The sequence below is a fragment of the Roseofilum reptotaenium CS-1145 genome (assembly GCF_028330985.1).
Lineage (GTDB): Bacteria > Cyanobacteriota > Cyanobacteriia > Cyanobacteriales > Desertifilaceae > Roseofilum > Roseofilum reptotaenium.
The window spans coordinates 57672-115342 of the sequence record NZ_JAQMUE010000080.1 but is presented as its reverse complement, the minus strand read 5'-3'; the positions used below and the strand labels follow the sequence as shown (position 1 = coordinate 115342).

General features: G+C 45.5%; 42 protein-coding genes (2 of these 42 cut by a window edge). 19 read left to right on the top strand and 23 right to left on the bottom strand.

Annotation, left to right across the window (positions count from 1 at the left end):
- The 4 genes in view from PN466_RS16475 to PN466_RS16460 are tightly spaced (at most 24 nt apart) and all read right to left on the bottom strand, a layout consistent with a single transcriptional unit that may run on beyond the window.
- On the bottom strand, nucleotides 1–796 hold the beginning of the coding sequence (locus tag PN466_RS16475; RefSeq protein ID WP_271941112.1) for a SpoIIE family protein phosphatase. Its footprint begins 2633 nt before the window's first position; the window shows 796 of its 3429 coding nt (coding positions 1–796); its start codon is at nucleotides 794–796; its stop codon lies beyond the left edge, outside the window.
- Between the two features lie 23 nt (nucleotides 797–819).
- Complete coding sequence (locus PN466_RS16470; RefSeq protein ID WP_271941109.1) at nucleotides 820–1389, bottom strand: TerD family protein; 570 nt, start codon at nucleotides 1387–1389, stop codon at nucleotides 820–822.
- A 24-nt stretch (nucleotides 1390–1413) separates the two neighbouring features.
- Nucleotides 1414–2118, bottom strand: coding sequence for an N-acetylmannosamine-6-phosphate 2-epimerase (locus tag PN466_RS16465; protein ID WP_271941107.1), 705 nt, complete (start codon nucleotides 2116–2118; stop codon nucleotides 1414–1416).
- Nucleotides 2118–4382: a hybrid sensor histidine kinase/response regulator gene (locus PN466_RS16460; RefSeq protein WP_271941104.1), complete on the bottom strand. Its 2265-nt coding sequence runs from the start codon at nucleotides 4380–4382 to the stop codon at nucleotides 2118–2120. Before PN466_RS16460 ends, PN466_RS16465 begins: the two co-directional genes overlap by 1 nt.
- 223 nt (nucleotides 4383–4605) lie before the next feature.
- On the opposite strand from PN466_RS16460, the gene cobN reads away from it, so the two are divergent.
- Complete coding sequence (cobN, locus tag PN466_RS16455; protein ID WP_271941101.1) at nucleotides 4606–8562, top strand: cobaltochelatase subunit CobN; 3957 nt, start codon at nucleotides 4606–4608, stop codon at nucleotides 8560–8562.
- Between the two features lie 25 nt (nucleotides 8563–8587).
- Here the strand turns inward: cobN and PN466_RS16450 are convergent, their stop codons facing one another.
- The 3 genes from PN466_RS16450 to PN466_RS16440 form a co-directional block, all read right to left on the bottom strand.
- Nucleotides 8588–9463: a glycosyltransferase gene (locus tag PN466_RS16450; protein ID WP_271941098.1), complete on the bottom strand. Its 876-nt coding sequence runs from the start codon at nucleotides 9461–9463 to the stop codon at nucleotides 8588–8590.
- A 372-nt stretch (nucleotides 9464–9835) separates the two neighbouring features.
- Nucleotides 9836–11356, bottom strand: a complete 1521-nt coding sequence (locus PN466_RS16445) for a cyclic nucleotide-binding domain-containing protein (RefSeq protein ID WP_271941095.1) — start codon at nucleotides 11354–11356, stop codon at nucleotides 9836–9838.
- Between the two features lie 411 nt (nucleotides 11357–11767).
- Nucleotides 11768–14404: a CHAT domain-containing tetratricopeptide repeat protein gene (locus PN466_RS16440; RefSeq protein WP_271941092.1), complete on the bottom strand. Its 2637-nt coding sequence runs from the start codon at nucleotides 14402–14404 to the stop codon at nucleotides 11768–11770.
- A 96-nt stretch (nucleotides 14405–14500) separates the two neighbouring features.
- Between PN466_RS16440 and PN466_RS16435 the strand changes: the two genes are divergently transcribed.
- Nucleotides 14501–15232, top strand: coding sequence for a hypothetical protein (locus PN466_RS16435; protein WP_271941090.1), 732 nt, complete (start codon nucleotides 14501–14503; stop codon nucleotides 15230–15232).
- 74 nt (nucleotides 15233–15306) lie between these two features.
- Here the strand turns inward: PN466_RS16435 and PN466_RS16430 are convergent, their stop codons facing one another.
- Both PN466_RS16430 and arsS read right to left on the bottom strand, forming a co-directional pair.
- Nucleotides 15307–16506 carry a Coenzyme F420 hydrogenase/dehydrogenase, beta subunit C-terminal domain gene (locus PN466_RS16430; RefSeq protein WP_271941087.1) on the bottom strand — a complete coding sequence of 400 codons (1200 nt, stop codon included), beginning with the start codon at nucleotides 16504–16506 and terminating at the stop codon, nucleotides 15307–15309.
- A 219-nt stretch (nucleotides 16507–16725) separates the two neighbouring features.
- Nucleotides 16726–17712 (bottom strand): arsenosugar biosynthesis radical SAM (seleno)protein ArsS, encoded by a 987-nt coding sequence (arsS, locus tag PN466_RS16425; RefSeq protein WP_271941082.1) that lies wholly within the window; start codon nucleotides 17710–17712, stop codon nucleotides 16726–16728.
- Nucleotides 17713–17940: 228 nt separating this feature from the next.
- On the opposite strand from arsS, the gene PN466_RS16420 reads away from it, so the two are divergent.
- The 7 genes from PN466_RS16420 to PN466_RS16390 all read left to right on the top strand — a co-directional run bounded on the left by PN466_RS16420 (nucleotide 17941) and on the right by PN466_RS16390 (nucleotide 22468).
- Nucleotides 17941–18444, top strand: a complete 504-nt coding sequence (locus tag PN466_RS16420) for an NfeD family protein (protein WP_271941079.1) — start codon at nucleotides 17941–17943, stop codon at nucleotides 18442–18444.
- A 41-nt stretch (nucleotides 18445–18485) separates the two neighbouring features.
- Nucleotides 18486–19091 carry an SPFH domain-containing protein gene (locus tag PN466_RS16415; protein ID WP_271941077.1) on the top strand — a complete coding sequence of 202 codons (606 nt, stop codon included), beginning with the start codon at nucleotides 18486–18488 and terminating at the stop codon, nucleotides 19089–19091.
- A gap of 68 nt (nucleotides 19092–19159) precedes the next feature.
- A complete protein-coding gene (locus PN466_RS16410) occupies nucleotides 19160–19684 on the top strand; it encodes a hypothetical protein (RefSeq protein WP_271941074.1) in 525 nt (174 codons plus the stop codon).
- A gap of 14 nt (nucleotides 19685–19698) precedes the next feature.
- Nucleotides 19699–20478 (top strand): photosystem II S4 domain protein, encoded by a 780-nt coding sequence (locus PN466_RS16405; RefSeq protein WP_271941071.1) that lies wholly within the window; start codon nucleotides 19699–19701, stop codon nucleotides 20476–20478.
- Between the two features lie 23 nt (nucleotides 20479–20501).
- Entirely contained in the window at nucleotides 20502–21068 is a 567-nt protein-coding gene (locus PN466_RS16400) for a Uma2 family endonuclease (RefSeq protein ID WP_271941068.1), read from the top strand.
- 31 nt (nucleotides 21069–21099) lie between these two features.
- Nucleotides 21100–21654 (top strand): Uma2 family endonuclease, encoded by a 555-nt coding sequence (locus PN466_RS16395; protein ID WP_271941065.1) that lies wholly within the window; start codon nucleotides 21100–21102, stop codon nucleotides 21652–21654.
- Between the two features lie 208 nt (nucleotides 21655–21862).
- Nucleotides 21863–22468, top strand: coding sequence for a hypothetical protein (locus PN466_RS16390; RefSeq protein WP_271941063.1), 606 nt, complete (start codon nucleotides 21863–21865; stop codon nucleotides 22466–22468).
- Between the two features lie 84 nt (nucleotides 22469–22552).
- Here the strand turns inward: PN466_RS16390 and PN466_RS16385 are convergent, their stop codons facing one another.
- Nucleotides 22553–24070: an MBOAT family O-acyltransferase gene (locus PN466_RS16385; protein ID WP_271941061.1), complete on the bottom strand. Its 1518-nt coding sequence runs from the start codon at nucleotides 24068–24070 to the stop codon at nucleotides 22553–22555.
- A 60-nt stretch (nucleotides 24071–24130) separates the two neighbouring features.
- Entirely contained in the window at nucleotides 24131–27280 is a 3150-nt protein-coding gene (locus PN466_RS16380) for a hypothetical protein (protein WP_271941059.1), read from the bottom strand.
- Nucleotides 27281–27631: 351 nt separating this feature from the next.
- Here PN466_RS16380 and PN466_RS16375 point away from each other — a divergent pair, with 351 nt between their 5' ends.
- Nucleotides 27632–27874 (top strand): hypothetical protein, encoded by a 243-nt coding sequence (locus PN466_RS16375; protein WP_271941056.1) that lies wholly within the window; start codon nucleotides 27632–27634, stop codon nucleotides 27872–27874.
- A 290-nt stretch (nucleotides 27875–28164) separates the two neighbouring features.
- Nucleotides 28165–31263, top strand: a complete 3099-nt coding sequence (gene ppc, locus PN466_RS16370) for a phosphoenolpyruvate carboxylase (protein ID WP_271941054.1) — start codon at nucleotides 28165–28167, stop codon at nucleotides 31261–31263.
- Between the two features lie 311 nt (nucleotides 31264–31574).
- On the opposite strand, the gene PN466_RS16365 is transcribed toward ppc, so the two are convergent.
- The 4 genes from PN466_RS16365 to PN466_RS16350 form a co-directional block, all read right to left on the bottom strand.
- Nucleotides 31575–33455, bottom strand: coding sequence for an ABC transporter ATP-binding protein (locus tag PN466_RS16365; protein ID WP_271941051.1), 1881 nt, complete (start codon nucleotides 33453–33455; stop codon nucleotides 31575–31577).
- Nucleotides 33456–33546: 91 nt separating this feature from the next.
- Nucleotides 33547–34095, bottom strand: coding sequence for an NUDIX hydrolase (locus PN466_RS16360; RefSeq protein ID WP_271941049.1), 549 nt, complete (start codon nucleotides 34093–34095; stop codon nucleotides 33547–33549).
- Between the two features lie 48 nt (nucleotides 34096–34143).
- Nucleotides 34144–35385, bottom strand: coding sequence for a hypothetical protein (locus PN466_RS16355; protein ID WP_271941047.1), 1242 nt, complete (start codon nucleotides 35383–35385; stop codon nucleotides 34144–34146).
- A 352-nt stretch (nucleotides 35386–35737) separates the two neighbouring features.
- The gene (locus tag PN466_RS16350) at nucleotides 35738–36283 is read right to left on the bottom strand and encodes a peroxiredoxin (protein ID WP_390890024.1); all 546 of its coding nucleotides are present in this window, start codon (nucleotides 36281–36283) and stop codon (nucleotides 35738–35740) included.
- A 114-nt stretch (nucleotides 36284–36397) separates the two neighbouring features.
- On the opposite strand from PN466_RS16350, the gene purS reads away from it, so the two are divergent.
- Both purS and purQ read left to right on the top strand, forming a co-directional pair.
- A complete protein-coding gene (gene purS, locus PN466_RS16345) occupies nucleotides 36398–36655 on the top strand; it encodes a phosphoribosylformylglycinamidine synthase subunit PurS (RefSeq protein WP_271941042.1) in 258 nt (85 codons plus the stop codon).
- Between the two features lie 12 nt (nucleotides 36656–36667).
- The gene (gene purQ / locus PN466_RS16340) at nucleotides 36668–37336 is read left to right on the top strand and encodes a phosphoribosylformylglycinamidine synthase subunit PurQ (protein ID WP_271941040.1); all 669 of its coding nucleotides are present in this window, start codon (nucleotides 36668–36670) and stop codon (nucleotides 37334–37336) included.
- A 58-nt stretch (nucleotides 37337–37394) separates the two neighbouring features.
- Here the strand turns inward: purQ and PN466_RS16335 are convergent, their stop codons facing one another.
- Nucleotides 37395–40121, bottom strand: a complete 2727-nt coding sequence (locus PN466_RS16335) for a CHASE2 domain-containing protein (protein WP_271941038.1) — start codon at nucleotides 40119–40121, stop codon at nucleotides 37395–37397.
- Nucleotides 40122–40851: 730 nt separating this feature from the next.
- Between PN466_RS16335 and PN466_RS16330 the strand changes: the two genes are divergently transcribed.
- On the top strand, nucleotides 40852–41796 hold the full coding sequence (locus tag PN466_RS16330) for an RluA family pseudouridine synthase (protein ID WP_313898623.1): 945 nt from the start codon (nucleotides 40852–40854) through the stop codon (nucleotides 41794–41796).
- Here PN466_RS16330 and PN466_RS16325 read toward each other — a convergent pair.
- Nucleotides 41785–42549 (bottom strand): phycobilisome rod-core linker polypeptide, encoded by a 765-nt coding sequence (locus tag PN466_RS16325; RefSeq protein ID WP_271941037.1) that lies wholly within the window; start codon nucleotides 42547–42549, stop codon nucleotides 41785–41787. The genes PN466_RS16330 and PN466_RS16325 overlap by 12 nt on opposite strands.
- A gap of 222 nt (nucleotides 42550–42771) precedes the next feature.
- On the bottom strand, nucleotides 42772–44064 hold the full coding sequence (eno, locus tag PN466_RS16320) for a phosphopyruvate hydratase (RefSeq protein ID WP_271941034.1): 1293 nt from the start codon (nucleotides 44062–44064) through the stop codon (nucleotides 42772–42774).
- 113 nt (nucleotides 44065–44177) lie between these two features.
- Between eno and gloA the strand changes: the two genes are divergently transcribed.
- Both gloA and PN466_RS16310 read left to right on the top strand, forming a co-directional pair.
- Nucleotides 44178–44564: a lactoylglutathione lyase gene (gloA, locus tag PN466_RS16315; protein ID WP_271941031.1), complete on the top strand. Its 387-nt coding sequence runs from the start codon at nucleotides 44178–44180 to the stop codon at nucleotides 44562–44564.
- Between the two features lie 40 nt (nucleotides 44565–44604).
- Nucleotides 44605–46293 carry a DUF2079 domain-containing protein gene (locus tag PN466_RS16310; protein WP_271941030.1) on the top strand — a complete coding sequence of 563 codons (1689 nt, stop codon included), beginning with the start codon at nucleotides 44605–44607 and terminating at the stop codon, nucleotides 46291–46293.
- A gap of 182 nt (nucleotides 46294–46475) precedes the next feature.
- On the opposite strand, the gene PN466_RS16305 is transcribed toward PN466_RS16310, so the two are convergent.
- Together PN466_RS16305 and PN466_RS16300 are read right to left on the bottom strand one after the other, a co-directional pair.
- Nucleotides 46476–49208, bottom strand: a complete 2733-nt coding sequence (locus tag PN466_RS16305) for an efflux RND transporter permease subunit (protein WP_271941028.1) — start codon at nucleotides 49206–49208, stop codon at nucleotides 46476–46478.
- 70 nt (nucleotides 49209–49278) lie between these two features.
- Nucleotides 49279–49614 carry a hypothetical protein gene (locus PN466_RS16300; protein ID WP_271941027.1) on the bottom strand — a complete coding sequence of 112 codons (336 nt, stop codon included), beginning with the start codon at nucleotides 49612–49614 and terminating at the stop codon, nucleotides 49279–49281.
- A 117-nt stretch (nucleotides 49615–49731) separates the two neighbouring features.
- On the opposite strand from PN466_RS16300, the gene PN466_RS16295 reads away from it, so the two are divergent.
- Nucleotides 49732–50454, top strand: a complete 723-nt coding sequence (locus tag PN466_RS16295) for a phosphorylase family protein (protein ID WP_271941026.1) — start codon at nucleotides 49732–49734, stop codon at nucleotides 50452–50454.
- Nucleotides 50455–50510: 56 nt separating this feature from the next.
- Here the strand turns inward: PN466_RS16295 and PN466_RS16290 are convergent, their stop codons facing one another.
- The gene (locus tag PN466_RS16290; RefSeq protein ID WP_271941025.1) at nucleotides 50511–51581 is read right to left on the bottom strand and encodes an ABC transporter permease; all 1071 of its coding nucleotides are present in this window, start codon (nucleotides 51579–51581) and stop codon (nucleotides 50511–50513) included.
- 204 nt (nucleotides 51582–51785) lie between these two features.
- Here PN466_RS16290 and PN466_RS16285 point away from each other — a divergent pair, with 204 nt between their 5' ends.
- Nucleotides 51786–53294, top strand: a complete 1509-nt coding sequence (locus tag PN466_RS16285) for an efflux RND transporter periplasmic adaptor subunit (RefSeq protein ID WP_271941023.1) — start codon at nucleotides 51786–51788, stop codon at nucleotides 53292–53294.
- A 127-nt stretch (nucleotides 53295–53421) separates the two neighbouring features.
- Nucleotides 53422–56619: an efflux RND transporter permease subunit gene (locus PN466_RS16280; protein ID WP_271941022.1), complete on the top strand. Its 3198-nt coding sequence runs from the start codon at nucleotides 53422–53424 to the stop codon at nucleotides 56617–56619.
- A gap of 53 nt (nucleotides 56620–56672) precedes the next feature.
- Here the strand turns inward: PN466_RS16280 and PN466_RS16275 are convergent, their stop codons facing one another.
- Nucleotides 56673–57329 (bottom strand): DUF3226 domain-containing protein, encoded by a 657-nt coding sequence (locus tag PN466_RS16275; RefSeq protein ID WP_271941020.1) that lies wholly within the window; start codon nucleotides 57327–57329, stop codon nucleotides 56673–56675.
- An 11-nt stretch (nucleotides 57330–57340) separates the two neighbouring features.
- Nucleotides 57341–57671, bottom strand: the 3' end of a protein-coding gene (locus tag PN466_RS16270; protein WP_271941018.1) for an AAA family ATPase. The gene runs 773 nt beyond the window's last position; the window shows 331 of its 1104 coding nt (coding positions 774–1104); the start codon falls outside the window, past its right edge; its stop codon occupies nucleotides 57341–57343.

The window sequence follows — 57671 nt, the reverse complement described above, 5'->3', positions numbered from 1 at the left end:
TGACGGGTTTAGCATAGAGAAAATATTCCCCTGTGTTGAGATAGGGATAGGAAGAAATAGAAATATCGCTCCAAGTGGGCTTTCGTTTTTCGACGGCCGTTTTATACCAATTTTTGAGCCGAGTATCATAGGGTTGGATGCTTAAAAGTTCTTGGCGATCGCACATCCGATCTAAGCGATAGGTTTTTCGCTCTGGAATACTCCCTTCCCGCACTTTAACCACGGTTTCCCCATTAGCTAGTTGCTGAACGGCTAAGACTTCACCAGTGGGACGACCAAAGAGTAAATAGTCTACCCCATTATCTTGTTTGACTAACCGTTGAAAATAGCATTGTAGTTGCTCAAAATCTTCAATATCAATTTGATCGGTGTCAATGGCTCCTTGAATCGTTTGATACACAGAATGGGGTTGGGCCAATTCCATTGCCAAAACTTGGGCAATGCGATCGCTCGTTTCTCGTCCCAATTGCTTGACCAAAACATCCACTGCTTCTTTTCCGCTGCGGAAAGATAATCCTGTAATCACGACTGTCACTACTCCCAATTGCAGAATGAAGGGAACCGTTAGTAGCGTCCGCAGGGAAAGATGATAAACCAGCGGCTTGATTAAACGACCACAGAATTTCCAGACCATAGGGGAAGGACAATAGAGATCCTTTACCCACCATATTACCCTGGTATGGGAAAATGGGGGATGGGAAGATGAGGGAACAGAGAGTGAGAAAGCCAGCCATTTTTGATTGTGGCGAAGGTCTTGATCAATCAGTAATAAGTAATAAATAAGGGCAGGTTTCAAACCTGCCCCTAGCCCTTTTCTAATTAACTATAGCGGTCTAAAAGAGCTTGTAATCCACCTCCATAGCCCGCACCTACGGCATTCATCCGCCACTCTCCATCTTTGCGATATAACTCGGTGATAATCATCGCCGTTTCAATGGAATAATCTTCATCTAAGTCATAGCGTATCGCCTCTTCCTTCGTCTTCACATTGACCAAGCGAACATAAGCATTACTCACCTGGCCAAAATTTTGTTTGCGTTGTTCTGCTTCATAAATGGTCACGGTAAAGACCAATTTCATGACCTCTGGGGCAATTTTTCGCAAGTCAATAATAATGACTTCATCATCTCCTTCACCCGCACCTGTGCGGTTATCCCCCATATATTCTACTGCCCCATCTAAACTTTTTTTGTTATTGTAAAAGATCAGATGTTTGTCGGAAACCAACTTTTCATTTTCCCCTAAGAGAAAAACTGAGGCATCAAGGTCAAAATCCACACCCGTATCGGTGGCTTTAATATCCCATCCTAAGCCAATAAAAGCCGCTTCAATCCCTGGGGATGCTTTTTCCAGAGAAACCTTTTGTCCTTTCGCTAGAGAAATGGCCATAATTCTTTAAGTCAATTGACGACTTTATTCAGCATATCTCACGGATTTAGCTGTAGACAAAATTTGTTGATAAGATTTAACCTTCTGGTCAATTCCTGTAATATCTGTCCCGACGACGACGGCGATCGCCCCTAAATCTAGCGCTTTCTGTGCCATTTCTGGGGAACTAATGCCCCCTTCACAAACCATGGGACAACTGAAGTTTTGCACCAGTTGCTCTAAGAGATCGTAACCTGGGGGGGTGAGGTGACGGGTTTCGGAGGTATATCCGTAGAGAGTCGTTGCCAGAAGATCGGCTCCGGCATCAAAAGCAACGTTTGCCGACTCGAGTGTATCGACATCTGCGAACACGGGTTTATTTAACTGCTGATGAATTTGAGCGATCAGGGTGTGTAGCGTTTCGTTTCCTGGGCGAGGTCGGTTGGTCGCATCTATCGCAATCCAATCTGCACCCGCTTGCGCCAGTTCTACGGCTTGGGAAAACTGGGGTGTAATATACACCTCAGAATCGGGGAATTGGCGCTTCCACAGCCCAATAATAGGCGCATCTGTCTGTTCTCGGACTGCTTGGATATGAGCAGGGGTATCAATACGAACTGCGGTGGCTCCTTGATTGAGAGCAGCTTTAGCCATAGCGGCGATCGCCGAAGGGTCATGGAGAGGTGAGGAGACTGGCGCTTGGCAAGAGACAATTAATCCGTGTAGGGGTAATCTATTGAGTGGCTGCATTACTTTGGCATGAGGATTCGGCTAAGGGTTTGCAGAAGTTCTTCAAGTTGTAAGGGTTTATTCAGATACACATCAGGTTCGGTAAGGGGATCTTGAGATAACTCTTGTTGTTCAGAGGAATCGGCGATCGCCATCACCTTAATTTTATAGGTCGTTGTCGAATTTCGCAAAATCGTAATTAATTCTTGAACACTCATATCGGGCAATTGAGTTTCTGTAATAATGGCCAAAGGACGCAACACTTCAATTTGTTGGGTGACCGTTGAGCCATCTAATAACCAAATTGCTTGATAGCCTGCTGCTGTGAGTAAATCACAAATTTCCCAAGCCATCTGTTCATTATCTTGAATTAAAACCAAGCGTCCTAGAGGGATAGTAGTTGCCCAGGGATTTAATGGCGTATATCCAGAAGACTTTAAGCTCACTGTACCTTGGGGTTGAGAGGGCAAACTCACCGTAAATATCGACCCAACACCCAAAGTTGAATCGACTTCAATCAGTCCTCCATGAAGTTCTACCAATTGGCGAGTGAGCGCTAATCCTAATCCCATACCCGGATATTGACGTTCATAGGCAGTTTCCAATTGCTGGAACTTTTCAAACAAGAAAGAAAAAGCATTTTTGTTAATCCCAATCCCCGTATCTTCGACTTGGAAAATAGCTCGATCTTCTTCCCGCCAAATCGTTAATATAACCTCTCCTCCTTCTGGCGTAAATTTAAGAGCATTGTTCATTAAATTGAGTAGAATTTGCTGAACTCTGTACTGATCGGCAAGAAACGTATCTTCACCCTCCAATCCATCGATGTTAACGACCAAGTTTATCTCCTTTTCTTCAGCCAAACTTTGGAGTGACTTCTTGCAGTTACGAGCTAAGTTTATCAATGAAAACTTGCGAATGTTGAGAACTGTTTTACCAGCTTCTAATTGAGATAAATCCAGTAAGTTATTAATGGATTCTAATAAATTTCTGCCACTATCCTGAATTTTTTGTAAATAGACCCTTTGTTTTCCTATGCTTAATTTGTGTCCATCATTATCCGGGGAAAACGCCAATCTCAACAACGTCGCAGACATCCCAATAATATAGGTTAAGGGGGTTCGCAGTTCATGACTAATAGCTGCCAAAAACTCACTTTTAATCCGATTTTGAATTTGACTTTTCAAGAGATCGGACTGTAGATCGGATAAAGATTTTTCAGGCTCTTCACTAACGGATTCAGAGTCTACACTAATTAGACTGATATCTTTTTGAGTTTGGGATTGATCGATCGCGATCGCCAAATAATCAGCCAAGCGTTTCAGAGTATGTTTTTCCCATTCCAACCAGCGTCGAGGATAGTGGCACTGATGGGCAATCATTAATCCCCAAATTTGTTTACGCACCAAAATAGGAATTACCAACTTAGCGCGGACATGATAATGGCGTAATAAATCTAATAAACAAGGCGAATCTCGATAACTAATCTCCACATCTGAAATTACCGCCATCCATCCTTGCTTATATTTTTCTCTTCCTTGACATCCATGGGCAAAACACGACTTTTCTTCCGTTAAATGAAGAACTGGAGTGATGGAGTTCCCCCCCTTGGCTTCATAGGTGATGTATCCCCAATTTTGGGGGAACGGAATAGAACTCTCCTCTGTGTTGGGAAAGACATCAAATTGATAAATTAAAAGTCGATCGACTTGTAATAAACTACGCCATTCCTCCATAGCCGTAGATAAAATCGTCGGTAACTCAACCCCCTGTTGCATTTGGGCAATAATTTGATAAAAAAGTCTCTCTTGCCTAGCCGGATGCATAAAAGTACCGGCAAAACCTTCTTGGAATCCGGATTCCGACTCTTCAATGCGGCTTAAAATTTGTAGCATCAACTCCCCTTGTAAATAAGCGGAATTAACTTGAGGCGTGCGAATCACTTTCTTTAAAGCTTGAGTGGCTAACGAAGGATTGGATAGTTCCCGCACCAATTGTTTAAGAAAGACAGCAATCGGTTGAGTATCAAAAGTCAACTCAACTTGAAGGTAAGGCAATTCATGCACGGAGGATTGACCTAGGGGCGTACCAATTAACAGCACCCTCAATGCTGGAGACACTAAAACTAAAAACTGCGATCGCCCATAATTCCAAGAAGACTCCGTTTGCTCTAAAATCTTCTCAGTGATACAGATCGCAGCCTCTCCCAAAGTATCGGCCTTACCCTGTAACAAGACATAAAGCTGCTTAAAGGTCTTGTAATCTAAAATTCGATGAGGTAGCATTACTATTGCTTGACAGGAGGGTTCTCAGGATACATGAAGATACGGCAGATAACAGAGGAATATGGGACTCCACAAGTAATGAATCCTACTCCTGTCTCTTGCTCAGAGGGCTTGCCATTCTCCGGTTTACTTATCGTATTCTGTTTTTGATCCCCACCCCCCTGAAACGTTGGGAAACTTTTAGGTTTTGACTCTTTAGCGTAATATTAGGTTTAGACTCACGATGCATCGAATCGCCGCAACTCCCGGAGGATGGAACCCCCAAGACGAAGGGGTTGTTATCCTCGAACAAACTTCAGCCCCTATCGTTATTCTCAGCGCAGCAGATACAGATATTCAAACCTTAGCCGCAACGGTTCCCCATCTTCCTGCCCAGTTTCCTCAGATTCGGGTCGCCAGTCTCTTACACTTGGTACAGCAACTGTCGATTGATGACTATGCCGAACGAGTATTGCAGCACGCCCAAGTGATTCTGGTTCGTCTGTTGGGCGGAAGGGCATATTGGTCTTATGGTTTGGAAGTAGTGAAAGAATTAGCCCAAAATCAGGGTATTGCTTTGGTGGTGATGCCTGGAGATGATTCCCCCGATGTGGAGCTAATGAGCCATTCCACAGTGTCTTTGGAACAGGTTAACCAATTATGGCGCTATTGGAATGAGGGGGGAGTTGAAAATATTCGCAATGGGTTGTTGTGTTTAGCGGGTTTTGTGGGAGAGGGTTCCGTAGGGGCGGGTTCACCAATATCTCGGTGGGAAAAGGAGAAGATGAGTGAACTCGCCCCTACAGCATTTCGGTGCGAAAATCAGACGATTGCTGAACCTAAGCCCATTCCTAAAGTGGGCGTATTGCCGCTAAACCAGGAGTTAGGGCAAAATTGGCCAAAAGTGGGGATTCTCTTCTATCGTGCCCATTATTGTGCCGGAAATGTGGCTCCAATAGAGGCGCTATGTCATGCTTTGAGAGATCGCCAGTTAATGCCAGTGCCGGTGTTTGTGTCTTCGTTGCGCGATCGCCAATGTCAAGAGGAAATTCTACAGCTTTTCCAACCCCCAGACAACCAACCCATCCAAGTTCTGCTCAATACTACCAGCTTCGCGATCCATTCCCTACAAAGCAAGGACTCAACTCCTGCATTTTTCTCCACCCTCAATGTACCCACCCTACAAGTTATCCTCAGTAGCTCCACCGTCGAGCAATGGCAAGACGGCAACCGAGGACTCCTACCCAGAGATGTGGCGATGAATATTGCCCTACCAGAAGTAGATGGGAGAATCATCACCCGCGCCATTTCCTTCAAAGCAGCACAAACCTATAATCAGCAACTGCAAACCGATGTCGTGCAATATGAACCCGTTGCCAACCGAATTAATTTTGTCGCTGACTTAGCTGCCAATTGGGTGAAACTGCGGCAAAAACCTGCCCAAGATCGCAAAATTGCTGTTATTCTCGCCAATTATCCCACCCGTGACGGACGACTCGCTAATGGTGTCGGCTTAGATACTCCTGTCAGTTGTGTAGAAATTCTGGCAGCTCTGAAAACGGCAGGATATGAGTTACACGATATTCCAGCAACGTCAGAGGATCTCATGAGTCGCTTAACCGCAGGGGTGACGAATGACTTAGAAGGGAATGAGATACGGATGGTAAATGGGATAGGGAGATGGGGGGATAGAGGGATGGGGGGAATATACCTGTCTCAAGATGATTATGAACGGGAGTTTGAGCAGTTACCGGTTGAGGTGCAACAAGGCATTAATAACCGATGGGGTTTTGCTGGTGTAGATACGAATATTGTAAGGGCGGGTTTACAAAAATCTGGGTTGGGAGAGCAAAATATTGGTAAACCCGCCCCTACAGAATCGGGGTGTACAGGGTTTACCATTGCCGGTTTAAATTTGGGGAATGTGTTTGTCGGTATCCAACCGTCGCGGGGATACGATCTAGACCCCAGCTTAAATTACCATGCACCTGATTTAGAACCCACTCCCCATTATCTAGCCTTTTATCAGTGGATTAAAGAGATCTTTGAAGCAGATGCAGTCATTCATGTGGGCAAACATGGGAACTTAGAATGGTTACCCGGTAAGAGTTTAGCCCTGTCTGAGTGCTGTTATCCGGAAGTGGCGTTCGGGGCAATGCCACACTTTTACCCGTTTATTGTCAACGATCCGGGGGAAGGATCGCAAGCCAAACGGCGATCGCAAGCTGTTATCCTAGACCATCTTACCCCACCCCTGACTCGCGCCGAACTCTATGGCTCCCTGCAACAACTAGAAACCCTAGTTGATGAATATTATGAAGCCGATAGTTTAGACCCTTCCAGGCTACCCGCTATCCAATCTCGAATCACAGAATTGATCCGTCAAGAACATCTCGACCAAGATTTAGGCTTAACTCCAGAGGACTTAACTGAAGTCACCTCCCAACTCTCCACCCGCATTGATGGCTATCTGTGCGAACTCAAAGAAGCCCAAATTCGCGATGGTCTGCATATTTTCGGCCAATGTCCCCAAGGACGACAACTGCGAGATTTGATCATTGCCATTTCCCGCTCCCGTCCCCAGGGAATTACTCGTGCTTTAGCGGAAGACTTAGGTGTAGAGTTTGACCCCCTCACCACAGATCCGACTACCCAGTTAGATCCTCCAGTAATCATTGAAGATCAGGTTTATCACCAAGTGGGCGATGTAGTGGAGCAATTGGAAACATTAGCGGCAAACTATGTAGACCAATTTTTATTAGAGGTAGGGATGGGGAGATGGGGGGATGGGGAGATGGGGGGATGGGGAGATGGGGGAATTGCCCATAACCCATTACCCATTACCCAAACAGAACTGACTTGGATTCAGCAAACCTTGTATCCTCAATTACAAGCAACCGCCCAAGAAATCACCAATTTGTTGCAGGGACTAGAAGGCAACTATGTTGCCAGCGGGCCGTCGGGTGCTCCTACGCGGGGACGGGCGGAAGTGCTGCCCACCGGTCGGAATTTTTACTCGGTTGATATTCGGGCGATTCCCACAGAAACGGCTTGGGGAATGGCCCGAAAAGCAGCAGAGGCTCTGATTGAACGCTATACCCAGGAAAATGGAGAGTATCCAAAAACCTTGGGATTGTCCATGTGGGGCACTTCAGCCATGCGGACGGGAGGCGAAGATTTGGCTGAGGCTTTATGGTTGTTAGGAGTACAACCGGTTTGGGATGGGCCGTCTCGTCGCGTGGTGGATTTTGAGGTGGTTCCGGTGTCTATTTTGGGACGGCCGAGGGTGGATGTAACCCTGAGAATTTCGGGGTTTTTCCGGGATGGTTTCCCGAATTTGATCGATCTGTTTAATCAGGTGGTGGAGAAGGTTGCAGCGTTGGATGAACCGGAAGAGGACAACCCTTTAGCGGCGACGGTAAGAGGGGAAACCCAGAAATGGCAAGAGTTAGGGTTAAGTGAAGAGCAGGCGTGGGGGCGATCGCATTATCGCATGTTTGGCTCGAAACCAGGAGCCTATGGCGCAGGCTTACAAGGCTTAATTGAATCCCAAAATTGGCGCACCGATGAAGATTTAGCCCGCGCCTATCTCAATTGGAGCAGTTATGCCTATACGGGGCAAGGAGAAGGTCAGTCTGCACCGGAAGTGTTTGCCCAACGCTTACAAGATTTACAGGTGGTTCTTCACAATCAAGATAACCGCGAACACGATCTATTAGATTCGGATGATTATTATCAGTTTCAAGGGGGATTAACGGCGGCAGTACGGTCATTAACTGGGAAAAATCCCACGGTTTATTTTGGCGATCATGCCATTATGAATCATCCGAAAATTCGCACGCTGCAAGAGGAAATTAACCGGGTTTATCGATCGCGAGTGGTCAATCCGAAGTGGATTGCCGGTGTCATGCGTCATGGGTATAAAGGAGCATTTGAAATGGCGGCAACGGTGGACTATTTGTTTGCCTATGATGCCACCACTCATTGCGTTGCCGATCACATTTATGAGGGCGTAAGCGAAGCCTATTTACTCGACCCAAAGGTACAGAAGTTTGTGGAAAAGCACAATCCTTGGGCGCTCCGAGATATGGCAGAACGGTTATTAGAGGCACATCAGCGCGGATTGTGGACAAGTGCAAGTGCAGAGAGAGTCGATGAGTTGAGGGCGATTGTCCATCAAGCGGAAGCGAGTATTGAGTAGAACAGGCGATCGCTTCGCTACTGGTTTAATCCCAATATCCCCACATTAAAGCCCCATATTGAAGAGTGGACAAGAACCAATTCAAACCATTTTTTTCTGCTGGTGTAAATGGTCGTGGTTTCAAGTCCACCTCATGCTTCAATCCCACCAACTGATTCCCTTTTCCATATCGCTTAAATCGGCGAATAAAAGAGAATAAACCTTGACCAAAATCATGATAAACTAAGGAAGACAAAGCATAGGAGAGTTGACCCACTTCCGAAAGACGAAACCCCAAATCAATATCCTCACCTGCTGCAATTTGAATTTGGTCATCAAATCCACCCACTGATTCTAAAGCAGGTTTCCAGATTAGAGTATTGGCAGTAATCACATAATGGGGACGCAGATCCCCAAATTGATCCTGGACTGAAGGGGGAATCAGAATTTTTTGAGAGCCATAATAAGCAGAGAGTTGATCTTGTTGCCAGGGTTGCACATTGCCTGCATAACCCACTGCACCATTGAGCATAGTTTGGTAACCTGTTAAAAAGCTGGCTGTAGGAATACAATCACTATCCGTGAATAAAATCCATTCTCCTTGAGCTTTTTGAATGCCTAAATTTCTCGCACTAGCTGGACCGAGCGCTTGACATTCAAAGCGTTTAATCGGTAGGTTGAAATGACCAAAATCTTCCCTAATGACAATGGGAATAGAAGAATTATTATCAACGATAAGTATCTCACGAGGATAGTTTTCTGGGAGATGGGAATCAAAAAAAGAGGTCAGAAATCGATCAATCCCTGGTTGATTATTTTTCACAGGGATAACCACAGAAACTCGATCGCAGGCTAAAGTTAAAGGAGCCTGAAGATTGAGTTTGCGCTCAGGAACAAAATGACTATAGATCAGTGAAGTCATGCTGGGTAATGGAAAATTAAATACCAATGATTTGCTGGTATTGCACCCCGTAAACTGCCACGCAGCAGAATTTAGGAATAGATCTTGATTAAAGAATATTCCTAGAGATGATCTCTAGATTAAGTTGAGTGAATGCTAGAGTAGTTTAGGTTAGCAGGAGATGAGACTATAAGAGTCGTCTAAAAGTTTCCTTATCCATGAACCTGGTTCAAAACTGCGGCTAATTCTCAACGATCATTACAGTAGTTGCCTCTGCTATGCCCTGGATCAATGGTGGTTTTTAAAAATAGCCAGAATAGCTCACTTGCTAGATTGAGTCTGTTGCCCACTCCCCCCACTCCTCTATTGCCCACCACAGCGCCAAGTACTGTATCAAACACCAAACAAATTCTTGAGTCGTTTTCTCACCCAAACCACCGGATTTTTATCATCTTCTGAAGCATCTACTAGCCCCAATTCACGCAACTGCTTTTGGCGTTCAGACAGTTCGTCTTGGTGTTTGGCAAATTCTTGGACAATGACTTCGGAAAGTTCTGGGTGTTCGCGCAACAAATTTTCAAAGCCCTTATGATTAATGGCAAATAAAATGGTCTCTTCAACGGCACGAACCGAAGCAGTACGAGGAATGCCTAACATTAAAGAGAGTTCACCAAAAAAACTGCCTGTCCTCAAATTAGTTAAATGCTTATTGATTTTTTCTACATAAACCTCAACTGTACCGGCTAAGACAATATAAAAACTATCACCGGCATCGCCCTCTCGAAAAAGCACTTCAGATTCCCTTAAACGCCTGCGACAGCCGACTTCAATGAGTTGCCTTAATTCCAGTTCGGTAAAATTCTTAAAGTAGGTAACTTGGGGAAGTAAATCCCGGAGTGCCAGCGGCTTAGAGTCTTGAATTTCTGGCTTTTGATTAGCTGCTAAAAATTCCTGAACTTCTGATTTTCTGCGTCCGACTGGATAGAGGACTTCTGGATTTCTCAGCCATAAATCTTGCTGAGGAAAGGGAATGGTAATATTGTATTGTCTTAAGTGATATTCGATTAAAAAATTCAGGGAACTGGTGATATGAGGTTCTAAATCAATACGGGAGACCCAAACCCAGAGTTCAAAATCTAAAGAACTGGCTCCAAAACCAATAAAAATGACCTTGGGTGGAGGTTCTGAGCTAACCGAAGGCTCCATATATGCAGCTTTGAGTAGGGCTTCAGTTACCAGAACTGGATCGCTGCCATATTCCACACCAACAGGAATGTGAATCCGGTTTGTGGGGGATTCATAATCCCAATTGAGAATCATATTTTCCACCAGATGGCTATTCGGAACAATCACCGAACCGCCACGCCGGGTGCGAATTAAAGTAGAGCGCAGGGAAATTTCTTTGACATAGCCATCCATGCCATCAAATTGGACAAAATCGCCGATGCGCAGTTTGCGTTCAACCAATAGGGTAAGTCCACTGGTAAAGTTTTTCGTAATACTTTGCAGACCTAAACCAATACCAACGCCTAAACCACCAGCGAGTACGGTTAAAGAAGCAATATCAAAGCCATTGGTTTGTAAAATAACTAGAAAACCAATGGTGGAAAAGCTGTAACCAACAATAGTGGCGATCGCCTGGCGGTTTCCTTCATCAATTTTGAGCTTTTGGAGCAGACGATATTTGAGGAAGTTTTTGAGTAGTCTGGCAAAGACGAGGACAATAACTAAGGAAAAGAGAATATTGATAATGGCAATAATGGTGATCTTTTCATTACCAATGGTGAGAATGGAGGTATTTGAAATATGATCGATCAGGTTAACTATCGTTTGCCAAAGTCTGGCGATCGTGCTACTCATGTCGGCCCAGTATGAGGTGTATATTACCGATACATCGGGCATCGCGCTGGTCATTGGTAATCAGAGGTGAAAAATCTCTGAGGAAAGAAGTTTCAGTGTTTGGCGATCGCCGAAATTGACTCCGATATCAGCGCGTATTGCTATGTATCGACATTCGTTATGTTCTATCATATTTCTGGGGTTACGGGGCTTATACAGCGCTTTGCGCTGGGGAATAGGGAATAGGGAAAAGGGAATAGGGTTGTGGTGCATGGAGAGAGAGGATTCAAGCTTGTGTTTTATAACGCAAGCACAGTGCTGTATTCCTCTTCTGTCACTCTGGGAAATTCTGACATTTTATGTCCGTGAAGCGAAAATTTCTGTCATTACAGCCCGAGATCGCGAAGCGATGCGGAGCATTATCACCAACGAAAGAATCAGGATTTCATTCCCCTTTTTTGAAAATTGACCGAAGAGGGTTGTAGATCAATTGGGAAGTAATACTGAAAGTTGCCATTCTCCCTGAAGTGTAAATGCTGCCCAGAAATAGGGAAGTTTGTATGGTTCACTATTCCAAAGTTCGAGTTGGGCAGCTCGGAGGGCAGCCGCTGGCGAATGTTTTTTTTGCAGCATATTTTGATACAAATTGATCATTAATTGGGCGGTAGCACGGTCATCAACTTGCCACAGACTAACAATTGTCCGGGCTGCACCAGCATAGAGAAAGCCTCTGGTGAGTCCAATTAATCCTTCACCGCGAATGGCTTTTCCAAGTCCAGTTTCGCAGGCACTGAGAACCACAAGTTCAGCACGAAGATTGAGGTTATAGATATCGTGGAGACGGAGAAAGCCGTTGATGGCTTCTCCTTGGGGGTTGAGCAGGGACAGAACTAAGCCAGAGAGTTCGGGCGTAATGCTGTTGAGCAGTCCGTGGGTAGCAAAGTGGAGGATACGATATTGGCTGATGTCGGGACTTGTCGCGATCGCCTTGGACGCTTGGAAGCCAAAACCTTGGATGGTTTGTCCTTTGGGCAATAGGGCGAGAATTTCTTCGGCTTCTTGTTGGGTAAAGGGGAGGCGATCGAAGATCAGTCCCGCTTCTCTAGCCGATCGCTCTAATTCCGGTGGTAAAAAATTTTCTGGTGGTTGAATGTCAGGATTAAGACGGTTGTCTTGGGGACTAAACACCGGATCGGCGAGGATTGCCAGAGTCTTGGGAGCGGCTTGGCGTTGGGCAATATCCTGCCTCAGTTGGCCGAGACTAGAAGCACTGGGGAGGGTGATCAGTTCATAATCAACAATCAGGGGGGTATAGGTATTCACGGAAGCAGGAGCGGCGATCGCTGCCCAGGGAATGTATTGTAAGCCCCCATCACTGATAATGGCTAACCGTTCCCCTTCCAGATGGTCAGCGATCGGGTCTAAAATCATCGTACTCAGGATATGAGCTGCCCCTTCTGCCCGTCTTCGGCGAATTCTCAGCCTGGGGGAAATCACGGCTTCTCGGAACGCTTGGGCGGCTTTTTCGATCGTATCTCTACTGGGCAGTTCGGCGCTATGCAAGCCATCAGAAGTCACTACCCACACATAACTGCGCTCTTTTCCCAGAGAATAGGTCACTAGAGTGGTGTCCCGATCCACAACTTGCTGTTGGATCTGAGTCACACTCAGGGGTTGGGGTTGGGTGAGGTTAGCATAGTTCGGACTGGTAGCGCGGATACGAGCCTGAACATCCCGGTAGGTCAGTAGCAAATCTTCAATTTCTCGATCGAGTTCGGCCGCTCGATCGGCTTGATAGTTATCTCGCAAAAGCCTAAGTTTGCGCTCTTCTAGGGCAGCTAGTTGCTGACTGAGGGTTTGTTCTTGTTGGACTAGATCCGGATTTACACCCGTGCGGATGTCAACTTTAGCTTCTGTGAGGAGGTCTAGGAGCGATCGCCCACTGGCTCGTTCTTTAGCTTCTAGGGCCTGAGTATCATAACCGCGATCGGGGGTATTACGGTGACGCTCCATGAGCAGATCGATATAAAACTCATAATAGTCCTGCTTACTGGCGAAAAACGTACTTCTGAGGTCTTGCACACTGACACGGGTTCTGAGATCCTCAATCAGAGTAAGAGCACTTTCTATAGTGGTTTGGGCGAGTTCAAGCTTCCCTTGTTGGCGCTGCGCTTGGGCGATGGAATAGAGGGTAAGCGCTTCTTTGGGGCGATCTCCCACCTGTCGCCGTAAGTCTAGAGCCTGATTATAGTAGGTTAGGGCTAACTCTAAATTTCCCTGTTGGGCATAAACATAGCCCAGATTATTCAGGGTACTCGCTTTTCCGGCGCGATCGCCCAATTTTTCCCATAACGGCAAAGCATTCACATAAGTCGCTAAAGCATTATCGGGTTTATCCAGCTTCCCATACACAAAGCCAATATTATTCAACGTACTCGCCTGTCCCTGGCGATCCTCCTCATCTTCCCACAGTTTCAGGGCATCTTGATAATGAACCAAGGCTTGGGAATACCGCTCCAAGTCACTATAGCTGCCACCTATATTATTTAACGTAGCGGCGATCGATTTTTGGTTACCCAGATCCTTCACTAACTCCAAAGCACGGTTATAGGTGGTAAGCGCCTGGTTATAGTCCCCCAACTCCGTATACACTACGCCCAAATTATTTAAAGTTGCCGCTTCTCCCGTTCTAAAATTGACACTGCGCCACACTCCCAACGCCTGATTATACAAATCCAACGCCTCTTGGTAGTTAGATAGCTTCGTATGCACCTGTGCCAAAGACAACAGGACGCTGGCTTCCGTTTGGGGATGACTAGCCGTTCTCGGTAAAAGCTGGTTATAAAGGGAAAATGCTTGGTCAAATTCCCCCAACTCGCGATAGGCTAACCCCATCCAATTGAGGATGATGATTTCCTGGGCCGTATTTTCAGTCTCTTGCGAAACCTTGAGTGCCACTTCCCAAGACTTTAGCGCCTCCCGCAGTCCTTTAGCTGTTCCTTGGCTATAGTGTTTCATTCCCTCTCGGAATATCTCCATTGCCTCTGGGGAACTTTCCACTCCCCAGGCTAGGGGTTCTGCATGAGGCACGTGAGAAGCAAACAGAGTAGGGACGAAAACCATTTCGCCCCCAACCCCCCAAACTATCCCGACGATGGCACTAACGATCCTCAGCCTAAAATGGGTTGGGGCTAAATGAAAAAAACTCATAATTTTACTATGAACTCTATCTCCAGAATTTCCCGTATTGTTCTCAGCAGTCTACTCGCGAGTGGAGCAATGCTCTATTCTCCCCTCTCGACTTTAGCCCAAATTAACCAAGCCGAAGTGAACGAAATTTTAGACAGCGAAGAAGTGTTCATCGAAGAAAACCCCGCTAAAGTCGAAGATCAAGCGGATTTTGGTCAAGCGGTGATCACCCAAGAAGCTAGAGCTGGTTTAGAGTTTAATAATGGAGCTGTTGGTCGTTTGGGCAGCAATTCTTCGGTTACCGTCGGTCAATGTGTGGAAGTTAAAAACGGTCAACTTCTGGTCAGCGGTCCTGTCGATGGCTGTATTGCCGGTTTTTTAGTCAATGTCCAAGGAACGCTCTACCTCCTAGAAGTTGATGCTGAAAATAATGGCAATATCAAGGTTTTAGAAGGAACAGTGTTGGTAACTCCCCAAGGTGCTTTGGAAGCCGCTGAACCTATAATTTTAAGCGCTGGTCAAAAGTTGCCCGTCGTAGGCAATGTTTTAGGCCAAATCCAAGACATTACCCCGGAGGAATTTGCCCAAATTGTTGCAGGGGAACTGTTTCAGGGCTTTACTGTGCCGGTGACGGTAGAAGGGGCTTTGCGATCGATTTGCCTACAATTATTTGGAGATTTAGGCTTTACCTGTACGGCTCAAGGTATTCCAGTTCCTGCACCTCCCGTTTCTGTTCCGAGTGTCCCAGGATTACCATTCTGATCATTAATTATTGAGTGAGAAACAAATCATTGGCCACTAACCCAATCCTCCCACCCTCAAAGAACGAGAACGTACTAATCTTCCGGCAACTGATACTGACCGACTATTTTCTTGGCAAACTCTGGCACGTGCTGCTCTAATTTTTCGGGATAGTTGCGTTTCATATACAGATAGTTGCGGGTAAAGTGGGAATCGATGGAAAAGCGGGCGTATTCTAACCCTTTGGGGCCGATTTTTTCGATGACTACGCCCATTAACTTGGCAGCCCACATGGGCAGGGTAACGCCTTGATCGTAGGCGGGAATGCTTTGTTGCACGGCTTGACGGCGATCGCCTTTTGACATCACTGGCTGCGTCTCGATTTGCTCCATGGCCAGATCCAGCATTTCCTGACCTGTATCATTGCGAACTACAATCCACTGCCAACCAAAGGGTGCGCCCATATAGCCCACAACCAAATCGGCAAGGGAGTTCACATAGTCAAAGCAGGTCATACAGGAGGGGGCGAACACATCCTTAAGTTGATTTGTCTTCAGTCCGAAAAAGGGTACGGTTTCCGTAGAGCCATCCTCGTGTTTGAAATGTACCCGAAAATCCTGCATAAACTCATAGTGAACGACGGTTTCTGGCGATCGGCTGGTGGTTTCCAAAAACTTTTGCAACCCAGCACGAGTCACATTATCCACACAAGGGGTTCCCAACACATAAAGTTTCTCTAGCCCTAATTCCTTCTCAACCGCTCGCAGGGCTTGAATTTGACAGCCCACGCCGATCGCCAACAAACGCTTCATCCTCGACTGTTCCACCTGCTCCAAAATCGACAAATTCGGTGAAAGCGTCGGCTTATTCACCCGTGCCGCGAGAATTTCCTCTGGAGTACGGGCAATCACGGGCATCGGTTGAAATCGATCCTCCGGGGTGTTTTGGACGCATACAACCCCTTCTACCTTGCCCTGAGTCAACATTTCAATGGCGATCGCACTCACAATTCCTGTCCATTGCGCCCCCTCAATGGGTTCTAGTTTCCGAGCTGCCATCATCTGCTGGTGAGTGCCAAAATAGAGTTCATTTTCATTCTCCAAATCACGCGCTCTACCATGACTTTCCGTTTCCAGTCCCGGAATTTGCTGATTAATAAAGGCGCAGGCTTCCTTAACGTAGTGAATATAGTAAGTATCGCACAGCCCACATTGACTACAGAGTTCTTTCGCCGGAGGCACGCTACCGGGTTTGAGGGCTTTAGCTTTATGGTGCTTGGGAGCAGTCGAAGTCATGAGGGCAACACGCGATCGCAAGAGGACAACTTCTTATTACCATACCGCTACGGAGAGCCTTTACGCTAGAGGATGGGGAGATGGAGAGATTGAGAGGTCCTGTTAAATGCTCTCTTAGAAACAGAGATCGCAGATATTTAAGCTACCCGTAAAGAGCAAAATCTGGTTTTTCCTATTCCCTATTCCCTATTCCCTAGCGCGAAGCGCCATACCACCTCGTTAAACCAAAGAACCCCCACAACTTGAACCCGCTCCTGCTGTACAACCGTAACAATAGGAAGCGGTTCTCACCTGTTGAATTACATCTAAAGTTCCCCAGTCTAACAGTTGGGCTACGGTTAAGGTTTCTCCGGTGGCAGTCCGTGCGGGAATACCTTCCATTTGATTAAAATCACAATCGTAAATTTGCCCTAAATAATCCACCGATAATTCTGGTTTGCACATCAGACTAGAGATAGTCTGAGGATTAAAATTATCTTCCAAGAAATTCAGATACGGTTCATAGATATTTCTCCTTTGAAGATGAACCTTGGTACGCCCAATGGGTAAGTTCGTAATCGTCAGTAAGGAATTAAACTCGATCCGAAAATGTTCCTGTAAATACTGTTTATAGGCACTCTCTAGGTTCTGTTGATCCGGCGTTAAAGAAAACTTCTCTGAATTCGGAATTGCCGGATTATAAACCAAATCTAGAATGAGATGTGGATCTCGACCATAACCGAGTTGATTTAACTGTTGTAGAGCGCGAATTGAATCTTGATAAACTCCATTTCCACGCATTTTATCCACATTATCTTCCAGATAACAGGGTAAAGAGGCAACTACACGCACCTGATGATCTACGAAGTATTGGGGTAAATCTTGATAACCTTCGACAAAAAAGATGGTTAAATTCGAGCGCACAATCACTTCTTTACCCGCTTTTCTCGCTGCTTCGACCAGGGAGCGAAAGCCATAATTCAGTTCTGGCGCTCCTCCCGTGAGATCGACCGTTTTAATCTGGGGAAATCTTTCAATCAGTTCAATCAGTTGATTGCAGATTTTTGGAGTGAGTTCTTCCGTGCGTTTAGGCCCTGCTTCGACGTGGCAATGGGTACAGGCAAGGTTGCAGCGTTTACCTAAATTAATTTGTAATACCGTAATTTTCTCTTTGGTGAGGGGAGCCTGAAGTTTACGCTCAAAGGGGGTAACGTTAGTCTGAAGCATGGGCAAAAGGGAATAGGGAATAGGGAATAGGGAATGGGAAATAGGCTATACCATTTGTGTCTTAACTGTTTTATCCCTTAGATACTCTATCCTATTTGAAGATATCGTGCCACGCACAGGTGAGGAGTCAATGGAGATAGGCGGGGCAGGAATCATGAAGTTTTGTAACGAATTGCCGTATCTTGGGGCGATCGCCTGATAACTCCCTAACCACAAGGGGAGGTCAACATGCTAACCATTCAAATTCTATTAGCGACTCAAACCGTTTCCCCACTCCATCCTGCCATCATTTGGGTCGTTGTTGGAGTGATTCTTGGATCGAGCGAACTGTTATTACCCAAAACAGTGCCTAAAGCCTTTAAATTTATGCCCTTAATTATGGGAATCTGCGCCTTGATTGTCGCCTTTCTTCTCTGGCGCAGCAATGTCTTTTACCGCATTCCCCATAGCTTACAAATTCTCTATTGGATGTCTCTATCTGGTGCTTGCACCTTATGGATCAGACCCCTATTTAGACAGAAAAAAACATCGAGTTTATTTGAAACGACTGAAGCGATTACCCTCACGGAAATTCCGGCTGGAGAAATGGGTCGAGTACGCTTTGAAGGCAATTCTTGGTCTGCCTCTTGTGAAAACCGTCGCCAAGCCATTCCTGTCCACACGAAAGTCTATGTTCTCCGTCGAGAAGGCAACACTTTAATTGTTGTCCCCAATCACCTTTTGGATGCTTAAGTCTATTGCTTGTCCCGTCAACTTTGTTTAGGAATTTAATCATGATTGAAGTTTTCTTATATCAATGGTTCTTGTTCTTGTTCTTTGCTTTAAGTGGAACCTCTATCGCCGCGAGTCTGAAAGTAGTCAAACAGGGCGATCAAGCCTTGGTTGAACACTTGGGTAAATATAATGGCAAAAAACTAGAACCTGGACTGACATTCTTGGTTCCTGTTTTTGAACAAGTTGCTTATAAAGAAACCCTGCGCGAACAACCTTTAGACACGAAGCCTTTGGTCTGCTTGACCAGCGATCGTATTAGCGTCACCCTCGATATGGTGGTCTATTGGCAAATTCTCGATCTGGAAAAATCCTGCTATAAAGTCCAGAATTTGCGTCAAGCGATAATCGATCTAATCGAGATCAACATTCGCACTGAACTGGCAACTATTGAATTGAACGATCTGTTTACAGTACGAAATGAACTCAATGAAACTCTGGTGCAAAAATTAGATGTGGCGACAGAACCTTGGGGAGTTAAAATCACCAGAGTACAACTGCGACAATTCCAAATTGGAGATCAGTTACGTCATCAAGCACTCAAACCGATACCGGTGAACAACGCATCAGTTAACCCTTCCCTTCAGTCCACATATAGCAATTCGTAATCCTCTTAGAAGCTGGGTTTGTTGAAGCAACCCGGCTTCTGAATCCCACATCAAATTTGGTGAACATCATGGTTATGTTAGAAAACACAGCAACTGAACTCAAATTTCGCTACCATCCATACAAACTTTGGATGATGATTCTGGGGCTAATCTTTGGATTTCCGGTTTTTATGGCACTTGCCAGTTTTATGGCTTCCTGGATACTCTATATTTGGGCACTTCCCCTCTTCTATTTGACGATGATGATTGCCGGAGTGAGTCTGTTATTAACCAACGGCAAAACACAAGTCTACGACTTTAGTAAAACCCGCGATCGCCTGACGATTGTTTCTAAAGGAATTTTGGGAACGGAGATCCAGGAATATTCCTTAGCTGAGATCTGGGATATTCAATTGGAACCCCTGGGTTGGTCCGCAAGATCTGCCCAAAGATACCAAATTATGTTAATCTTAAATAATGGGCAATCGTTTCCCTTAAATTTGGGAATTCAGCCCAATTCCCAGGAACAAATGCAAACAGTTAACCAAATTCACCAGTTTCTGGGTCTGAATCTGGGAACCTGGCGCAAACCGCTCCCGAACTTAAAATATTAAACTCAATTCCCGTTATGCTACCTAAAGCCGATTTGCTCAAAGGCGTTGAAAATCGAGAAGAAATGGCCCAAATTTTGGATCGGGCAGAACGAGCGATCAAAACTTGGGAAGTGATCACCACGGACTTTTTATCGCCTGCGATTTTAGCCGAATGCGAAACGGTGTTTAAGGGATTGACGGAAGTTCATTTAGTGGCTTGGGGAGGATATCCGCAAGCAGAACGCAAACGGTTAGGTATTGCACGGGAAGAAGTGCCCCTAGAGCCAGAAAATGTGGAGATTGCGGTATTGGAAATTGCGGGTAATTTTCTGTTTGACACGGCGACTCATCGGGACTTTTTAGGGTCGATGTTGGGTACGGGAATTGTGCGGGAAAAAACGGGTGATGCGATCGTTTTGGGAGAGCGGGGAGCGCAAGTTATTGTGGTTCCGGAATTGGTGGAATTTCTAGAGATGAATTTAACTCAGGTGCGCTCGGTTCCGGTGAAAACCCAAGCGATTGATATTGGGGAGTTAAAAGTGAGAGAACCGAAGCGCCAAGAGATGACGACGGTGGAAGCTTCGATGCGTTTGGATGCGATCGCCTCGGCTGGGTTTCGTGTCTCCCGTAGTAAAATGGTGCAGATGATTGAAACGAAGGATGTGCGGGTGAACTGGAAAGAGGTTACCCAAGCCAGTCATACGGTAAAACCGGGAGATTTAATCGCCATTCGCGGCAAAGGACGCTTGGAAGTCAAGGATGTAGCAATGACGAAAAAAGAGCGCTATCGGGTGCAGATGGTTCGATGGGTTTAGGGTTAGAAGCAGAGGAGGAAGCGATGTCACTGTTGCTGAAGCGGTTATTTACAGTCGAAGAGTACCATAAGATGGGTACGGCTGGGATTCTGTCTGCGGGCGATCGCACAGAACTAATTCGAGGAGAAATTGTTCAAATGTCACCAATGGGTCCAGTTCATGCAGCTTACGTGGATCGCCTCAATAGAATATTGAATAGACTATTGCTTTCCCAATTCGGTGAACAGGCATGGGTAAGAGTCCAAAGTCCGATACTGTTAGATAATACCTCTGAACCCGAACCGGATCTATGCCTGCTGCGTCCCCGTGATGATTTTTATGAGGAAGGACATCCGCAACCGGAGGATATATTTTTACTGGTAGAAGTGGCGGATTCAACGCTTCGAGGGGATAAACAAATCAAAATTCCCCTTTATGCACAAGCGCAAATACCGGAAGTTTGGCTCGTTAATATTCCCGAACGGTGTTTAGAAGTGTATCGACAACCCACCCCAGAAGGTTATCAGCAAGTGCAACGGTTGGAAGCAGGAGAAATTGCGGTTCAGTTGTTGCCAGATATCCGGTTTAGAATTGAGGAAATCTTTAGATAATCTACACCTCATATAGGTTTAGGAGGAAGCGATGTCACTGTTACTGAAGCGGTTATTTACAGTCGAAGAGTACCATATGATGGGTATGGCTGGGATTCTGTCTGCGGGCGATCGCACGGAATTAATTCGAGGAGAAATTATCAAAATGTCACCTATTGGCCCAATTCATTCCTTTTACGTGGATCGCCTAACTGAATTATTCCTATCGAAATTATGGGGAAGAGTCAGGTTGAGAGGACAAAATCCGGTACAGTTAGATGATACCTCTGAACCTCAACCCGATTTATGCCTGTTGCATCGCCGTCCTGGTTTGTATCGGGATGGACATCCGCAACCGGAGGATATATTTTTACTGGTAGAAGTGGCGGATTCAACGCTTCGAGGGGATAAACAAATCAAAATTCCCCTTTATGCACAAGCGCAAATACCGGAAGTTTGGCTCGTTAATATTCCCGAACAGTGTTTAGAAGTGTATCGACAACCCACCCCGGAAGGTTATCAGCAAGTGCAACGGTTAGAAGCAGGAGAAATTGCGCTTCAATCGTTTCCAGATACTTCGTTTACAGTGGAAGAAATACTCGGATAATCCACACCCGATAGAAGTTTATAGCGCTACGCGCTAGGGAATAGGGAATAGGGAATAGGTGATGGTAGCTAGGTTTCACTCTTGAACCATGTCCTCACGAACTCTTTCTCTGCTATAGAAGCAAATTATATCCGGCTATCATACAACCCGAGTACAATATTATATCAACACTTAATATATTTGGTGTGATTTTTCAGGATTTTGAGCGATGACAATAATCAAAAAGAAGTTACTTATCCAAGAGACTATTGCTGAAGAGGTTGAAGTAGAATGGTGGGTTGAACCTCATCTTTCATTACATATTATAGTTGGTTACCCTAATCTGAATGAATCTTTTGGGAAGTTATATTGGAGATTAGACGATCCAGCAGGTAAAAATATTATCAACTTTGATATAAACCGTTATAGCGGTCTAATTGAAATGATTGAACTTATCGTCTACAATGGAACTTTGGAAAGAAAAAATGAAAATCATAAAACTCACTCCATTTCCACGAGGATTGGGGCTGTCAAAATAGATACTAATATTTGGACAAAAGAATATAAAGATGTCCACCCAATGGCTGAACTGTTACCATTTCCCAGAGCTGAAAAGTTTGTTGACTTTCCAGGAAAACCCCAGATTCAAGTAGGATCAGAAGAGCTTCGTATTGAACTCTTTAATGAACCGATCTGTCATCAGATATTGATGTCAGAAGATCTGGCATTAGAACTGAACAGTTCTGATGAAGTTTGTGCTGTCAATTTAATGGGTTTCACTGGAAAGTATAGGAAATTATTTTTAGAAGGATATAAAAAGAGATTAGGTAAGTAGATCTAGAGCTTTTCAAAAAGATAAGCGATTGCACTGTCGTTTTAGAATAATGAATCCGATCGCTAAAATCAACTTAAACGCTGTTTAGAAATCAAAATAAATATAGGGTAGTGCCCCTTGGGGAGCGAGTAACCACACCAAATATAAACTGACAGGAATTAAGACTAACTTGATGGGCCAATTGAGCTGTAAATTCAAGCGTCGCTGCAATAAAAAGAGAAGCGTCATAAGGCTGACTAGAGCGCATAATATCCAGGTGAATTGTAGGCGATCGATACCCAGAGTATCGAGATAAATTTTCTGGGTAAATTGGGGGTCAGCCTGTTTGCCAAATAAATGAGAAATGGCAAACCAAGAGTCTTTTAAGTTGGGGAGACGGAAAAATATCCAGGCAGTAAATACCATGAATTGGGTTATTACCCAAGCCAATAGTGTGCCCAGTAAACTTTGCCAAAATGCTTTTAAGGCATGACTTTGCTTGGATAAACTATCCATTAAACGATGGATAACTAAGGCTAATCCATGATAAACACCCCAAACAATAAAGCCCCAAGCTGCACCATGCCAAATTCCAGCAATAAACATGACAATCAGCAGATTGAAACACGTTCTGAATAATCCTAAACGGGAGCCTCCCAAAGGAAAATAAAGATAGTTTCTCAGCCAATTTCCTAGGGTCATGTGCCAACGTCGCCAGAAGTCGGCAATGCTGGTCGTAAAATAGGGGTCTTCAAAGTTTTCTGGTAAAGTTAAGCCGAGTAGAATGGCACTGCCTCGCACAATATCGACATAGCCACTAAAATCTAAAAAGAGTTGGAGTCCATAGGCAAGGGTGGCTAACCATAAATCCCAACTTCCGGCGCGGACGAGGTGGGTAAAACTGAGGTCTACAATCATGCCCAAACGGTCAGCAACCAGGGCTTTTTTCGTGGCTCCTAATGCAATTAGCCATAACCCTTCTGTGAACATTTCGATAGATGGAAATTGAGGCGTTCTCAGTTGGGTGGTGAGTTGCTGATACAGGGTAATGGGGCCGGAAATTAGCTTGGGAAAAAAGAGTTTATACGCAGCAAATTTGGTAAAACTTTTAGCAGCAGGTGCCCCACGATAGACATCAACTAAATAGGCGATCGCCTCAAAACAGAAGAAACTCAGCCCCAGGGGTGCGATCACATTGTCGCTCACCCAGTCGGCAGAAGCCGTAGCAGTGGGGATTTGCCAGATCTGGCCGACGGAACCGAGGACAAAGGGAATGTACTTAAAGCCGAATAACAGAAAGACATTTAAGATGATTCCAACGACGAGAATAAAAAAGCGCCGCTGATTCCAACCCGCTTGGGCGAACTGCCATTCTTGGTTAGATAACTGCCAATCTTGACCGTGGGAACCTTGGACGGAATCGGGAACTAGGACTTTGGCTAAACTGTAATTAACCCAAGTCATGGCTAAAAGTAGGGGCAGATATTGGGGTTGCCAAGAGGCGTAAAAGATTAATGAGGCGATCGCCAGTAACAAAAACCGCGTTTTCCCGGATTGACTTGACCAATAGAGGATGCAGACGCTGAATAAAAATACACCATAGAGAAGGGACGTGAAGCTCATCGGTTATATAGCGCTTCGCGCTAGGCAATAGGGAAATGGGTGTAGAATCATTTTTAGTTATTAATTTTTAATTTTTAATTGTTTCGTCCAGTCAATATCAGGAGTTTGGGCGAGTTCCGTGGAGATCGCCTCAGCACCATAACGATTCAGATGACTGGGATCGGAAAAATAACCGTATTCTCCCCCCAACCAGAGCAAGATCCAATCCTGAACCTGTAAACCCAAGGCTTGTTGGGTGCGAAGATAGTCCTGAAACTGGGATTCAAAGGCTGTGCGGGCTGGATCTAAATACACATCTGTTAAGGGCATATTGACGAACATCAAACTCACGCCCATGTCTTGGGTATAAGCCATCGTATTTCTAAGAGCTTCATCCTGTTCGCCTTCTAAACTAAAGAACTCATAATCGCGATCGTAAGCCCCAGAGACTTGAGGATGATTCTCATAGTAGGTATTGGGATCGAACTCAATTTTGAAAGGCAGAAACCCATCCGGATTAAGAATTGCCGGTTGTAGCATTTCCGGGTCTTCTACCCGGGTCAGATGTGAGCTATCTTCCGGTAAAATCTGAGAAAGGGTTGTCTGAATTTGGTTATGGAGGCGATCGCGCTGGGCATACACCGCAGACAACGACCCCAAACCGGCTTCTAGCCAATCATTCGCTTGTTCGTAGCTCTGGGTAATAGAAAAGCGCTCTAACCCCGGCTCGTTATCCTCAGAGGTCTGAGGTGATGAATTTCCAGACCAAGGTGTACCATACTCCGGCCGGTTTAGGGTTTGCGCTTGCAACTGCTGATAGCCTTCAGAAGCAGCGATCGCCTCATAGGTTAGATCCTCCCGTCCGCTATTAAATGCCCTGGTACCATCGGCCCAAATAATCACTTTCGGCAACTGTTCGGGAGTCAACAATTCCCGAATCACCCAATCCACCACCTTAGCGGTTGCCCCATTGATACCAAAATTATAAATACTCACATCCGTATAGCCTCGATCGGCCAAATCCTCTCGCAGTTGCTGCGGATCGATCCCTCGTAGGGCACGGGATGAGCCAATAATCATCACATCGGGTGCACCGGATTCTAACATCAAGGCATGATATCGCCCCAAATGCTCATCAATCAGTTGATTATTAAACGTGGGATAGGGAGACGGGGGACTTAAACAGGAACTATCTGCACACTCCTCTGATGTCGCCTCCTGATTCCCCAACACACTCTCATCACTGGCATTGGCTGGATCTGTACCTAAATTCAAATAGCCTGGGGCGATCGCCGCACTGGAGAGATTTGGAGTCGCTAATTGGGTTAATTTATACCCCAATAACCAATCAATTTCCAACGTTAGCAATAGTCCCAGAGCTGACCAAACCAGGGCAATCATCAGTTGAGGAGTCAGGCGATCCCTCCAACTCGGATTCGCTTGGGGAGTTGGCAGTGGGGAATAGGGAGTGGGGGAATAGGGGGAAAGCGTACCTTCAATGGGGGCAGGTTGGGCATCAGGAGCCAAAAGTCCACTTCTGACTAACGCTTGTTGACAGCGTTGTACTAAGGAGATTTTCGGACGCTTCTTCGGGGCAATCGAAGGTTGAGGGGGAGAAGCTGGAGCTGTCTGCTGGGGTGAAGCGGATCGATCCTCCGTTTCCTGGGCAGCTACTGAAGAAGGGTGAGGATCTGAATTCACCGAGGAGGGAGAATCTTCCCAGCGATGGGGAGCGCGATCGAGGGCAATTAGATCGCCTACATAGGCACTACTGGCGGCGAATTCTGGGGGCGCTTCCGGAACCAAGCGTTTTCTGGACTTAAAGTCAACCCCATAGTTCCAACGGGGCAGTTTTTGACCCGCTCTACGTCCATAAACCCGCACGCCAGCAATCCCCGGAATTTTCAGTTGACGCAAGAATTTCGCCACTAGGGGAGCGACTTGCCGTTGATTGGGGCAAACCGGAGCATCACTCATCACATGCAAGAGGTCTTGCTTGAGCAGAATTTGAATCCGAATTCCTCCAGTGCTGAGTTGTTGCTCAATTTCCGGGTTGAGCAGTCGATTCAGCAGAAATTGTAGGGCGACTTGATAACCCTTTTGGGCTAATTCTAGGGTGGAGGGATGCAAATCCTGGTCACTTTTGGCGGGCAGATCCAGCCAATCTACCCAAGCCGGGGTCGATTTATTATTCAGGTGACCATAGATTGTGGCGGCATGAATACCTTGGGGAGCGATCGCCTTGAGTAAACTTTGAATCTTTTGGATGACCAGGTCTTGCTGGGGAATTATTGTCCCCCGACAAAATAGGTGTAGGGTCGATTCTTTGAGAATAGCGGAGATATGTAGTTGGGTTTCTGGGGCTAAAATTTGGTCAATCAGGCGATTAATTGCAGGGACATCTCCCCATCGTGCCCATTGACGGAGCATCACCGAGCGGGGAGTCAGATCGACCAGCAACACCCAATCTGGGGAAGGTTCGCCATGAACTTGACAGGCGATCGCCGCATCCCGAAATCCGGATAGCTCTAATTCCCGCAATTGCCCGGCAATTTTCGGCCCCAGTAAGCTGGAATCGGGACTATAGTTGCTATAGATACCCACATGGAGCCGTTTAAAGGGAGTATCCAGTTGATTGTAGCGCTTCAGGGTTTTCACCTTAACCTTGACTCCAATCCCCAGAGGACTGAGGCTTTCACTGAGGTAACGGGCGATCGCATGGGGATTACCCTCAGCCGCTAAATTACGATTCGAGACCACCATCCCCATTCCAGAGCTAGTCTCAATGGGGTCAGCAACCGCTGCCGCCGCTACTGAACGTCCGTTTTCTGGTGTTGGGGTAGGCCGTTCTCCTCGGGGGGGAGGGGCGTTTTCTGGCGGGCGATCGCCATAATCGCTCGGATTGGGAACAGAGGCGATCTCCAGCTTATTCAAATCAATTTGTTTCGTCCACTCTGGATAATTCGGCCCACTCACCCGACCATAAATCCAGATTTGGTAAATTGGCGGTTGATCCTCTGGCAGTAAACGATCTAGGGAAATCTCGGATAGTCCTTCAATTAAACTTGATTCCACCCAATCTTGCGAAGGAGAATGGGGAGCGCTTTCACAAAGAATATGGAGAATATTACCCCGTACTCGGACTTTCACTTTTCCCACCTCTGGCCCAATCCGATCTTGGGCCCATTGGGATAAACTTGTCCAAGTCCCGATTGTGTGAGTAGAATTCATGGGCGGCATAGGGAAGATGACATCAAGGGGGAGTGGGAAGCGTTATAGCGTTGAACGCTAGGGAGTAGGGAATAGGCACTCTAGCAATAGGCAACAGATTATGGGAGCTAGGTTTCAGGATTCAAACCTGTCCTAACGGCTTTAGCGGTTGCTATCAAACCAGTCTCCATGCATGGTATTACACAATGGGATGGAATAGGGGATTATGCTTTGATAAAGCCACTTTTTCAGGATAGACTGAGCGAATTGGATGCCATTGGAACGGCATGAGTTGGGCGATCAAACCCCATAATCCAATTCATGGGATTGGGCTTGCTCCCTAGACACTTTATATCGCTTTACAAAAAAAATATGCAACCTTCTAACTCCCTTGAATCTGATCGAGAGTCTTCCCCTACCGTTTCTAGTGGAGGGATCTCTATCCTCTTAAGTTTATCGACCCTACCTGTGGTCGTTGGCCTCTTAGCCTTAAAGAATGTGAGTCAATTCTGGCAGCAAGTTGGTCGAGACTCAGAAGAGATTTTTCGCGGCGATCGCCTACCCTTACTCACTGAGCCTCCGCATACCTCATCCGAATCGAATCGAGAAACCTAGAAATCTAAACCACTCTTGTCGGGAAAACTGTTCATTATGGACAGTTTGTTCTCCATCTCCCCTTGACAATCAAAAGCAGACCAACCGCCCGCGAAATATTGAGACCTCTTGCATCAGTGGGCAGAAAACGAAATAGTAATGCAGTAATCATAAGATTCTTCTATGACTATTGTCTCTTGCCTGACTTCTGCAAGAAGTCGATTGATCGATTCACCGATCAATCATCACTCCCGTCAAAGCAACCTTCACCCCCTAGAATGGTTGAGTATCACTAGCTGGATCAGAATTCGATGAGTTCAACACTTCACCCCTCAAACCCTAGCTTGAGTAACCTATCCGCTAATAGTTCGCCCTCCTCCTCCAATGAAGTCGTGGCGACTCTAACCTCTGAGTTGCTGTTGCGTCAGCGTCTGAAATTAGTCGAACAGTTGTGGGAGTCGGTACTCCAACAAGAATGTGGCAGTGAGCTAATCACCTTAATCAGGGAAATGCGTACCCTCTGCTCCCCAGAAGGTCAAGCCCCTAATGTGGTCAACACCCAAACCCAAGCCTTAATTGAAAACTTAGATTTGAACGCCTCCATCCGGGCAACTCGGGCGTTTGCCCTCTATTTCCAACTTATTAATATCGTTGAACAGCATTATGAGCAAAGGGGCCAACAACAGCAATATTGGGATTCCCCTACATCCGCTAACCCTTCTTTAGACTCAAGTGAACCAGAAGAACTTTCGCCTCCAGAACATTTTCAACCCAAACCTTGGAGTGGCAATCTCAGTAAAATCCGTCGTGACTTAGGTACATTTCATTCTCTATTTCCCAAACTAAAAGAACTGAATGTGCCCCCCGGACAGATTCAAACGTTGATTAATCAACTCGATGTGCGCTTAGTCTTTACCGCTCACCCAACGGAAATTGTTCGCCATACCATTCGGGATAAGCAACGGCGGATTGCGAAATTGCTGCAACAACTGGATCAATGGGAAGAAGGATTAGTGGCGACTAAGGGCAATTCTGCCTCTATTCCCTCGGCTGTAGCCAACAAAATTAATGAAAAAACGGAACAACTACGCCAAGAAATTCGCCTCTGGTGGCGTACCGATGAATTGCATCAATTTAAGCCTCGGGTCTTAGATGAAGTTGATTATACTCTCCACTACTTTGGGGAAGTTCTGTTTGATGCCATTCCCAAACTCTATCAGAGGTTTAAGCAGGCTCTCAAGGGCACATTCCCCAACTTAACTCCTCCTCAATATAAATTTTGTACCTTCGGGTCTTGGGTCGGATCGGATCGAGATGGCAACCCATCTGTCACCCCTTCAGTGACGTGGCAAACCGCTTGCTATCAACGAAACCTGGTGTTAGAAAAGTATATTACTTCGATTAAATACTTAACGGATATCCTGAGTCTATCCTTGCACTGGAGCGATGTGCTACCTGAGCTATTAGAATCGTTAGAGCAAGACCAGCAACAGCTTCCCGTAGTTTATGAGCAACTGTCAATTCGCTATCGTCAGGAACCCTATCGTCTAAAGTTGTCGTATATTCTAAAACGATTAGAAGAAACCCGCGATCGCAACTTGCAATCCGAAATTCAAGTCACCCATCGGCCCCTAATTGGCCAAGACGGTAGACCCAAGTTTCCCGAAAGTAACCTTACCACGCACAGTTATTCCTCGAGTGAAGACTTCCTGAAAGAACTGCAACTGATTCATCGCTCCCTAACCGAAACCGGTTTTTATTGTCGGGAACTTGAAGATCTCATTTGCCAAGTCGAAATTTACGGGTTTAAACTTGCCCATTTAGACATCCGTCAAGAAAGTTCTCGCCATAGCAGCGCCATTAACGAAATTATCCAATACTTGCGGATTCTACCCCAATCCTATGACGACCTGAGCGAAGAAGAACGGGTTGAATGGTTAGCGACAGAGCTGCAAACCTTGCGACCCTTGATTCCAGGAGAATTACCGTTTTCGGAAATAACCTGTGAAACCATCGAAACCCTACGCATGGTGCGTCAACTGCAACAGGAATTTGGCCGGGAAATCTGTCAAACTTACATCATCAGCATGAGCAATGATGTCAGCGATATTCTCGAAGTACTGCTGTTAGCCAAAGAAGCCGGACTTTATGATCCAGCCACTGGTGTGAGTACGATACAAGTAGTTCCCCTCTTTGAGACCGTCGAAGACCTCAAACGAGCGCCAATAGTGATGCAAGCACTGTTTGAATTACTCCCCTATCGAGCTTCCATTTCTGGTGGATATGAAGCCTTAAAAGAGCAAAAACCAGCATTACAAGAAATCATGCTTGGTTATTCCGATAGCAATAAAGATTCGGGTTTCTTAAGTAGTAACTGGGAAATTCATAAGGCCCAGAAAGCACTAGAGCAAGTCGGCACTCCATTTGGAGTAGAATTACGGATTTTCCATGGTCGCGGGGGTTCTGTCGGTCGAGGGGGCGGGCCAGCCTATGAAGCGATTTTAGCCCAACCGAGCCGTAGTATTAATGGACGGATTAAAATAACCGAACAGGGAGAGGTGTTAGCCTCTAAATATTCTTTACCGGAGTTGGCCCTGTATAACCTGGAAACGATTACCTCCGCAGTGGTGCAAGCGGGAGTCCTCGGCAGTGGGTTTGATGATATTGACCCCTGGAATGAGATTATGGAAGAATTGGCGATTAAGGCGCGATCGCACTATCGTTCTCTGATCTACGAACAACCCGATTTTCTCGACTTCTTCCACTACGCCACCCCCATCCAGGAAATTAGTCAACTGCAAATTAGCTCCCGTCCTGCTCGTCGTGGAGGTAAAAAGAAGGGTCTTTCGGGACTGCGAGCCATTCCTTGGGTGTTTAGCTGGACTCAGGCTCGGTATTTACTGCCGAGTTGGTATGGAGTAGGGACAGCTCTACAGGAATTTATCGATCAAGAACCCCAACAACATCTGAAACTGCTGCAATATTTCTATGCTAAGTGGCCGTTCTTCAAGATGGTGGTCTCGAAAGTAGAAATGACCCTTTCTAAGGTAGATTTGCATATTTCCAGGCACTACCTGGAAAAACTTTGTCCCCAGGAGGAGTTAGGGAGACTCGAACTGGTGTTTGACCAAATCAAAGAGGAGTTCTATCGCACTCGTGAAGTGATTCTAGCTATTACGAATCATGAGAGACTTTTGGATGGAGACCCCATGCTTCAGCGATCGGTTCAGTTACGCAATCGTACCATCATTCCATTAGGCATGTTACAAGTCTCCCTCTTAAGCCGCCTACGTCAACATAATACCGGTGGTTCATCGGGCGTGATTTCTCGCTATAGTAAGGGCGAATTACTGCGAGGCGCTCTACTCACCATTAACGGTATTGCTGCGGGAATGCGAAACACGGGTTGATTTCCCCCCTACGAGGAGAGAGGGTTTTCTCTCTCCTCCACTCTCAAGACGTTATGGCGCTTTGCGCTGTCGAGTCACTTAGAAAATATTGTTATTTCAGCCATTGAGAAAAGCAGAGATTTCCTAGAATCTGGAGCATTATAGCGTTTCTCTCTTCTATGAGGTACAGCTTTAAGCCTTAGAACCTAAGCCATACAAGCTATTGCAAAGCAAGCCTATTGCCTAGCGCGAAACGCTATAGTAACCATTAATGAATCTAAATTAAGAGTTCGTATTCTACCATTTTCATAAATTATAGCTAAAGTCTATCTTCAAGTCCCCAACATTTGCAACTGATACAAACTCGCATATAATCCCTTTTGAGTTAATAAGGATTCATGGGTTCCTGTTTCCACTAAAGCCCCCTGTTTTAAGACAAAAATTCGGTCTACATTGCGAATGGTGGATAGACGATGGGCGATAATAATGGCGGTGCGATTGATTAAAAGCTGATCGAGGGCCTCTTGGACTAAGGCTTCTGTGCCCACATCTAAACTCGATGTTGCTTCATCCAAAACTAAGATATTCGGATTGCGAATCGCGACTCGCGCAAAAGCTAATAACTGTTTTTGTCCGCTGGATAAATTTGTACCTCTTTCCCGTAATTGGGTGTCATATCCTTGGGGTAACTCTTCAATAAAGCGGTCAATATTGGTCAGTTTTGCTGCTGCTTGAATTTGAGATAACGGATAGGATTCACCCAGGGAAATATTACTTTTCACATCTCCAGAAAATAGAAATCCATCTTGTAAAATCACGCCTAAATGACGGCGCAACTCTTGTTGGGGTAAATGGCGAATATCAATACCATCAACTAAAATCCTCCCATAGGTGGGTTCATAGAGGCGACACAACAAGCGAATCACCGAACTTTTACCAGCTCCCGTTGGTCCCACAAGGGCAATTTTTTCACCCGGGCGAATAGTAAAATCTAGATTTTTAATCACAAATTCATCTTTTTTGTAGGCAAACCAAACCTCTTCAAAGCGAATTTCACCTATTTTTGGCTCTGATAGTTCTGTAGCGGTGGATTGATCCAATTTTTCCTTTTCCAATGCAGATCTGGGTGAAGCTACCCCTATTTGTAGATTTTGGCGTTTTTCGACTTCTGGATCGCGAATATCAATGGGTTGACTCATGAGTTCATTAATCCGTTCAATGGCAGTAAATCCCGATTGAAACATGGTGAATTTTTCCGCGAACCGCCGCAGGGGGTCGAAAAAACGAGGTGCAAAGAGGATAAATTCAGAGAGGATACCAAACGTAAGTTGATCTTGTAGAATGAGCATTCCGCCTAAACCGAGAACGCCAGCAACGGCGACGAGGGCAATCCATTCTAAGGTCGCAGAAACTCCGGAATCATAGAAGATGGTTTTATCAATAGCTTCAATAAACCGTTGATTGTTTTTACGAAAGAGTTCTTGATTAAACCGCTCACGGCGAAAGAGTTGGACGACATCGATGCCGATAATATTTTCTTGAAATTGGGCGTTGAGCTTGGATAATTCTTCCCTAGCGATATAGTTGGCAGCTCGATATTGCTGTTGAAAGTAAATAATCAGTAAGGTGACAGGAATCAGTAAACCAATTAACAGAAGCGCCAGTTGCCATTGCTGGCGAAACATGACTACACCAATGACCATAATGGAGACAATATCATTGATAATGCCGATCGCTCCCGTGGAAAAGACCTCTCCGAGGGCTTCCACGTCATTGGTTAACCGGGTAATCAAACTACCGACGGGGGTTCGGTCAAAAAATTTAACGGCTAAGGCAGTAACATGGTCAAATAAATCATCGCGAATATCTGCGGTTAACTGTTGTCCGACCTTTTGAATCATAAACCCTTGTACGCCAGCAAATAGGAGGCGAAAGAGAATCGTAACCAGAAGCAAACCCCCTAAGAGATTAATACTGGTAGACACCGATAAGGAATCTAAAATCGCCCAAGTGGGTTCGCTCTTAAGTTTAGAAACCGCTTGTCCAATCATCAAAGGCTGAACTGCGCCAGCCAACGACAGAGGCAATAAAAGGATTAAGGATGCTGTCAGCAATTTTCCATGGCGACGAGCATAGGGAGCCAGTCGCATTAAAAGCTGCCAGTCATTTTGTTTGCGGCGGGGTTTCTCTAGGGAAGGGGGAGGAGAAGTCATAGGTTATAGCGCTTCACCCGGGTAATGGGTAATGGGGGTAATGGGTAATGGGATGGTGCTGGCTATTTTACAGATACTTTAGCCTACCTACTTAGCGGAGGAAGGGACGGGCTAAAACGAAGGCGGAAATGGATTTGGCATCGATTTGTTCCCCGTCTACAATGGCTTGTTCTAATTCTTGTGGAGTCATTAACACCGTTTCTATATCTTCATCTTCGTCTTGCTGGGGAGGGTTGGGCAAGAGTTCGAGATCTTCGGCTAAAAAGGCATAAATAATTTCATCGGAATAGCCAGGAGCCAGAAAAAATTCACCCAGTTTACGCCATTTATGACTCCGATATCCGGTTTCTTCTTCAATTTCCCGTTTAATGGTTTCGGCGGGATCTTCATGCACTTCTACGGTTCCAGCCGGAAATTCAAGCAGTCGTCCCTGTGCTGCAAAGCGGTATTGACGCACCAGGACTAATTTTCCTTCTGGGGTGACGGGTACAGCAAGAGCGCCTCCAGGATGATAGATGCATTCCCAGTCACCGACAACACCATTGGGAAGGCGCAGGGTTGCGCCCTCGAAGCTGAATTTACGTCCTTGGTAGAAGAAGCGTTGTTGGATTTTTTCTGCGGGTTCCGGTTGAAAGGCCATGGTAAGTTAATGAACAATTAAAAATTAGGGTTTGATTTCCCTAGCTTCCTATCCTAGCGGTATGGACGGTCTAGGGGAACGATTGAGCGATAATTCAAGGGTTTCAGCCTCTTGAAGATCCTTCAGATAATCGAGAATCCTCTCAGCAATCATCTGGTTACCCAAGGCAGAATTATGGCCATATTCAGTCAGAAATATCTTGCTCAAGTCTAGTTCTTCGTCAGCAAAAAGATCCATCAGATCGATATACCGATACCCTTGAGCTGCAAAGCGATCGAGTAGCGGTTGATAGGATCTATTGTCTGTTGTTCTATAGTCTTGAACATCATGCCATCTGGGAAAAATAATAATAATCGGAATACTACCGTTGTCTTGGACTTCTTGGTAAAAGCGATCGAAAATCGCCGTAGTTACCTGGAAGGCTTCTGATTCAGGATGATAGATTTGATTTAGACTGACCCAGGTCTGGCGATCGCCATCAGAAAACTCTTGAATTAAAATTCTCACCAATCTCACTGTCGGGGACCAATCTATGAGACTGGATTTATACCGACGATTGTAGTAGCGATCGTGTGCGCCAACTTCAGCTAAAACGGATTGGGGTCGCTGTAATAACTTCTGATAGTGTGCCTGAGTGGGGAGTGCATTGGGAATCTCCAATAACTCACCCCCTTCAAGAATAAATCTAGGTTTGCCTAATGGAAAACCTGTCTGTGGAAAATAAAACGGGCGAAATGTATTGATATGGCGATAAATATTTTCTACCATAAAACCAATGAGTACCACTTGAGATTCGTACTGTTTTCCGTCTTTTTGATAGCGTAGGTAGGCTTGATCTAGACCAAAAGCACCTACTCCAAAATTCAAGACTTCATAGCCACTAGACTTTTCCATAGTTGCTTGCCAAGTTTCATGGTTTTTGACCTCAGCTCCATGGGTAAATGAGTCCCCAAATGACGTAATTCTTAAGATATTATCGGGTGGTTTAAGTGGGTAGTTGCGATCGCCCCTAAAGCCAGCACTGTTAGCTTGGAATAACCTTGATGAACCATTCGGTTGAATCGTCCATCCCAATGTTGAACTCCATTGATAGTATTGAGTTTTACCTTCTATGAGTTCGGTGATTTTCTCTTGATGTTTTTCTGATAAAGTGTCCGCAGGTTGGTAGAATACGTTACGTTTTTCTCCCAGGTAATAGAGTCCAGCAGAAGCGATCGCTTCTGTCACTCCGTAAAGGAGGAGAAATAAAATAACAGAGTAGACGTTCTCTTTAGCTTTGTTTCGAGCCATACTTTATCTAACCTATCGATACAAAAGATGTAGTAGCGCTACGATCGCCCAAATCCTATCCTTATCGGTTGATACTGTGCATAATTATCTGTAATCAAACAGTTACAGCACTTGGCTTGCTTTATGAGGTACAGTCCACAAGCTCCTCCTAATATCAAATCCTTAGATGTTTGCTACAGATGATTGACACTCCAGACACTCCGGACACTCCGGACACGGAGATTTGATGTGTAGCATGACTTTGGGGATTTGATATAAATCCCCCTTCCCAAGGGGGGCAGTAAAAGTCCCCCTTTTTAAGGAGGGTTGGGGGGATCGAAATGCAGGGCACAGAGAAAGAAAACTGCTGTAATTATGCTTGCAGCTCGTCCAAACGGGTGAGAACTTCTTGGGAGTGAATTGCAGGACGAACGCCGGTAAATGTGGCGCGGAGAATGCCATCAGGATCAACAATAAACGTATGGCGCATGGAGATAAATCGTAACCAAGAACCATAGGCTTTGCTCACTGCCCCGGTGGTATCGGCAAGTAAGGGAAATTTTAAGCCTTCACTGTCGCAAAAATCAGCATGGGATTTAATATCATCAGCACTAATGCCTAAAATTTGGGTATTACGCTCTAAGTATTCAGGTAAATCTTGTTGAAAGCGCCGCGCTTCTAGTGTACAACCTGGGGTAAAGTCAGCAGGGTAGAAGTAAACCACGATCCATTGTCCTTGATAATCAGAAAGGGAAATTTCCCCCTCTCCGGTATTGGTGGGCAGTTGGAAGGAGGGGGCAGGTTGCCCGATTTCGGGGAGTTTACCTCCTAGGGCGAAGGTGGGCGCTCCGAAGGGTAGGGAGAGCGCCAGAAGGAGGAAACTGGTGAGGATCAGGCGGAAGAGCGATCGCCGATTCAATGGATTCATGGGGATGTATATTGAATTAGGAGTTCAATTGCACACTGTAGCAGTTTCTTTCTGAGGACAGGGGGTGTACTCTTAAAAGTGGTGTACCCTAAAGGCAAGTCAATCGTGGCTCAAACCTATCGTGCGAAAATTTTTGTCACCCTGCGCCCTTCCGTTCTCGATCCAGCGGGGGTTGCAGTGGAGTCGGGCTTAAAAGAGTTGGGATATGAAACCGTAGAAGGGGTGAGAATTGGTAAATATATTGATTTACAACTGCAAGCGGAGGGAGAACAGGAGGCTCAGGAGCAACTCGATCAAATGTGCGATCGCCTGTTAGCCAATCCCGTGATTGAAAATTATCGTTTTGATTTAATTCCAGAGTAGGGGGGAAAGATCGTGAAGTTTGGGGTGGTGGTTTTTCCCGGTTCTAACTGCGATCGCGATATGGTGTATGTATTGCGCGATGTGTTAGGTTGCCCAACTCGGTTAATTTGGCATCAAGAAACGACATTAGATGATGTGGATGTGGTGGTACTACCGGGGGGATTTAGCTATGGAGATTATTTGCGCTGCGGGGCGATCGCCCGATTTTCTCCCATTATGGGGGCGATCGTCGAACAGGCCAACCAAGGTAAGCTCGTCTTTGGTATCTGCAATGGGTTTCAGGTGTTAACCGAGGTGGGATTATTACCGGGAGCCTTAACACGCAATCAAGGACTTCACTTTGTGTGCGATCGCATCACCTTGAAAGTAGAAAACAATCAAACCCCCTTTACCCATTTATACCTTAAAGATCGGAACGTTACCCTCCCCATTGCCCATGGCGAAGGGCGCTATTATGCCGATTCCGAAACGCTTAACCAACTCGAAGATAATCAGCAAGTTCTCTTCCGCTATGTCGGAGAAAATCCCAATGGTTCCCTCAATAATATTGCTGGAATTTGCAATCAGAACGGCAATGTAATGGGTATGATGCCCCACCCCGAGCGTGCCAGCGATCCAGTTTTAGGAGGAACCGATGGATTAGCTCTGTTTAAGGGACTTTTGGAGACAATGAATAGTTAAAATTAACAATGAAGATAGAGGTGGGGTGGGCACTTCCCACCTGACAATATTACCCATACTATACATACTTTTGCAAAATATCTTCAATACTTTCCACATCAAAATTCGCCGCCATCTCTTCTAAGTTCTTAATAAAACTTTGATAACTTGAATCGAGTTCTCGAATTCGGTCTAGTTCTACTTTTATTCCTTCAATATCGCCAATTTTAGCCGCATAGTGTAATTGTTTTAATTCAGTAGATTCCGGTGTTTTTTGTTCCGTAATCATCGTACAATCAGCAGAATTATGTACCTCAGTTTCTGTATCATGAGTTTCATAAATCCATTCTAGCTGCAAATAATGTTCCAATTTATCTAACAATTCGTCAATTTGAACCGGTTTAGACAAAATATCATTAGCCCCTGACTGTAAAAATTGATCTTGATCGGATGCAAATGCTCGCACCGATGAAATTAAAATAATCGTCTTTTCAAATTGGGGCGATTGTCGTAAATGACGAATCATCTCTAATCCATCCATTACCGGCATTCCCACATCACTAATAATTAATTCTGGATTCAATTTTTCTGCCATATCTAAACCTTGTTGACCATTTTCTGCCTCAGCAAATTCAAATCCCAAAGGCGATAATATTTCACAGATAATTCCACGATTTTGCCAGCGGTTATCAACAATTAAAATACGAGGTGATTTTCCTTTAACATGAATAGGATTGTCTCGGAAATATTTAGTTTTATGACTAAACTTATTGTGGCTTTTTAAGTCGATATGAAGCTGAAATTTACTCCCTTGTCCCAGCTTGCTGGTTACTGTTATTTCCCCTCCCATTAAATCAATAATTTGCTGTGTAATTGCCAAACCTAAACCCGTTCCTTCTGCATTCTGACTTTTACTCCCCACTTGCTCAAAGGGCAAAAAAATAGTATTCAATTGATCGGGATTCATTCCCACTCCAGTATCTTCAATGGTAAAAGCTAGGGGGTGAATTGTAGAATTATAATCTAAATTAATTAGGGGGTTCCGGCGATAAACATGGAAAATCACTCCCCCTTGATGGGTAAACTTAATAGCATTACCAATTAAATTAATTAAAACTTGCCTGAGTCGTTTTTCATCAAAAAATAGATTTTCTGGTAATTCATCATCAATTTTATAGATAAACTCAATATTCTTTTGTTCTGCCTTAATACGGCAAATCTCAGCGACTCCAAGTAAAAAAGATTGAAAATGAACATCCATGGGATTTAAGTCCATTTTGCGGGCTTCAATTTTGGCTAAATCAAGAATATCATTGATTAAATTGAGTAAATGTGTGCCACATTGATTAATGATCTTGATGTTATTAATCTGCTGAGAATTCAAGCTGGAATCTCGACTTAAAATCTGACTATAACCGAGAATGCCATTTAAGGGGGTGCGCAGTTCATGACTCATGTTGGTGAGGAATTCACTTTTGGCTTTATTGGCATCATCTGCTGCTAATTTAGCGGCTTGTAATTCTTGGGTACGTTCGGCAACTTTTAATTCTAAAGTGTGTAAATAGTCTTGCAGTTGTTGTTGAGATTTTCTCAGATTACTCCAGAGGGTATAGCTTGTTTCCAGCAGTGCCGAGCTAGTTAAGCCTAAAACAGAGGGAATCATCGGTATCCACCAGCCATAGAGAAACAGAAGATAGCTGATGCCAATAATACTGGCAGCACTGATGATAAAATAAAGGATAGTTCGCCAAATATAAAGTTTAGCAATACCGTCAATGAACCGCCATTGACTAATACATTGTGCGCCGATGATTGACCAAGAAAAAATCCACAGATATTCCCAGATTTCGGGTAAAATTTTTATGGATAACCGGCCGTTCATGGCCTCACTGATGATCTGACTGATTAAATTAGCATTTACTTCTACTCCTGCCATGGCTTGAGGAATCCCTCGAATCTCATTACTATAGGGAGTTAAGACCGATTCTTTTAAGCTTTTAGCGGTTGAACCAATTAAAATAATGCGATCGCGCATTAAATCTTCGGGAATTCGATCTTCTAGGACATCCATCAAGGAAACTGTGGTAAAGCTGCCCGGTTTACCCCGATAATTTAAGATAATCTGGTAACCGGCATCATTGCTGCGAATATAGGCCCCATCATTGCTGGAAAAGGGGTAAAAGCTTGCTTCACCCAGGGTAATCTGAAAGTCTTCGGTAATTGTAGGAGAAATATCCTGGGTTTCTAAGTATAATATGGCCAAACGAAAGCCCAAACTCAAGATTGTATTACCTTGAGCATCATCAAGATAGAGGAACCCTCGGCGAATTTTACCATCCACATCCCAGGGTAAGTCATTGGCACTAATTTGACTGAGTTCAGCGAGGACAGGAGGGGGGGCGATCGCCAACCCATCACTTTCTCCCACTACTTTTTCAATCCCAATTAAGTTGGAAGTCTCTCGAAATAGAGCGGTTAAATCCTCATAACCTGGCTCAACGGGCAAGTTACGGTATAAATTTAACCCAATAACGCTAGGATTTTGAGCTTTTACTTTTTGTAATAATTTTGTTAAGATGGCATCCGAAACTGGCCAAGTTCCCACACTTTGCAGATCTGTCTCATTAATGCCAACAATGATAATGCGATCATCTCTAGCTTCTACTGGACGCAAGCGAAACCCTTGATCGAATGCCGCTAGCTCTAAAGGTTGTAATAGTCCTGTAAGCCGCACACCAACGATCGCTACAGTCATGCTAGTAGCAGTGAGCCAGACTTTACCCCATCGCTTGATTATACTGCTCAACGTTGCCCACATCCCTTCAATCTATCAATTAAGGACTTTTCCCACCATCAGGTTTCTCTTGAGGCTCTATGGACGGTTGACTCCATTTTGACCTTATTTCTAGTGTACCCCTGCTATCATCAGTTGATTGGATAGCTTAGAGTTGAGAGTGGACAGTGATGAACACTGACGGAGGGGCAATTGATGGATTACCCCTCCATAAAAGATATAATTGTGGCAGCAGTGAAGTAATACGAAGCTGGTTAGCTTATGCGAGAAATGCGCTAGATATTTACTGACTAATTATACTGCATAATAGTCGTTTAAAACGGTTGTTTATTCAGTGTATTTAATGACTTATAAAAATAGAGTCAGGGAAATGACTCGTGGGGTAATAGCTAAAGAATCAGCACTAATTTTTAGGCGATCAAGAGGTCATCCACATAAACAGCATTTACAATTATTTCCATCGTCATCACAGCATTGGCAGCAATCAATGGCTAAGTTCTGTTTCATGAGGTTTGGGTTTTGCTGGGAACAGCCAAAACTCTGGATAGCCACGATCATCAAAAGGATCTGAAGCAATTTCGGTAGATAATTCATTGTGTCTATGCACCCTTGAACTCTTAATATCTTTACTTTACCGCTTTTTTTATCAAGTGACCTAGGGGGGAAAACCACTTATTTTAAAGTAATGATTCAATCGATTGGTTTTACCCATTACCCATGAACAGCATGTAGGGCTATAGTTGTGATTGTAAATTTATCAGAAATAATTAATCTTCAGGTTAAACAGAAGGCCGATCGCCTAGATCGCTATCTCTCGGATCAGTTACCGGATTTTTCTCGCTCCCGGCTCCAGAAATTGATCGATCGCGGTCAAGTGAAAGTCAATGATCGGGTATGTCAACTGAAGAAAATGACTCTGCAACCGGGCGATCGCATCATCTTAGAGTTGCCTCCCGTGCAACCGGTTGACCTGATCCCAGAAGACATCCCCCTGGATATTCTCTATGAAGACGATCAAATTTTGATTGTTAATAAACCGGCTGGCTTAGTGGTACATCCCTCAGTTGGTCATGAAACGGGGACATTAGTCCATGGCATTTTAGCCCATTGTCCTGACTTAAAAGGCATTGGTGGCGAGCAGAGACCGGGAATTGTCCATCGACTCGATAAGGATACCACTGGCGCTCTGGCGATCGCCAAAACTGAAACTGCCCTTTATCATCTCCAAGCTCAACTGAAAGAAAAAACTGCCCGTCGCGACTATCTCGGTATTGTCCATGGTTCTCTCAGCACCGACAGCGGAACCGTTAACCAACCCATTGGGCGACATCCTGGCGATCGCCAAAAAATGGCGATCATCCCCCCAGAAAAAGGCGGTCGTCCCTCCATCACCCATTGGCAGGTTCAAGAGAGCCTTGGTAACTATACCCTCATGCACTTCCAACTTGAAACCGGCCGTACCCATCAAATCCGCGTCCATAGTGCCTTTATCGGTCATCCCCTCGTGGGAGATGCCACCTATAGTCGCAACCGCTCCGTAGGCGTTAACCTCTCTGGGCAAGCCCTCCACGCTTGGCGACTGCGCCTGGAACATCCAGTAAAAAAGGAGTGGATAGAAGCTATTGCTCCACCACCCCCAGAATTTAATAAACTTTTACAAGTGCTTAGACAAAGATTAGGACTTTGACTTACGGTAAGGAGCCGCGATCGGAAGATTCGCAGTTGAAACCCGTCCTGCTCCTCCGGGCCGAGCGCTACCAATGGACTTAGCCATATCCAAGAAATAGGAAGGGCTGCCAGCGCCTGGTACTTTCTCTTGGGGAGTAAACTTGCGGATTTGGTTTTGCCAAACCAATTGAGGGAAGCCCAACTGAGAACGGTGATAGGCTTCATACCGAGGAGTCTTGAGATTAAATGGGGTATCTCCAGTTGGCCGTTGGGGAATAGACCGACGACGCTGGTAGGGAACCGTGTCATACCCAAAGTTTTCTAGGTATTCATCGCTCTCTAAGAGTTGATCGACAAATCCCATTACCCCTTTAGTCGCGATCACAATGGACCAAGCAATTTTTTCCCGCTCGCTGTATACATCGCGCCCTAACAAGCGCTGAACGCAGATTTCGACAAAGCGGTAGTTGTTATTGGTTTCGTAATTCAGCCGCAGGAAGGGATCGGAGGTCACTAAACCTTTAATGAAATCCCGAACTGTGATTTGACCATACCGGAGTTGAGACTCTAGGAAGGTTTGTTTATTTTGCTTGAGAATTTGGTGTTCGCTATAAACCTGGCGATAACCAGCCCAGATTACTTCATCCATGTCACTGCCAGCGGGCAGATTTTCCGTGGAATAAATGATGGGCTGCTCTTCTGAGCCTTTTTCATAGCCGGAAACACGCTCATTTTGTGTTTTTGGAGAGTAGTTTAATAAAGGAATTGCCACCTTGATATATCTCCCGAATCTTAGAAAAACTTACATTCCTTAACTATTTACTATATATCAGACTTTGGGCCAATCCTGTAGAAAGGTAGATCGAGAAAATTTAATGAGTAATTATGGTTTTAATGCAAGAATTCTTAATATTTTTTAATATATAGCGTTTTGTGTTAGGGAATAGGGAATCTCCCTCCCTGTCTCTGGAGTGTTCCCCCATTCCCCATTTCCCTAACTAATCTTGGGGCCTAAACCAACGCTTCCGGCATAAACTGCCATTTCACCTAATTCATCTTCAATGCGTAATAAGCGATTATACTTGGCAATTCGTTCGCTGCGGGAGAGGGAACCCGTTTTAATTTGTCCTGCGTTAGTGGCAACAGATAGATCGGCAATGGTCGTATCTTCCGTTTCTCCAGAACGGTGACTGATAACGGAGCGATAGCTCGATCGCGCTCCGAGAGCAATGGTATCCATGGTTTCGGTCAAAGAACCAATCTGATTGAGTTTAATCAAAATGGCATTGGCAACAGAGCGGTCGATCCCTTGCTGCAAACGACTAGGATTAGTGACGAATAAATCATCACCAACGAGCTGAATGCGATCGCCTAATTTCTCCGTTGCCAGTTTCCAATTATCCCAATCATCTTCAAAGAGAGCATCTTCCATCGAAACAATGGGATAGCGATCGATTAAACTACCCAGATAACCAACAAATTCTTCAGCCGAGTGGGAAGACCCATCATAAACATAATTGCCATTATCATAGAATTCGCTCGCTGCCAGGTCTAAGGCTAAAGAAACTTGCTTTCCAGGTTCATATCCCGCCTTATGAATGGCATCCATGAGAATATCTAAGGCTGCCTGGTTCGACTCTAAGTTGGGAGCATATCCCCCTTCATCTCCGACCCCCGTGAGTAAGTTTTTGTCTTTGAGGACCTTGCTCAACGAAGCAAACACTTCTGCACCCCAGCGTAGAGCATCCTTAAACGTTGGCGCGCCATGGGGGACAATCATGAACTCTTGAAAATCGACATTATTATCCGCATGGGCCCCACCATTGATCACATTCATCATCGGCACAGGAAGCACATTAGCGGAAGGGCCGCCCAAATAGCGGTATAAGGGCAATCCTAGGGTTTCTGCGGCGGCTTTGGCGGTTGCTAGAGAAACAGCGAGAATAGCATTTGCGCCCAATTCTTTCTTATTACTGGAGCCATCTCGGTCAATCATCAGATGGTCAACCAACCGTTGATTGAGAGCATCTATTCCAACGAGTGCCGGAGCAATTTTTTCTTGGACATTGCGAACTGCGGTTAAGACCCCTTTACCCCCATAACGCTCAGGGTCATCATCTCGGAGTTCATGGGCTTCAAACGTCCCAGTTGATGCGCCACTAGGGACTTGGGCTAAACCCATGGCACCATTAGCTAAATAGACTTCAGCCTCTACCGTGGGGCGACCTCTAGAGTCGAGAATCTCGCGGGCGTTGATTTCGGCGATCGCACTATCAAGTTCAGGCATAATCTTACTGTGTCCTTATTGTATATAGGGAACGTTTGTTAGAATACGCCATGGATCGCCGATCCGCCTTGAATTTTGGAAAGTATTTGGGATTGAAACTCGGAGATTAAACCATGCGATTTCTACACACCATGTTACGAGTGAAAAACTTAGAAGAGTCTCTAACGTTTTATTGCGACGTTTTAGGAATGAAACTGCTGCGTCAAAAGGACTATCCAGGGGGAGAGTTTACCTTGGCCTTTGTCGGGTATGGGGAAGAGTCCGATCATACAGTTCTAGAACTCACCTATAACTGGGGTCAAGACCAGTACGATCTCGGAGATGCCTACGGTCACATTGCCCTAGGAGTAGAAGATATCTATCAAACCTGCGACCAAATTAAGGATAAAGGCGGTAAGGTGGTGCGCGAACCCGGGCCGATGAAGCATGGATCTACGGTAATTGCTTTTGTAGAAGACCCCAATGGCTATAAAGTAGAACTGATTCAAACGAAGTCTTAGAGTGCTTCGCGCTAGGCAAGGGGCAATAGGCAAGAGTTATATGACTGCGAATATAGAGCAAGGGAGAAACATAACTCCCCTGCAAGCGAATGAATGGAAACCACTGCTGATGGTGGGGGGATTTTTTTTTACGGTCTGTATGGCGTTGGTATTGCATCGCCATTTCACCTTTTATTCGTCCTACGATCAGGGCATTTTTAATCAGGTGATGTGGAATGGCACTCAAGGAAACTTCTTCCAAAGTAGCCTGTCTTCTCAACTTTCTACCAATGTGGTTCACGCTGGGGAAATGCCTGATGTTAGTTATCACCGTTTGGGACAACATTTTACTCCGGCTTTGCTCCTGTGGTTGCCGTTCTATTCCTGGTTTCCCCAAGCTGCGACCTTATCCGTATTATTGGTGACCGTGATTTCTGCGGCAGGGATGGTGCTATACGTGCTAGCCCGGCAATATCTCGAACCGATTCCGGCTCGCTGGATTACTTGTAGCTATTATGGGGCCCATGCGGTCATTGGGCCGACTTTATGTAATTTTCACGATAATTTTCAGTTGCCCCTATTTATGTTTACCCTGCTGCTGGCGATGGAAAAACGGTGGTGGTGGCTGTTTGCGCTCATGTGTCCTTTGATTTTAGCAATTCGTGAGGATACAGGGATTGCTCTGTTTGGAGTAGGCATGTACATGATTTTGAGCCGCCGGTTTCCTCGGATTGGGGCAATGGTTTGTGTGCTGAGTTTCGGGTATATTTTAGCCTTGACTAATCTAATCATGCCCCTGTTTTCCGATGATATTTCCAAGCGCTTTATGTTGGAGCAGTTTGGCCAATTTACGGATGCCCAGGAAGCCTCAACCCTGGATATTATTAAGGGGATGTTAATGAGTCCTGGGAAATTGGCGATCGAATTAGTCACCCCATTTTCGCTCACTCTCAGGTATATTATTGCTCAATGGTTGCCGTTTGCCTTTGTCCCTGTTGTCGCACCAACTGCCTGGATCATTACGGGTTTTCCCTTGCTCAAATTATTTTCAGGTCAGACCACTTCGCTGCTCTCGGTTAATGTGCGTTATGCCATAGCTGTGGTTCCAGGACTCTGTTATGGGGCTATTTTATGGTGGTCTGGAGAAGGGTTCAATAACTTTTTTCAGCCGAATAAGCCACGTCAACCTCGCGCTCTGAGTCGTGTCTCGAAACGGGTGTGGGCCGTATGTCTGAGTATTTCTATTTTTTTGGCGATCGCCGCTAATCCCAATCGCACCTTATACTTTATTGTGCCCGATTCTGTAGAGCCATGGGTTTATGTCTCTCCCCTACAACAATGGCAAAGAAGTCAGGAAATCCATAATATTATCGGTCGAATTCCCGAAGATGCCAGTGTTGCAGCACCCACCTATATCATTCCCCATCTGTCCAGTCGCCGCGAAATTATTCGTTCCCCCTTCGTATTTATTAAAGATGATAATGGGCAAGTAGAAACCGTCGATTATGTGGTGGTTGATTTATGGCGTTTAGTGCGCTATCAACCCGCATTTGGTGAGGATAGAGAATCCCTGAACATCCATGTGGGTTTAATTAATCATCTGCTCACTACCTCCCAGTATGGGATTACCGAATTTATCAATGGAGTGGTTTTAATGGAAAAAGACGTGAATTCTGTGCCGGAAAAATTGCAGCAATGGCAAGCGTATGAACAATCCATTCAACCCGTTTTAAATCAAGAGCGAGGTTAATGGAGTTCTTGCAGAAGTCAGGGAATAGGCAATAGCACTCGGATTGTAAAGTGCGATCGCCGCCAAATTGGCGATCCCTAAGGCTATGCTCATGTGAATTTACAATGATTTTGGCGGTGACAGCTTTAATTGATTTCCAGTATTTATGAGATTGGGATTGGCTCAAACTACAGTAATATTTGTTAAGTGTTAAGTGTTAATTTCTGAATCATCCATTTCCAAGCATCTTCGAGCAACGTATACAAAACAGGGACAACAATTAAACTTAATAAAGTAGACGTAATTAATCCCCCCATAATTGCAACTGCCATGGGTTGGCGTAATTCTGCGCCTGCACCAAATCCAAGGGCAATGGGGAGCATTCCTAACAAAGTCGAGCCAGTCGTCATTAAAATCGGTCTGAGGCGCACTTTTCCGGTTTCTAATAAAGCTGTATAGCGATCAACTCCTTTCTGGCGTAATTGGTTGGCATAGTCCATTAAAAGTAGAGCATTTTTATCTAACAGTCCCAGAAGGAAGATTAAACCCAAAAGGGAAATCATGCCAAAATCACTTTGGGTAATGAGTAAGGCTAACATCGCTCCAACAATGGATAAAGGGAGACATAAACCGACAACAATCGGTTCTTCTAGACGACCAAATAAGAGCCACAGGAGCAAGAGCATGGAGAGAATTGAAAACGTTAAGGTTGTGCCAAAACTGCCAAATACTTCGCTACTGGATGCCCCTTCTCCACCAATAATGAGGCGGATATTTTCCGGGAGCATAGTATCAGCAATTTGGGTGATTTCATCGCTAATATTGCCGATCGCCGCCCCATCGGTTAAATTGGCACTGAAGATCATCACCCGCTCTCCCTGGTAGCGATCAATGCGCCCAGGAATATCGCCAGATTGATGGACTCCGGTTTCGGTAACCTCTAAATCGGCCAATCCAGTCAGTTGCGCTAAACGCTCTTGAAATCCTTGCGCGGCTTGATTCAGCTCAACTAAATCCTCTCCGGCTAACATCACTTGCACGGGCTTTTGATCCACCGTATCTACAAATTGGATATCTTCCACGCTGAGGGTAACTCTAGGGATTTTCGGGAGTTTTTCCCGCAGGTGTTGCTGCATTTCTAACGTGCTTAACTGGCGATCGCCCTTCAACATCACCCGCATTTGTCCCTTATTTGCTTCTCCCCGCAACCCCATGATGGTATAGACTCTTTCCACATCCGGAAGACTCAGCACCACTTCCTCCAACTCTTCCGCCACGTTGCGAGACTTGCGTAAAAGAATCGGTTCGGGAGATTGAACAAGACTCGCTAACCAACTGAACGATCCCCGATCTTCGGGCGTTTCCGTGGGGGGAGGAGCGCTAAATTTCGGCAGTTCTGAGGTATAGACGATGTTAAACTCTCCGCGATCGAGTTGGGGGATAAAACCCTTGGGAATAAAAGGAATTAGGGCAATACCCGCGATGAAACTGAACAGGGCAATAGCCACCACTATCCATCGATGGTGTAAACACCATCCCAAGAGCCGACCATAGGCGCGAGAAACCCCATATCGGCGCACGGGCTTTTGTTTAAACGTTTTTTCTCGTTTGAGCCAATCTACAGCTAAAATTGGCGTGAGAGTGCGAGCCACGAACAAAGAGGCGATCACGGCTGCGGAAATCGTTAAGCCAAAGGGTTTGAAAAACTGTCCAACTGTACCCCCCATAAAGGCAACCGGGAGAAAAACGGCGACAATGGTAAGGGTAGAGGCAGCTACCGTTAAACCAATTTCATTCGTAGCCGCGATCGCCGCTTTTAACGGAGATTTTCCTAATTCTACATGGCGAGCAATATTTTCAATCTCGACAATGGCATCATCGACAATAATCCCAATCACTAAGGCTAACGCCAACAGGGTAATCGTTTCCAGATTAAACCCATAAAGCGCCATCACAATAAACGTTGCTAACAGGGAAATGGGGATGGCTAAAGCGGCGATCAGCGTGGCGGGGATATTCCAGAGAAAGGCAAAAATTACCAATACCGCTAAGGCGATCGCCAAAAATAACGCATCAATGGTTGATTGTGTCGCTTCTTGAATATATTCTGCATCTGTATCAGCTAAAATCAACTGTAAATCCGTGTGATTCCCCTGTAATTGGGCAACTTCATCCTCAATGCGATTCACCACATCCAACGTATTCGCATTGCGGCGCTTTACCACACTCAACGCCAGAGCATTTTCTCCATTAAATCGTACTAACGTTGGGGGATTTTGGGTTGCCAAAACCTCTTCTAATTGAGGATCGGGTAGGGTTTCCCGGTTGCGATCTAAACCATCTCCCCATATATCTACTCGTAATACCCCCTCGACGGCTGATAATTCTGGAACAAAAGATGAGACCGCGATTTCACGCAACTCTTCCAAAGAAAGGGTTTGGCTGAGGATAGCATAACTAATTACGCTCGACTCATTTAAATTGAGAGGAATGACCTCAACTTTTGTCTGGTGGGGTAGGGACAATTGGTTTAAATCGATTTGCAATTGGGGCGCGATCGCCTCCAAATTCACCCCCACTTCAAAAATGCCATTCACCACCGTTTGTCCGGGATAAACTAAAGAGCGGCTATGATTTAATCCAGGGAGATCTTGCAGTTGAGTTTCAATCGGTTCCGTTAGTTCAGCTTCTATATCTAAAGGGGTAGATAAAGGAGCAGAAGCATGAACCACCACCACCGGAAACGTAATATCCGGAAAAAGAGCATACTTGAGGGAACTAAACGCAAAAATCCCCGCTACCATTACCGCGATCCAAAATCCCAGCGTGATGCGGGGGGTGGCGATCGCCCAGCGAGAAATATTTAACCGCTCCCGCCATTTCTGCTGGCGTTTTGTCCCTTTTGCCGATCTTCCTTTCCCTTCATTCACAGCCATACCCCTGAAGTGCCCATAAAAAATCCCCAAATAATGGGGACGCTAACATTAAAAAGACTCAAACCTTATCTTAAAATAATTGAACGGCACACTGTTGCCCAATTTCTAGGAATTGGAGAGGATCTTCTCTTTTTTTCTCCGCTTCAGCAATCAGCTTTTGATACTCACTATGACTGAATTGAGCTTGAAACTCAGTGAGTACGCATTCACATAAAGGTTCAATTAAATCGGGGGGTAAAAACGTCTCAGTTTCTTCACGACAGTTCTTTAGAATCTCATTTACTGCGTCTTCGGGATAGACATGAGGCGTTGGGGTTGGAGTTGACTGCGCTCTGGTGAGGGGAGTTATCCCTAAACATCCTAAACCGATCAGGGTTGCTAACCCCTTTTTCCATGAATCCATCATTACTCTTTTCCTTGAATCCTCAATCAATTAAAATAGCTGGGCAGTATCGAAGTTTGGGACATGCTCTAAGTTCCCCATCGATCGCCATTTCCGCCGTTGCAACTGAGAATAGATACCTTGGATCGGATCGCCAGCCCTAAATTCTCATCACCGAATGTAATTTTAGTCCCTCAAGGGGCTGAATATCATGCTGTTCGTCGAGGTATGGGTGCTTTGCCTTTATCCTCTCAGTTGCCACGTGTCTATCCCATTCCCATGGGAAGTGAACCCGTCAGCAAGTATTTACAACAGTGGATTACAGAAATTATACCCGATCGCCCAACTCTTGTTGTCCTGGGATTAGCCGGCAGTTTATCTGCTCAACACCAGGTGGGTGATGTGGTTGTGTATCAACAATGCTGTAATTTAGCTCCAGAATTCCCTTTACAGAGTCTAGAGTGCGATCGCGCCTTAACTCAATTCCTGAGCGATCGACTCAATCCCCATACCCAACCCGTAACTGGCTTAACCAGCAGTCATATTATTACTCAAGCAACTAAAAAACAGAACCTCGGTCAAACCTACCAGGCTTCGGTTGTCGATATGGAAGGATTTGCGATTTTAAAAACCTTACAGAGCGCAGGCATTGCTGTGGGAATGGTGCGGGTAATTGGCGATCTCCACAATCAAGACCTGCCTAATCTCAATGATGCCATAAACGCCCAAGGTCAACTTGCCCCCATTCCCCTTGCCCTACAAATGCTCAAACATCCCCTGAATGCCATGAACCTCATTCACGGATCGCTGAAATCATTGCCCATTCTCTCTGAGATCGTGATTCAACTCTATAAGAATACCTAACGGCGATCGGGACGATTAGAAATCTGGTTTCCCCATTCCCTATTCCCTATTCTCCATTAATTAAATTCCCGTAAACTCCTCGGATCGAGGGCATCGCGCAATCCATCCCCCAAAAGATTAAACGAGAGAACTGTTAAAATAATCAAGATCGCAGGAGGCCAAACTAACCAAGGTTGTAAGACTAAAATCGAGGCATTCGTTCCCGCAGATAATAAATTCCCCCAAGAGGGATCGGGTTCTTGAATCCCTAAACCAATCAGACTTAAAACCGATTCAGCTACAATAAACCCAGGAATAGCAAGAGTTGCGGAAATAATCACATAGGTCGCCGTTTGGGGCAAGACATGGCGAACAATAATATAAACCGGATTAGCTCCCATCGCTTTCGCCGCTTGTACAAATTGTTGCTCTTTAATCGATAGTACTTGACCTCGAATCACCCGTGCTAATCCCGACCAACTGATAAAAGAAGTAATAATGACAATCAGGAGAAACCGTTGAGCGCTAGTGAGTTGGGGCGGAATCACCGCAGCAAGAGCAACCAATAGATAAATACCGGGAATGGTCATTAACACCTCCACCAGTCGCATCAAAATCGCATCTGTCCAACCGCCAAAATAGCCCGATATACCGCCCACAAGCATCCCCAGGGGAAAAGAAATCAAAATTCCTACTAAACCGATACTGAGGCTAATCTGACCGCCGTACAGAAGACGACTGAACTGGTCTCTCGCTTGCCGATCTGTGCCCAAGAGATTGAGCCGTCCTTCTCCTTGTGTGCCAAAAAGATGGAGAGTCGCGGGAATGATACCCAAGAGTTTATAGTCATCTCCCTGGACAAACAGACGTAGAGGTGAGGGACGACTCCGGTCTATAATCAGAGGGCGATCGCCTGTATCTAAATCCGTAGCTCCCTGGGTTACCGGATAGACACGCGGTGAGAATTGTCCTTGCTCATTCAACCACTCAATGGGCGTAGGTGGTAATAGAGAGCCATCAAGCTGGGAACTGTAGGGACTGTAGGGGGCAAAAAAACCCGCACCAATCACCACGATATAGAATATTATCAGAATCACCGCTCCCACCTGAGCGAGGGGATTTTTGCGTAGTTTCTGCCACCAATCCACGGCTGTACCTCTTCACCTTTGGATTCCCTATTGTGCCATGGATAGGGAATGGGGAGATAGGGGGATAGGGAGATAGGGGGATAGAGATAGAGTTGCCCCACATGCTTAACAATGCGTAATAATATAAAGGAGAGATAAAGATTACTCGACCCTAGGCACAGCCAAGGCCTAGACCTAAAGCAGCGTCCATATCCGAGGTTGATCATGAGCGAAAACCCAGTCAGTGAGATAGAAAATTCATCCACACCAACTGAACCCCAAGATACTCTAGTGACTGAAAACATAGATCCTCAAACAAGTAGGGAGAGCAAGCCTGGATTGCTTTTGGGTTTAGGCATTGGCCTAGCAGTCGGTGCATTTGCCACCTATGCCTTCAATAGCCTGAACCGCTCTGAACCGAGTCCCGTCCAACCCGTTACCGCTTCTCAAGCAGCAGCAGATCCCGTACAAACAGTTACCCTAGCCACGGTGGAATTGGCGAAAATACCCAGCACATTCACGGCAACTGGGACAGTAGGTGCGTATGATCTATTGCCCGTACTACCGCAAGTGCTGGACTTGCAAATCCTTCAAGTTTTAGTCGATGAAGGGGATTGGGTGGAAAAAGGGCAATTGATGGTGGTATTAGATGATTCGGTTTTGCAAACCCAAATCCGCCAAGTCCAGGCAGATGTAGAAGCAAGTCGCGCTGTGGTACAAGAGCGACAAGCGGCAGTGGAACAAGCCAAATCAGCTCTACAGGGAGCATTGGCAGCGAAAGCAGAAGCTCAAGCGGGCAAGCAACAGGCGATCGCCTCTTTAGCCCAAGCCCAAGCAGAACTCGAACAGACAGAACGGGATTTGCAGCGATCAGAAACCCTAGCCGCAGAAGGAGCCATTAGCACCCAAGAAGTGGATTTAAGCCGCACAAGGGCTAAGAATGCTAGGGAAGCAGTGCAAGTGGCTAAGGCAAATGTAAATAGCGCTGAAGCCAGAATCAGTAGTGCAACCGCCAATGTGAATAGCGCCCAAGCCACTATCGGTAGTATGACCGCGAATGTCAATACCGCTTTAGCCCAACTGCAAAGCCAACAAGCGAGGGTAGAACAACAGAAAACCTATCTTGCCCAAACCCAGGTTACCGCACCATCAAGTGGTAGAGTCAGCGAACGTAGCGCACGGATAGGAGATTTGGCTAATCCAGAGATGCCCCTCTTTCGGATTATCAACCAAGGCACTCTAGAACTAGAACTAAAAATTCCCGAAACCCAACTGAGTCAGGTGAATATCGGGGCCCCAGTCACCTTAACCTCGGATGCTGATAGTCGGATCAATATCAAGGGAACGATTAGAGAAGTGGCTCCCCTGGTTGATGCCAATACCCGCCAAGCAACGGTGAAGATTGACCTTCCCTCGTCTACCCTTTTGAGACCGGGGATGTTTTTACAAGCAAGTATTACCGCGCAAACGTTGCAAGGACTAGTGGTTCCCGCACAAGCGGTTCAACCCCAAGCTGATGGCAGCGCCCTGATTTATCAAGTTGATGAAAACGATCGGGCGATCGCCCGCACGGTAGAAGTGGGTTCCCCCCTAGGGGGAGATTCTACCAATGTGGAAATTAGACAAGGTCTGAATTTAGGCGATCGTATCGTCGTCCTCGGTGCAGGATTTATCAGCGAAGGCGATATCGTCCGCATCGTAGACAGCAGTGTCCTGAATCCTACTGTCAATTAGTAAGATGCTCCTGACAGGTGGACGCGGGGACGCGGAGACACGGGGAGATTATTGCCCATACCCTGTTTCCTATTCCACCTATTGCCTATTGCCTTTCCCCTCTCTTGCCTCTTGCCTTTAAACAAAAATGTCTTTCAAAATTTCCTCCTGGTCAATACACAAACCCGTTCCCACCCTCGTTGTCTTCCTGATTTTAGCGATCATGGGACTGTTTTCCTTTACCCAATTGGGTATTGATGAAAATCCCAATGTTGATGTCCCCTTGGTTTCTGTAACCATTGTTCAACCCGGAGCCGGGCCAACAGAACTCGAAACCGAAGTCACCAAGAAAGTCGAAGATGCCATAGCTTCCATAGAAGGAGTCGATGAGCTTCGCTCGACAGTAACCGATGGTCAGTCGAGTACCCGGATTATGTTTGAGCTGGAAACCAACAGCGATACAGCAACCAACGACGTTCGCAATGCGATCGCCCAAATTCGGCAAAACCTCCCCCGAGACATCGAAGACCCTATTGTTCAAAAAATTGATTTTATGGGTCAATCGGTGATCGGTTATGCCGTTACTTCGCCCCAACGCTCTGTCGCAGAACTGAGCGATCTGGTAGACCGCGATCTCACTCGTGACCTACTCTCTGTTCCTGGTGTCGCCAGAGTAGACCGCATTGGTGGAGTTGACGAAGAAATTCGTATTGACCTCAACCCCACCCGTCTGCAAGCCCTGGGAATTACCGCCAGCGAAGTCAACCAGCAAATTCGCAACTTTAACATCAACCTCCCTGGAGGGCGATCTCAAACTGGGGGCACAGAAAAAAGCATCCGCACCCTAGGGAGTGCTGCTACCCTAGAGACCCTCAAAAGCTATCGTATTGTTCTCCCCAATGGCGAGGATGTCCCCCTCACCAGCCTAGGAGAGGTTAACAATGGATTTGCTGAACCGCGTCAAGTTTCCCGCTTAACCATCAAAGATAATCCGGACGTTCAGCAAGCTCCCGTGGTGGGTTTCTCTGTCTCGCGCAGTAGTGGCTCCACCCTAGTCAGCGTAGAAGAAGGAGTGCAGAAAAAAGTAGCCCAACTGCAAGAAACTCTACCTGAAGATATTCAACTGGAGCTGATCTTCACCAACGCCGACTATATTCGCCTCTCCTATCAAGCCTCCATTGATGCCCTAGTTGTAGGCTCTCTCCTAACTGTGGTTACCGTGGGCATATTTTTAAGAGATTGGCGGGGTACCCTGATTACCGCTTTCGCCTTGCCTCTATCGATTATTCCCACTTTTATCGTTCTGCGTTCTCTAGGGTATACGCTCAATGATATGACCTTACTGGGGTTTGCTCTAGCAATGGGAAACCTGGTTGATGATGCCATCTGTATGATTGAAAATATTAGTCAGCACATTCAGATGGGTAAGCGACCCTTCCAAGCGGCCTTAGATGCAGCCAATGAAATTGGTTTAGCGGTCTTAGCCACAACTGCTACTATTGTCGCGGTCTTTCTCCCAGTGGCCTTTATGGGAGGAATTCCGGGTAAATTTTTCCGACCCTTTGGCATCACTGTTTCAGTAGCCACCTTGTTTTCTACTCTGGTGGCGACGACTATGACTCCTATGTTGGCCGCTTATCTGTTAAAAGGGAAGAAAGTAGAAGATACGTCATTGCCGAAAGAATATAACCCAGATACACCGTCCTATCACCTGAATTCAGAATTAGCTCATCGGGGGTTTCGTTGGGGTCAACGTACATTTCATCCCTATCGCAGACTGCTAGGCTGGGCCCTATCCCATCGGATCGTTACTTTAATGATTGCAGTAGCTTTCTTTGTTGGATCGATGCAACTGATCCCCTTAATTCCCACAGGATTATTTGGGGGATATGACCGGGGTTTAAGTCGGGTAACCATTAAGTTGCCTCCTGGCTCTCCTTTGAGTTTAACGGACCAGGTGATGCAGACAACCACCGAGATGCTCCAAGAACACCCAGCCTTTAGAAGTGCCCTAGCCAGTGCAGGAGAAGAAGACTCTGGCATTAATGAAGCCTTAATTACGGTGAATCTTTTACCCCCAGAAGTGCGGGGAATGTCCCAGAAAGAGTTTGAACAACAGATGCGCCAGAAATTTGTACAAATTCCGGGAGCGCGGGTCACTTTCCAAGCGGCAGGAGCGGCTGGAAATGCAACTGATGTCTCAGTGGTTCTCAGTAGTGAAACTCCAGAATTGCTCAAGAGTACAGCAGATGAGTTAGAGCGCTTTATGCGTGGGATTTCAGGATTAGTAGAGGTTACTTCTAGTGCCAGCTTGGTGAAACCTGAGTTGTTGATTACTCCAGACCCAGAGCGGGCAGCAGATTTGGGAGTATCGGTGGAGGCGATCGCCCGTACCGCCTCTTTAGCCACGATTGGTGATAATGAGGCTAACCTAGCTAAGTTTAATCTCCCCGATCGCCAAATTCCCATTCGCATACAAATTGGCACTGAAGAGCGCAATGATATAGAAACTCTGCGGAATTTGCGCGTCCCCAGTCAAAATGGGGGGGTAGTTCCTCTAATGGCAGTGGCTGATATTCATATTGGTAGCGGTCCCTCCCAAATTGACCGCTTTGATCGCCTGCGTCAAGTATCCCTAACCGGTAATTTACAAGGTATTTCCCTGGGCCAAGCCATGGAACCGATTAATGAGTGGTTAGAAACCAATTTGCCCCCCGAAGTTCAGCAACAACCCTCTGGGGATGTGGAGATTATGATCGATATTTTTTCTCGGTTTGCCACTGCTCTCGGCCTTGGAATTCTGGGAATCTATGCTATTTTAGTCCTGTTGTATAACAATTTTCTCTATCCCGTTACGATCATGGTCGCTCTTCCCCTATCTGTGGGTGGAGCCTTACTGGCTTTGATGATTACCCAAAAACAACTGGCATTCTATGCCCTAATTGGGATTGTGCTGCTTATGGGATTAGTGACTAAAAATGCGATTCTGTTGGTCGATTGTGCCTTGGCTAATATGCGTGAGGAAGGAATGAGCCTCAAACCCGCATTAATTGCTTCTGGGATCTCTCGTCTACGACCCATTTTTATGACAACGTTCTCTACCATTGCTGGGATGACCCCCATTGCTCTCGAGATAGGAGCAGGCGCTCAAATGCGATCGCCTATGGCTATCTCAGTAATTGGCGGTATGACGACGGCAACGTTATTAACCCTGGTGGTTGTGCCGACCTTATTTACCTATGTTCATGGTTTCAGTCGTTGGTTATTGCGTTTAGTTCAAGGCAAACCCTATCAACGACCTCGCCTTGCGCTCTCTTCTGAAGGGAAAAAGAGCCAATTTAATTAAGCCATAGTAGGGTGTCCTGCGCTTTCGCGATCGCACCCTACGCTAACTTTCATTTAACCAAAAAGTTGTTTTAACCAATCTGTAAAATGCTTGGCTAACTCAGCATCAGCATTCAACTTTTTCGTGCCTATCGCTTTTCCTGGAGGAAAACCGGGTTCATCTTGCCAAGCTAAATAAGTACAAAGCTCCGCTTTACTATAATCCTGGTCTTTAAAATCTGTCAATTTACGATTTTTAGCTTCAGCAACACATTCTTGGGCAAATCGGAAGGTATCCTGACGATTTTGCGGAACTAATTCAATACAAAAATCTTCTACAATACCCGCATTAATATTATTTGGCATTAGCCAAAACCCTAACTTAGGCTTATCTTGATAACCTTGAATAATCGTGCCATTTACCATCGGATTTTGAGGAAAATTGTAATCACAATCTTGCAACTTTTTCTGTATACGATTCCACTGAGTCATGATTGATTTATCCGCATCTAAAACAGCGCCTATCACTTCTGGAGGATCTGGGCGAATAATCAAGGAATTTAAATTTTTTAAGGCTATATCAATACCTTGACAATCATGAATGCTAAAGTTTTCAGTAACATTCTGTTTTTTGCACAATCCCATCACGAGATGACAATCATTATTGCCTTCTACAAGTAATATTTTTTTGATTTCAGAAGAGTTGAGATCTTGTTTGCAAGGATCGGACATAGGAGTATTGCTTAACGAACATAAATTGCTGACTCTAGAGAATCCATTAGTCGTTCTAAAGTATATTCAGTTGCTTTAATATTATCCTGTTTAGACTCTAGACGAAACGCCGATCCCAACTCTGGATACTGGTTCCAAATGTTGCCAAAACTTTTCACACAATCATAACTGTGAGTTGTGGCAAATACCTGAACATTGAGCCGTTCAGCAAGCTGAAAAATAATCTCCCAAACTTTAGGCTGAACTGTCCAGTGCAACCCATTTTCTAGTTCATCAATCAGTAAGAATCCATTTTTGCTATTCACGAGACAAAGTAAAATCTCGAATAAATGGTTAACCCCA

Coding starts and splice junctions, on each gene's coding strand:
- PN466_RS16390 (WP_271941063.1), top strand. CDS start 21,863: ATGACAATAATCAAAAAGAAGTTACTTATCCAAGAGACTATTGCTGAA.
- PN466_RS16365 (WP_271941051.1), bottom strand. CDS start 33,455: ATGACTTCTCCTCCCCCTTCCCTAGAGAAACCCCGCCGCAAACAAAAT.
- PN466_RS16300 (WP_271941027.1), bottom strand. CDS start 49,614: ATGATGGATTCATGGAAAAAGGGGTTAGCAACCCTGATCGGTTTAGGA.
- PN466_RS16415 (WP_271941077.1), top strand. CDS start 18,486: ATGATTGAAGTTTTCTTATATCAATGGTTCTTGTTCTTGTTCTTTGCT.
- eno (WP_271941034.1), bottom strand. CDS start 44,064: ATGCCTGAACTTGATAGTGCGATCGCCGAAATCAACGCCCGCGAGATT.
- PN466_RS16395 (WP_271941065.1), top strand. CDS start 21,100: ATGTCACTGTTACTGAAGCGGTTATTTACAGTCGAAGAGTACCATATG.
- arsS (WP_271941082.1), bottom strand. CDS start 17,712: ATGCTTCAGACTAACGTTACCCCCTTTGAGCGTAAACTTCAGGCTCCC.
- PN466_RS16410 (WP_271941074.1), top strand. CDS start 19,160: ATGGTTATGTTAGAAAACACAGCAACTGAACTCAAATTTCGCTACCAT.
- PN466_RS16460 (WP_271941104.1), bottom strand. CDS start 4,382: ATGCTACCTCATCGAATTTTAGATTACAAGACCTTTAAGCAGCTTTAT.
- PN466_RS16400 (WP_271941068.1), top strand. CDS start 20,502: ATGTCACTGTTGCTGAAGCGGTTATTTACAGTCGAAGAGTACCATAAG.
- PN466_RS16440 (WP_271941092.1), bottom strand. CDS start 14,404: ATGGTTTTCGTCCCTACTCTGTTTGCTTCTCACGTGCCTCATGCAGAA.
- PN466_RS16465 (WP_271941107.1), bottom strand. CDS start 2,118: ATGCAGCCACTCAATAGATTACCCCTACACGGATTAATTGTCTCTTGC.
- PN466_RS16280 (WP_271941022.1), top strand. CDS start 53,422: ATGTCTTTCAAAATTTCCTCCTGGTCAATACACAAACCCGTTCCCACC.
- PN466_RS16355 (WP_271941047.1), bottom strand. CDS start 35,385: ATGGCTCGAAACAAAGCTAAAGAGAACGTCTACTCTGTTATTTTATTT.
- PN466_RS16360 (WP_271941049.1), bottom strand. CDS start 34,095: ATGGCCTTTCAACCGGAACCCGCAGAAAAAATCCAACAACGCTTCTTC.
- PN466_RS16420 (WP_271941079.1), top strand. CDS start 17,941: ATGCTAACCATTCAAATTCTATTAGCGACTCAAACCGTTTCCCCACTC.
- PN466_RS16285 (WP_271941023.1), top strand. CDS start 51,786: ATGAGCGAAAACCCAGTCAGTGAGATAGAAAATTCATCCACACCAACT.
- PN466_RS16385 (WP_271941061.1), bottom strand. CDS start 24,070: ATGAGCTTCACGTCCCTTCTCTATGGTGTATTTTTATTCAGCGTCTGC.
- PN466_RS16310 (WP_271941030.1), top strand. CDS start 44,605: ATGACTGCGAATATAGAGCAAGGGAGAAACATAACTCCCCTGCAAGCG.
- PN466_RS16305 (WP_271941028.1), bottom strand. CDS start 49,208: ATGGCTGTGAATGAAGGGAAAGGAAGATCGGCAAAAGGGACAAAACGC.
- PN466_RS16275 (WP_271941020.1), bottom strand. CDS start 57,329: ATGTCCGATCCTTGCAAACAAGATCTCAACTCTTCTGAAATCAAAAAA.
- ppc (WP_271941054.1), top strand. CDS start 28,165: ATGAGTTCAACACTTCACCCCTCAAACCCTAGCTTGAGTAACCTATCC.
- PN466_RS16380 (WP_271941059.1), bottom strand. CDS start 27,280: ATGAATTCTACTCACACAATCGGGACTTGGACAAGTTTATCCCAATGG.
- cobN (WP_271941101.1), top strand. CDS start 4,606: ATGCATCGAATCGCCGCAACTCCCGGAGGATGGAACCCCCAAGACGAA.
- PN466_RS16405 (WP_271941071.1), top strand. CDS start 19,699: ATGCTACCTAAAGCCGATTTGCTCAAAGGCGTTGAAAATCGAGAAGAA.
- PN466_RS16470 (WP_271941109.1), bottom strand. CDS start 1,389: ATGGCCATTTCTCTAGCGAAAGGACAAAAGGTTTCTCTGGAAAAAGCA.
- PN466_RS16450 (WP_271941098.1), bottom strand. CDS start 9,463: ATGACTTCACTGATCTATAGTCATTTTGTTCCTGAGCGCAAACTCAAT.
- gloA (WP_271941031.1), top strand. CDS start 44,178: ATGCGATTTCTACACACCATGTTACGAGTGAAAAACTTAGAAGAGTCT.
- PN466_RS16445 (WP_271941095.1), bottom strand. CDS start 11,356: ATGACCAGCGCGATGCCCGATGTATCGGTAATATACACCTCATACTGG.
- PN466_RS16435 (WP_271941090.1), top strand. CDS start 14,501: ATGAACTCTATCTCCAGAATTTCCCGTATTGTTCTCAGCAGTCTACTC.
- PN466_RS16375 (WP_271941056.1), top strand. CDS start 27,632: ATGCAACCTTCTAACTCCCTTGAATCTGATCGAGAGTCTTCCCCTACC.
- PN466_RS16430 (WP_271941087.1), bottom strand. CDS start 16,506: ATGACTTCGACTGCTCCCAAGCACCATAAAGCTAAAGCCCTCAAACCC.